General features: G+C 73.5%; 53 protein-coding genes and 1 riboswitch (2 of these 54 cut by a window edge). Of the genes, 32 read left to right on the top strand and 21 right to left on the bottom strand.

Annotated features, from left to right (window positions below; translation table 11 throughout):
• A riboswitch (cyclic di-AMP (ydaO/yuaA leader) is annotated at nucleotides 1-45 on the top strand; it begins 138 nt to the left of the window's first position.
• A gap of 3 nt (nucleotides 46-48) precedes the next feature.
• Complete coding sequence (locus E5083_RS27685) at nucleotides 49-522, top strand: C40 family peptidase (protein WP_030808998.1); 474 nt, start codon at nucleotides 49-51, stop codon at nucleotides 520-522.
• Between the two features lie 60 nt (nucleotides 523-582).
• On the opposite strand, the gene E5083_RS27680 is transcribed toward E5083_RS27685, so the two are convergent.
• Together E5083_RS27680 and E5083_RS27675 are read right to left on the bottom strand one after the other, a co-directional pair.
• Nucleotides 583-1053, bottom strand: coding sequence for an ATP-binding protein (locus E5083_RS27680; protein WP_135788411.1), 471 nt, complete (start codon nucleotides 1051-1053; stop codon nucleotides 583-585).
• A gap of 223 nt (nucleotides 1054-1276) precedes the next feature.
• Nucleotides 1277-2407 carry an 8-amino-7-oxononanoate synthase gene (locus E5083_RS27675; protein WP_135788410.1) on the bottom strand — a complete coding sequence of 377 codons (1131 nt, stop codon included), beginning with the start codon at nucleotides 2405-2407 and terminating at the stop codon, nucleotides 1277-1279.
• Between the two features lie 180 nt (nucleotides 2408-2587).
• Here E5083_RS27675 and bioB point away from each other — a divergent pair, with 180 nt between their 5' ends.
• The 3 genes from bioB to bioD are packed head-to-tail and all read left to right on the top strand — an operon-like array spanning nucleotide 2588 to nucleotide 5754.
• Nucleotides 2588-3763: a biotin synthase BioB gene (gene bioB, locus E5083_RS27670; RefSeq protein WP_135788409.1), complete on the top strand. Its 1176-nt coding sequence runs from the start codon at nucleotides 2588-2590 to the stop codon at nucleotides 3761-3763.
• The gene (locus E5083_RS27665; RefSeq protein ID WP_135788408.1) at nucleotides 3756-5033 is read left to right on the top strand and encodes an adenosylmethionine--8-amino-7-oxononanoate transaminase; all 1278 of its coding nucleotides are present in this window, start codon (nucleotides 3756-3758) and stop codon (nucleotides 5031-5033) included. Before bioB ends, E5083_RS27665 begins: the two co-directional genes overlap by 8 nt.
• A 1-nt stretch (nucleotide 5034) precedes the next feature.
• Nucleotides 5035-5754, top strand: coding sequence for a dethiobiotin synthase (gene bioD, locus E5083_RS27660; protein ID WP_135788407.1), 720 nt, complete (start codon nucleotides 5035-5037; stop codon nucleotides 5752-5754).
• Between the two features lie 27 nt (nucleotides 5755-5781).
• Here bioD and E5083_RS27655 read toward each other — a convergent pair whose 3' ends face one another.
• A complete protein-coding gene (locus E5083_RS27655; RefSeq protein WP_135788406.1) occupies nucleotides 5782-6996 on the bottom strand; it encodes a hypothetical protein in 1215 nt (404 codons plus the stop codon).
• Nucleotides 6997-7235: 239 nt separating this feature from the next.
• Here E5083_RS27655 and E5083_RS27650 point away from each other — a divergent pair, with 239 nt between their 5' ends.
• The 7 genes from E5083_RS27650 (at nucleotide 7236) to E5083_RS27620 (ending at nucleotide 16384) form a co-directional block, all read left to right on the top strand.
• Nucleotides 7236-8048: an ABC transporter ATP-binding protein gene (locus tag E5083_RS27650; protein ID WP_135788405.1), complete on the top strand. Its 813-nt coding sequence runs from the start codon at nucleotides 7236-7238 to the stop codon at nucleotides 8046-8048.
• Between the two features lie 6 nt (nucleotides 8049-8054).
• Complete coding sequence (locus tag E5083_RS27645; RefSeq protein ID WP_135788404.1) at nucleotides 8055-10622, top strand: ABC transporter permease; 2568 nt, start codon at nucleotides 8055-8057, stop codon at nucleotides 10620-10622.
• 180 nt (nucleotides 10623-10802) lie between these two features.
• Nucleotides 10803-12494, top strand: coding sequence for a DEAD/DEAH box helicase (locus tag E5083_RS32065; RefSeq protein ID WP_135788403.1), 1692 nt, complete (start codon nucleotides 10803-10805; stop codon nucleotides 12492-12494).
• A gap of 72 nt (nucleotides 12495-12566) precedes the next feature.
• Nucleotides 12567-12992 (top strand): GNAT family N-acetyltransferase, encoded by a 426-nt coding sequence (locus E5083_RS27635; RefSeq protein WP_135788402.1) that lies wholly within the window; start codon nucleotides 12567-12569, stop codon nucleotides 12990-12992.
• A 160-nt stretch (nucleotides 12993-13152) separates the two neighbouring features.
• Nucleotides 13153-14505: a hemolysin family protein gene (locus E5083_RS27630; protein ID WP_135788401.1), complete on the top strand. Its 1353-nt coding sequence runs from the start codon at nucleotides 13153-13155 to the stop codon at nucleotides 14503-14505.
• Nucleotides 14502-15515: a hemolysin family protein gene (locus tag E5083_RS27625; protein ID WP_135788400.1), complete on the top strand. Its 1014-nt coding sequence runs from the start codon at nucleotides 14502-14504 to the stop codon at nucleotides 15513-15515. The genes E5083_RS27630 and E5083_RS27625 overlap by 4 nt, the downstream gene beginning before the upstream one ends.
• Before the next feature lie 68 nt (nucleotides 15516-15583).
• On the top strand, nucleotides 15584-16384 hold the full coding sequence (locus E5083_RS27620) for an SGNH/GDSL hydrolase family protein (protein ID WP_135788399.1): 801 nt from the start codon (nucleotides 15584-15586) through the stop codon (nucleotides 16382-16384).
• A gap of 6 nt (nucleotides 16385-16390) precedes the next feature.
• Here E5083_RS27620 and E5083_RS27615 read toward each other — a convergent pair whose 3' ends face one another.
• A complete protein-coding gene (locus E5083_RS27615) occupies nucleotides 16391-17296 on the bottom strand; it encodes an NAD-dependent protein deacetylase (RefSeq protein WP_135788398.1) in 906 nt (301 codons plus the stop codon).
• Between the two features lie 110 nt (nucleotides 17297-17406).
• Between E5083_RS27615 and purB the strand changes: the two genes are divergently transcribed.
• Together purB and mug are read left to right on the top strand one after the other, a co-directional pair.
• Nucleotides 17407-18849: an adenylosuccinate lyase gene (gene purB, locus E5083_RS27610; RefSeq protein WP_031181915.1), complete on the top strand. Its 1443-nt coding sequence runs from the start codon at nucleotides 17407-17409 to the stop codon at nucleotides 18847-18849.
• A gap of 53 nt (nucleotides 18850-18902) precedes the next feature.
• A complete protein-coding gene (gene mug / locus E5083_RS27605) occupies nucleotides 18903-19391 on the top strand; it encodes a G/U mismatch-specific DNA glycosylase (RefSeq protein ID WP_244317671.1) in 489 nt (162 codons plus the stop codon).
• On the opposite strand, the gene E5083_RS27600 is transcribed toward mug, so the two are convergent.
• The 3 genes from E5083_RS27600 to E5083_RS27590 are packed head-to-tail and all read right to left on the bottom strand — an operon-like array spanning nucleotide 19388 to nucleotide 21452.
• Nucleotides 19388-19777 carry a hypothetical protein gene (locus tag E5083_RS27600; RefSeq protein WP_135788397.1) on the bottom strand — a complete coding sequence of 130 codons (390 nt, stop codon included), beginning with the start codon at nucleotides 19775-19777 and terminating at the stop codon, nucleotides 19388-19390. The two genes, mug and E5083_RS27600, sit on opposite strands and share 4 nt — an antisense overlap.
• Before the next feature lie 50 nt (nucleotides 19778-19827).
• The gene (locus tag E5083_RS27595) at nucleotides 19828-20529 is read right to left on the bottom strand and encodes an ABC transporter permease subunit (RefSeq protein ID WP_135788396.1); all 702 of its coding nucleotides are present in this window, start codon (nucleotides 20527-20529) and stop codon (nucleotides 19828-19830) included.
• A 2-nt stretch (nucleotides 20530-20531) separates the two neighbouring features.
• Nucleotides 20532-21452: an ATP-binding cassette domain-containing protein gene (locus tag E5083_RS27590; protein WP_135788395.1), complete on the bottom strand. Its 921-nt coding sequence runs from the start codon at nucleotides 21450-21452 to the stop codon at nucleotides 20532-20534.
• Between the two features lie 107 nt (nucleotides 21453-21559).
• Here E5083_RS27590 and E5083_RS27585 point away from each other — a divergent pair, with 107 nt between their 5' ends.
• From E5083_RS27585 to E5083_RS27575, 3 genes are all read left to right on the top strand, one after another.
• Entirely contained in the window at nucleotides 21560-22693 is a 1134-nt protein-coding gene (locus E5083_RS27585) for a sensor histidine kinase (RefSeq protein ID WP_135788394.1), read from the top strand.
• A 14-nt stretch (nucleotides 22694-22707) separates the two neighbouring features.
• Nucleotides 22708-23361: a response regulator transcription factor gene (locus tag E5083_RS27580; RefSeq protein WP_135788393.1), complete on the top strand. Its 654-nt coding sequence runs from the start codon at nucleotides 22708-22710 to the stop codon at nucleotides 23359-23361.
• 77 nt (nucleotides 23362-23438) lie between these two features.
• Nucleotides 23439-24590, top strand: a complete 1152-nt coding sequence (locus tag E5083_RS27575; protein ID WP_135788392.1) for an ROK family transcriptional regulator — start codon at nucleotides 23439-23441, stop codon at nucleotides 24588-24590.
• A gap of 119 nt (nucleotides 24591-24709) precedes the next feature.
• On the opposite strand, the gene E5083_RS27570 is transcribed toward E5083_RS27575, so the two are convergent.
• Nucleotides 24710-25468, bottom strand: a complete 759-nt coding sequence (locus E5083_RS27570) for a GntR family transcriptional regulator (RefSeq protein WP_135788391.1) — start codon at nucleotides 25466-25468, stop codon at nucleotides 24710-24712.
• A 155-nt stretch (nucleotides 25469-25623) separates the two neighbouring features.
• Nucleotides 25624-26514 carry an RNA polymerase sigma-70 factor gene (locus E5083_RS27565; RefSeq protein WP_135788390.1) on the bottom strand — a complete coding sequence of 297 codons (891 nt, stop codon included), beginning with the start codon at nucleotides 26512-26514 and terminating at the stop codon, nucleotides 25624-25626.
• A 148-nt stretch (nucleotides 26515-26662) separates the two neighbouring features.
• Here E5083_RS27565 and E5083_RS27560 point away from each other — a divergent pair, with 148 nt between their 5' ends.
• From E5083_RS27560 to E5083_RS27550, 3 genes are all read left to right on the top strand, one after another.
• Complete coding sequence (locus E5083_RS27560) at nucleotides 26663-27436, top strand: alpha/beta fold hydrolase (RefSeq protein ID WP_244317670.1); 774 nt, start codon at nucleotides 26663-26665, stop codon at nucleotides 27434-27436.
• Between the two features lie 103 nt (nucleotides 27437-27539).
• A complete protein-coding gene (locus tag E5083_RS27555) occupies nucleotides 27540-28385 on the top strand; it encodes an alpha/beta fold hydrolase (RefSeq protein ID WP_135788389.1) in 846 nt (281 codons plus the stop codon).
• Between the two features lie 294 nt (nucleotides 28386-28679).
• Nucleotides 28680-30029, top strand: coding sequence for a GNAT family N-acetyltransferase (locus E5083_RS27550; protein WP_135788388.1), 1350 nt, complete (start codon nucleotides 28680-28682; stop codon nucleotides 30027-30029).
• A 75-nt stretch (nucleotides 30030-30104) separates the two neighbouring features.
• Here the strand turns inward: E5083_RS27550 and E5083_RS27545 are convergent, their stop codons facing one another.
• Nucleotides 30105-31295 carry a trans-sulfuration enzyme family protein gene (locus E5083_RS27545; RefSeq protein ID WP_135788387.1) on the bottom strand — a complete coding sequence of 397 codons (1191 nt, stop codon included), beginning with the start codon at nucleotides 31293-31295 and terminating at the stop codon, nucleotides 30105-30107.
• Between the two features lie 59 nt (nucleotides 31296-31354).
• Here E5083_RS27545 and E5083_RS27540 point away from each other — a divergent pair, with 59 nt between their 5' ends.
• From E5083_RS27540 to E5083_RS27515, 6 genes are all read left to right on the top strand, one after another.
• Entirely contained in the window at nucleotides 31355-31840 is a 486-nt protein-coding gene (locus E5083_RS27540) for an Lrp/AsnC family transcriptional regulator (protein ID WP_135788386.1), read from the top strand.
• Nucleotides 31841-31893: 53 nt separating this feature from the next.
• Nucleotides 31894-33582 carry a DUF885 domain-containing protein gene (locus E5083_RS27535; RefSeq protein WP_135788385.1) on the top strand — a complete coding sequence of 563 codons (1689 nt, stop codon included), beginning with the start codon at nucleotides 31894-31896 and terminating at the stop codon, nucleotides 33580-33582.
• Between the two features lie 90 nt (nucleotides 33583-33672).
• Nucleotides 33673-34344 (top strand): hypothetical protein, encoded by a 672-nt coding sequence (locus E5083_RS27530; protein WP_135788384.1) that lies wholly within the window; start codon nucleotides 33673-33675, stop codon nucleotides 34342-34344.
• A gap of 107 nt (nucleotides 34345-34451) precedes the next feature.
• Nucleotides 34452-34712, top strand: a complete 261-nt coding sequence (locus tag E5083_RS27525; protein WP_135788383.1) for a ferredoxin — start codon at nucleotides 34452-34454, stop codon at nucleotides 34710-34712.
• On the top strand, nucleotides 34702-36093 hold the full coding sequence (locus E5083_RS27520) for an NAD(P)/FAD-dependent oxidoreductase (RefSeq protein WP_135788382.1): 1392 nt from the start codon (nucleotides 34702-34704) through the stop codon (nucleotides 36091-36093). The genes E5083_RS27525 and E5083_RS27520 overlap by 11 nt, the downstream gene beginning before the upstream one ends.
• A gap of 34 nt (nucleotides 36094-36127) precedes the next feature.
• Nucleotides 36128-37366, top strand: a complete 1239-nt coding sequence (locus tag E5083_RS27515; protein ID WP_135788381.1) for a cytochrome P450 — start codon at nucleotides 36128-36130, stop codon at nucleotides 37364-37366.
• Nucleotides 37367-37372: 6 nt separating this feature from the next.
• Here E5083_RS27515 and E5083_RS27510 read toward each other — a convergent pair whose 3' ends face one another.
• The 3 genes from E5083_RS27510 to E5083_RS27500 form a co-directional block, all read right to left on the bottom strand.
• Nucleotides 37373-40366 carry an AAA family ATPase gene (locus E5083_RS27510; protein ID WP_135788380.1) on the bottom strand — a complete coding sequence of 998 codons (2994 nt, stop codon included), beginning with the start codon at nucleotides 40364-40366 and terminating at the stop codon, nucleotides 37373-37375.
• Nucleotides 40363-41526, bottom strand: coding sequence for an exonuclease SbcCD subunit D (locus tag E5083_RS27505; protein WP_135788379.1), 1164 nt, complete (start codon nucleotides 41524-41526; stop codon nucleotides 40363-40365). The genes E5083_RS27510 and E5083_RS27505 overlap by 4 nt, the downstream gene beginning before the upstream one ends.
• Nucleotides 41527-41605: 79 nt before the next feature.
• Nucleotides 41606-42232: a YigZ family protein gene (locus tag E5083_RS27500; protein WP_135788378.1), complete on the bottom strand. Its 627-nt coding sequence runs from the start codon at nucleotides 42230-42232 to the stop codon at nucleotides 41606-41608.
• 123 nt (nucleotides 42233-42355) lie between these two features.
• Between E5083_RS27500 and E5083_RS27495 the strand changes: the two genes are divergently transcribed.
• Nucleotides 42356-44338 carry an APC family permease gene (locus E5083_RS27495; RefSeq protein ID WP_208754171.1) on the top strand — a complete coding sequence of 661 codons (1983 nt, stop codon included), beginning with the start codon at nucleotides 42356-42358 and terminating at the stop codon, nucleotides 44336-44338.
• Nucleotides 44339-44341: 3 nt separating this feature from the next.
• Here the strand turns inward: E5083_RS27495 and E5083_RS27490 are convergent, their stop codons facing one another.
• On the bottom strand, nucleotides 44342-45079 hold the full coding sequence (locus E5083_RS27490; protein WP_135788377.1) for a hypothetical protein: 738 nt from the start codon (nucleotides 45077-45079) through the stop codon (nucleotides 44342-44344).
• 140 nt (nucleotides 45080-45219) lie between these two features.
• On the opposite strand from E5083_RS27490, the gene E5083_RS27485 reads away from it, so the two are divergent.
• A complete protein-coding gene (locus E5083_RS27485) occupies nucleotides 45220-45627 on the top strand; it encodes a CoA-binding protein (RefSeq protein ID WP_135788376.1) in 408 nt (135 codons plus the stop codon).
• Here the strand turns inward: E5083_RS27485 and E5083_RS27480 are convergent.
• From E5083_RS27480 to E5083_RS27470, 3 genes are all read right to left on the bottom strand, one after another.
• A complete protein-coding gene (locus tag E5083_RS27480) occupies nucleotides 45624-46178 on the bottom strand; it encodes a YbaK/EbsC family protein (RefSeq protein ID WP_135788375.1) in 555 nt (184 codons plus the stop codon). The two genes, E5083_RS27485 and E5083_RS27480, sit on opposite strands and share 4 nt — an antisense overlap.
• Before the next feature lie 34 nt (nucleotides 46179-46212).
• Nucleotides 46213-46785, bottom strand: a complete 573-nt coding sequence (locus tag E5083_RS27475) for a helix-turn-helix domain-containing protein (RefSeq protein ID WP_135788374.1) — start codon at nucleotides 46783-46785, stop codon at nucleotides 46213-46215.
• A gap of 155 nt (nucleotides 46786-46940) precedes the next feature.
• Nucleotides 46941-47705, bottom strand: a complete 765-nt coding sequence (locus E5083_RS27470; RefSeq protein ID WP_135788373.1) for an acyltransferase — start codon at nucleotides 47703-47705, stop codon at nucleotides 46941-46943.
• 169 nt (nucleotides 47706-47874) lie between these two features.
• Here E5083_RS27470 and E5083_RS27465 point away from each other — a divergent pair, with 169 nt between their 5' ends.
• On the top strand, nucleotides 47875-48402 hold the full coding sequence (locus E5083_RS27465) for a gamma carbonic anhydrase family protein (protein ID WP_135788372.1): 528 nt from the start codon (nucleotides 47875-47877) through the stop codon (nucleotides 48400-48402).
• 20 nt (nucleotides 48403-48422) lie between these two features.
• On the opposite strand, the gene E5083_RS27460 is transcribed toward E5083_RS27465, so the two are convergent.
• Complete coding sequence (locus tag E5083_RS27460) at nucleotides 48423-49076, bottom strand: DedA family protein (protein WP_135788371.1); 654 nt, start codon at nucleotides 49074-49076, stop codon at nucleotides 48423-48425.
• A gap of 160 nt (nucleotides 49077-49236) precedes the next feature.
• On the opposite strand from E5083_RS27460, the gene E5083_RS27455 reads away from it, so the two are divergent.
• A complete protein-coding gene (locus E5083_RS27455) occupies nucleotides 49237-49908 on the top strand; it encodes an MBL fold metallo-hydrolase (RefSeq protein WP_135788370.1) in 672 nt (223 codons plus the stop codon).
• A gap of 6 nt (nucleotides 49909-49914) precedes the next feature.
• Here E5083_RS27455 and E5083_RS27450 read toward each other — a convergent pair whose 3' ends face one another.
• The gene (locus E5083_RS27450) at nucleotides 49915-50367 is read right to left on the bottom strand and encodes a DUF4442 domain-containing protein (RefSeq protein WP_135788369.1); all 453 of its coding nucleotides are present in this window, start codon (nucleotides 50365-50367) and stop codon (nucleotides 49915-49917) included.
• A 118-nt stretch (nucleotides 50368-50485) separates the two neighbouring features.
• Here E5083_RS27450 and E5083_RS27445 point away from each other — a divergent pair, with 118 nt between their 5' ends.
• A complete protein-coding gene (locus E5083_RS27445; protein ID WP_135788368.1) occupies nucleotides 50486-51478 on the top strand; it encodes a DUF8017 domain-containing protein in 993 nt (330 codons plus the stop codon).
• A 58-nt stretch (nucleotides 51479-51536) separates the two neighbouring features.
• Nucleotides 51537-52859 carry an MFS transporter gene (locus E5083_RS27440; protein WP_135788529.1) on the top strand — a complete coding sequence of 441 codons (1323 nt, stop codon included), beginning with the start codon at nucleotides 51537-51539 and terminating at the stop codon, nucleotides 52857-52859.
• Here the strand turns inward: E5083_RS27440 and E5083_RS27435 are convergent.
• Entirely contained in the window at nucleotides 52767-53612 is an 846-nt protein-coding gene (locus tag E5083_RS27435) for a spermidine synthase (RefSeq protein WP_135788367.1), read from the bottom strand. The two genes, E5083_RS27440 and E5083_RS27435, sit on opposite strands and share 93 nt — an antisense overlap.
• A 62-nt stretch (nucleotides 53613-53674) precedes the next feature.
• Nucleotides 53675-54844: an elongation factor Tu gene (tuf, locus tag E5083_RS27430; protein ID WP_135788366.1), complete on the bottom strand. Its 1170-nt coding sequence runs from the start codon at nucleotides 54842-54844 to the stop codon at nucleotides 53675-53677.
• A gap of 323 nt (nucleotides 54845-55167) precedes the next feature.
• On the opposite strand from tuf, the gene E5083_RS27425 reads away from it, so the two are divergent.
• A protein-coding gene (locus E5083_RS27425; protein ID WP_135788365.1) for a TVP38/TMEM64 family protein crosses the window boundary here: on the top strand, nucleotides 55168-55335 show its 5' end (the start). It continues 603 nt past the right edge of the window; the window shows 168 of its 771 coding nt (coding positions 1-168); its start codon is at nucleotides 55168-55170; its stop codon lies beyond the right edge, outside the window.

Here is a 55335-nt window from a genome sequence, read left to right as displayed (position 1 = left end):
CCGAATCCGACAGGTCATCCTTCACAGGCGGCTGACGAAGGGTTGCGCATGACTGCGCTCAATCGTGTCCCGTCGCTGATGGCTCGGGCCGGCACTGCCTCGGCCCTCACCCTGGCCGCCGTGGGCGGGTCCATCATGGTGCCGGGTCTGGCCACCGACGCCTCCGCCGCGACCACCGCGTCCAAGGCACTGAAGGTCGCGGCGTCCAAGAAGGGCGCCCCCTACCGCTACGGAGCCACCGGGCCGGGCCGGTTCGACTGCTCGGGCCTGACGCTGTACTCGTTCAAGAAGGCCGGCAAGAAGCTGCCGCGCACGGCGGCACAGCAGTACAACAAGACGCACCACATTTCCTCGGGCCACCGCAAGGCCGGTGACCTGGTCTTCTTCCACTCGGGCTCCAGCGTCTACCACGTCGGCATCTACGCCGGTAAGGGCAAGATCTGGCACGCGCCGAAGACCGGGGACGTGGTGCGGCTCCAGAAGATCTGGACCAAGAGCGTCTGGTACGGCCGGGTCAACTAGCGACGGCGGCCGGGAACGGTCTCCACGGGCGTACAGGCGCCCCGAGGGCCGTTCCCGGACTCAGCGGGCCGGAGAGGGCTCCGGGCGGGCCGTGGCGGGCCTCGGCTGGCTCGGCACGCACCAGGGCAGCTCGACGAAGACCGTCTTGCCGCCCTCGCGGGTCGGGCGGACCCGCAGCTTGCCGCCGCACTCGACGGTGAGACACCGGATGATGGCCATGCCGCGCCCGTTGTCCTGGGCGACGGCGGCCGGGAGTCTCTTCGGCATCCTCGGATGGCTGTCCGTCACCCCGATGAGCAGCAGCTCGTCGCGGGCCAGTACGACGTCCACGGTGAAGGTGGGCGACTGGCCCAGGGTGTGCTGGACGGCGTTGGTGGCCAGCTCGGAGACGATCAGGCGCACGGTGTCGGTGACCTCGTCGTCCGCGGGGAGCCCCCAGCTCGCCAGGGTGCCCACCACGTAGGACCTGGCCGCGCGGACCGAGGCGGGATCGCTCGGCAGAGTGACGGATGCTTCCAGATGGTCTGCCATGGCGAAGTCGTCCCTTTCCCACGGGCGGCCCGCCGACCTCCCACGCGCCGCGCGACGACGCGGGGCGGAGGGCTCGGGCACGGACCCGCTCCGGTGCCTGCACGCCAGCCTGCCATCACGGAAGCGGTCCGGTGAACCAACCCCCCAGATACGCGGACATCTGTCGCTCAACGGGGTGAACTCTGCGACGCGAGACCGTATTTGACGGGGTTTTTCCCACCTCTCAGCAGGGCCGAACGGCGGTGACGATCCTTACGGCCCGTTCGATGTCCGCCGCCGACAGGTCCGCGCGGGCGGTCAGCCGCAGCCGGGAGACACCGTCCGGGACGGACGGCGGGCGGAAGCAGCCCACCGACAGCCCCTCGGTACGGCAGTCGGCGGCCCAGCGCACGGCGGCGTCGGGGGACGGCGCCCGTACGGAGACCACGGCCGCGTCGGGACGTACCGCGGCGAGGCCCTCGGCGGTCAGCCGGGCGTGCAGTTCGGCGGCGACCGCGCGGACGCGCGCCGGGCGCTCCGGTTCGCGCCGGACCAGGCGCAGCGCGGCGAGCGCGGCTCCGGCGGCGGCGGGGGCGAGGCCGGTGTCGAAGATGAACGTCCGCGCGGTGTTGACCAGATGGCCGATCACCCGCGCCGGGCCCAGCACCACCCCGCCCTGGCTGCCCAGCGACTTGGACAGCGTGGCCGTGGCCACCACGTCGGCCGCGCCCGCGAGCCCGGCCGCGTGGACCGCGCCCCGGCCGCCCTCCCCCAGGACGCCCAGGCCGTGGGCCTCGTCCACCACCAGTCCGGCGCCGTGTTCCCGGCAGGCGTCGGCCAGCAGGCCGAGGGGCGCCGCGTCGCCGTCGACGGAGAACACCGTGTCGGAGACGGCGATGGCCTCCCCCTGATGGGTCGCCAGGGCCTTGGCCACGGCCTCCGGGTCGGCGTGCCCGACGACCTGGGTGGTGCCGCGCGCCAGGCGGCAGCCGTCGATCAGGGAGGCGTGGTTGCCCGCGTCGGAGACGATCAGCGAGCCGTGCGGGCCGAGCGCGGTGACGGCGGCGAGGTTGGCCGCGTAGCCGGAGGACAGCACGAGCGCCGCCTCGAAGCCGCAGAACTCCGCGAGTTCGGTCTCCAGGCGAGTGTGCAGTTCGGTGGTGCCGGTGACCAGCCGGGAGCCGGTGGCGCCGCCGCCCCAGGTCCGGGCCGCCTCGGCCGCGCCCTCGACGACCTCGGGGTGGCGGGCCAGGCCCAGGTAGTCGTTGCTCGCCAGGTCCAGCAGGGGCGAGTCGGCGGGGCGGGGGCGCAGGGTCCGCAGGAGTCCGGCGCGGCGGCGCGCCTCGGCCTGCTCGTCGATCCAGCCGAACGCCATGGCTCCTCCGGGGGCTTGCTCTGGTGGACGCTTGTGCGGACAACAGCTTTTGTAGACAACAGACAGACACTAGCGGCGCGGAGAGCCGCCCATGATGTGGCAATACCCACACGGTGAACCTCGGTCGTTGTGCGAAGTCTCCTTGGCCCGAAGCGGTCGGGTAGGACAGGATCAAGCCTCATGGACCTGCTGAACACGCTGGTGGACAAGGGACTGCGGCGCGAGACGCCGACGCGCGAGGAAGCGCTCGCCGTGCTCGCCACCTCCGACGACGACCTGCTCGATGTGGTGGCTGCGGCCGGCAAGGTGCGGCGGCACTGGTTCGGCCGCAGGGTGAAACTCAACTATCTGGTCAACCTCAAGTCGGGCCTGTGCCCGGAGGACTGCTCCTACTGCTCGCAGCGGCTGGGCTCCACGGCGGGCATCCTCAAGTACACCTGGCTCAAGCCCGACCAGGCGTCCGAGGCGGCGGCCGCGGGGCTCGCCGGGGGCGCCAAGCGGGTGTGCCTGGTGGCGTCCGGGCGCGGGCCCACCGACCGGGACGTGGACCGGGTCTCCGACACCATCAAGGCCATCAAGGACCGACACGAGGACGTCGAGGTGTGCGCCTGCCTCGGCCTGCTCTCCGACGGCCAGGCGGAGCGGCTGCGCGCGGCGGGCGCCGACGCCTACAACCACAACCTCAACACCTCCGAGGCGACCTACGGCGACATCACCACCACCCACACCTACGCCGACCGGGTGGACACGGTGCACAAGGCGCACGCGGCCGGTCTGTCCGCCTGCTCGGGTCTGATCGCGGGCATGGGTGAGCGCGACGAGGACCTGGTGGACGTGGTGTTCGCGCTGCGCGAGCTGGACCCGGACTCCGTTCCGGTGAACTTCCTGATCCCGTTCGAGGGCACCCCGCTGGCCAAGGAGTGGAACCTCACCCCGCAGCGCTGCCTGCGCATCCTGGCGATGGTCCGCTTCGTCTGCCCGGACGTGGAGGTACGGATCGCGGGTGGCCGTGAGGTGCATCTGCGCTCGCTCCAGCCGCTCGCGCTGCACCTGGCCAACTCGATCTTCCTCGGGGACTACCTGACCAGCGAGGGCCAGGCGGGCAAGGCCGACCTGGAGATGATCGCGGACGCCGGGTTCGAGGTGGAGGGCGCGGACGAGGTGACGCTGCCGGAGCACCGGGCGGCGGCGGGCGGGGGTGGCTGCGGGTCGGATGCGCAGAAGGCCGGGTGCGGGTCGCACGCCGGGGGTGGCGTCTGCGGTACCTCTGAGGCTTCCGCGCCCGCCGAGCCCCGTACCGATCTGGTCGCCGTGCGCCGCCGGGGTGCCGGGACGGACCTCGCGCCCAATGCCTGATCCGGGTACGGCCGAGCTGCTGGAGCTGGACCGGCGGCATGTCTGGCATCCGTACGGTCCGATGCCGGGCCGGAGCGAACCGCTCGTCGTGGAATCGGCGAGCGGGGTCCGGCTGCGGCTGGCGGACGGCGCGGAGCTGATCGACGGGATGTCGTCCTGGTGGTCGGCGATCCACGGGTACCGGCACCCGGTACTGGACGAGGCGGCGCGCGAGCAGTTGGGGCGGATGAGCCATGTGATGTTCGGCGGGCTCACGCACGAGCCCGCCGTACGGCTGGCGAAGCTCCTTGCCGACATGTCGCCCGAGGGTCTGGAGCATGTCTTCCTCGCGGACTCCGGGTCGGTGTCCGTCGAGGTGGCCGTCAAGATGTGCCTGCAGTACTGGCGTTCGCTCGGCCGTCCCGGCAAGCGGCGCCTGCTGACCTGGCGCGGCGGCTACCACGGCGACACGTGGCACCCCATGTCGGTGTGCGACCCCGAGGGCGGCATGCACGGGCTGTGGTCCGGGGCGCTGCCCCGCCAGGTCTTCGCGGACGCGCCGCCCGCCGCCTACGAGGAGGCGTACGCGGAGCATCTGCGGTCGATGATCGAGCGGCACGCGGACGAACTGGCCGCGGTGATCGTGGAGCCAGTGGTGCAGGGCGCGGGCGGGATGCGGTTCCACTCCCCCGCGTATCTGCGGGTGCTGCGCGAGGCGTGCGACGCGCACGACGTGCTGCTGGTGTTCGACGAGATCGCCACCGGATTCGGGCGTACGGGCGCGCTGTTCGCGGCGGAGCATGCTGCCGTCCCGCCCGATGTGATGTGCGTGGGCAAGGCGCTGACCGGCGGTTATCTCACGTTGGCGGCCACCTTGTGCACCGCGCGGGTGGCCGAGGGCATCTCGCGCGGCGAGGTACCGGTGCTCGCGCACGGGCCGACCTTCATGGGCAACCCGCTGGCCGCCCACGTGGCGTGCGCCTCCGTCGAGCTGCTGCTCGGGCAGGACTGGCGGGGCGAGGTCAAGCGGATCGAGGCCGGGCTGCGGGAGGGTCTCGCCGGGGCCTCGGAGCTGCCCGGCGTCCGGGACGTGCGGGTGCTGGGCGCCATCGGGGTGGTCCAGCTCGACCACGAGGTGCACATGGCGGCCGCGACGCGGGCCGCCGTGCGGGAGGGCGTGTGGCTGCGCCCCTTCCGCGATCTGGTCTACACGATGCCGCCGTACGTCACGGACGACGCGGACGTGGCACGGATCGCGCGCGCGGTGAGCGCCGCGGCGCGGGAGGGATGACATGCCGGTACTGGTGATCACGGGCACGGGCACGGAGATCGGCAAGACGATGGTGACGGCCGCCGTGGCGGCCTCCGCCCTCGCGGCCGGCCGCTCGGTGGCCGTCCTGAAGCCCGCGCAGACGGGCGTACGTCCGGACGAGCGCGGCGACGCCGACGAGGTGGCCCGCCTGGCGGGCCCGGTCACGGCCCGCGAACTGGCCCGCTATCCGGACCCGTTGGCCCCCGCCACGGCCGCCCGCCGCTCCGGCCTCCCCCCGGTCCATCCCCAGGACGTGGCGGAAGCGGCCGCGAAGCTCGCCACCGACCACGACCTGGTCCTGGTGGAGGGCGCGGGCGGCCTCCTGGTCCGCTTCGACCCCGCCGGCGGCACCCTGGCCGACGCGGCGGCCCTCCTGAACGCCCCGGTCCTCCTGGTCGCCCCGGCGGGCCTGGGCACCCTGAACGCGACGGAACTGACGGCCCGCGAACTGAAGCGCCGCGAACTGGAGTTGACCGGCGTGGTCATCGGCTCCTGGCCTCCCGACCCTGACCTCGCCACCCGCTGCAACGTCACCGACCTCCCCGAGGTCGCCGGAGCCCCCCTCCTCGGCGCCCTCCCCCACGGCACCGGCACCCTCCCCCCGACGGACTTCCGCACCCAGGCCCCGTCCTGGCTGTCCCCCCGCCTGTGGGGCACGTGGGACGCGGACGGGTTCCGGGGGCGGGAGGGGGTGGAGTAGGCGCACGGGACCGCCCCCCTGCCGGCCCTAGTCCCGGTACATGCTCAGCGCGTAGATCATGCGGCGCAGCCGTGACTTCTTGGCTGCCGAGGAATAGGCGTACAGGAACGGCCATTGGGGTCCGTCGAAGCTGCTGGGCAGCCAGCCCATCTGTTGGGCCAGGCCGTTACCGATGCCGAAGACCCCGGCCGCCATGCCCACGGTGTTCAGCGTCTGTCCGGGCGAGAGGATGAAGTCGGCCGCGGTGGCCACGAGATCGACGACCCCGACGACGGTCGGCAGCGACCTGCGCGCGCTCAGCCGGCCGAGGGGTCCGCTGAGACGCGCACGCCCCAACTGCTCGCGAAGTTCGCGGATGACGAGGCCGTCGATGTCACGGCTGGGGTGGTACCGGTACTGCTCGCACACGGCGTTGATCCAGGCGACCAGTTCCTGACGCCCCTCACCCGTGATGAAGGCGTCCAGGCTACGTGGTCCGGCATGGATGTCCAGGTGATGAAGGACTTGGATCAGTTGCCCTGCCAGATCCGCCATGCGTTGCTGCGAGGGTTCGGCAGTGCGGGCCGGGGGGCGCCGATCCGGCCCTTCGGCGGCGGCGGGGGCGTGGTTGATGAGCCGCATGAAGCGGGGGTCGGAAGGGCTGAGAAAGAGCGGGAGCGTGGCTCCCGAAAGATCGAACGCCGCCCCATGGTTGTACCCGGCGCGAAGAATCCACTTCGCGATCTCGAACTCCCCGCCGTCGGCATGGCGTCTGGCGGCTGTCAGGGTGCCCACCGGAATCTTCCGTTCGGCGTCCTTGCTCCGGAATGCCTTGTTCCAGTAGGCGACCTGACGGGGGTTGACTGTCAAAGACTCAACCGCTGCCGCCTCCCCTTCCTCGGGAGGGGCGGAGAGCACACGACGGAGGGATTCCTGCTGAGCCTCGTCATTGCGCAGGATCGACAGCAGCGCGCCGTCGATCTCCGGGTCCCAGCCGGCGTGCTGCCAGGGATGCGAGTCACGGAACCTGCGGTCCCGTAACCACTCGTCGCGCGCGATCACACGGATGAAGCCCTGATCGACGTAGCGGATGAACTCCTTGGGCGTGATCCGGCTGAACTGCCTTATCAGAACACTGGAAGGCGCCCACAGGTTGAGCGGCTGGCTCAGGGCCACGAGATGGTGAAGATCCTGATATCCGCGTTCCCCGTAATCGCTGATGTGGCAGAACGTGGGAAATATGACGCCCGGGGAGTCGGTCACGTAGGCGGGACCTTTCGCGGCACGGCACAGAATTCGGCGGACGCAGACTTCATGGGCCCTTCCTGCCCGTCTGATTGGTCCTCCAATCGCGGCCGGTGACCAATTTTCCCCGGCATGAAGCCCCCTGCTGCATCCGCCGCTCCACCGATTGCCGAACATCGTTTCAGGTGTGGTTCGGGTCACACTAGGCTCGGGCCCTGGTCGTGGAGTCGGGATGTCGAGGCGATGGGGAGTGCATCTTGTTCACATCTGCTGCTCAGGACGCGCCGGGTGCGGTGCCGGGCCGGGGGACGGTGGCGCGGGCGCGGGGGCTGACGAAGGCGTACGGGACCGGGGAGACGGCCGTGGTCGCGTTGGACTCGGTGGACGTGGACATCGCGCGCGGGCGGTTCACCGCCGTGATGGGGCCCTCCGGATCGGGGAAGTCCACGCTGATGCACTGCCTGGCCGGGCTGGACACCGTCTCGGCCGGGCAGGTGTGGCTCGGGGACACCGAGATCACGGGGCTGAAGGACGGCGAGCTGACCAGGCTGCGCAGGGACCGGATCGGGTTCGTCTTCCAGTCGTTCAATCTGATCCCCACCCTGACGGCGGCGGAGAACATCACCCTGCCGATGGACATCGCGGGCCGTAGGCCCGAGCCCGGCTGGGTGGACCAGGTGATCGACAGCCTGGGACTGCGGGACCGGCTCGGGCACCGCCCGGCCCAGTTGTCCGGCGGTCAGCAGCAGCGCGTGGCGTGTGCGCGGGCGCTGGCCTCACAGCCGGAGCTGATCTTCGCGGACGAGCCCACCGGCAACCTGGACTCCCGCTCGGGTCTGGAGGTGCTGGGCTTCCTGCGCAGCGCGGTGGACGACCTCGGGCAGAGCGTGGTCATGGTGACGCACGACCCCGGCGCCGCCGCCCACTCCGACCTGGTGCTCTTCCTGGGCGACGGCCGGATCGTGGACCGGATGGAGCGGCCCACGGCGGACACCGTGCTGGAGCGGATGAAGGCGTTCGACGTGGTGCGGGGCCGGCTCGGGGACGACGCCGTGGCGCGGGAGGACTGAACCGCCGTGCTCAAGGCGACCCTGAGAAGTTTTCTCGCGCACAAGGGGCGGCTGGCGCTCTCGGCGCTGGCCGTCGTGCTGTCCGTGGCCTTCGTCTCGGGGAGCCTGATCTTCTCCGACACGGTGACCCGTACGTTCGACCGGCTGTTCGCCTCCACGGCGGCGGACGTGACGGTCGGCCCGAAGCAGGACCTGCGCTCCCCGGTGCCGGGCGGCGCGACGCAGACGGTGCCCGCCGACCTCGCGGGCAAGGTGGCGAAGGTCCCCGGTGTCGGGAAGGCGCACGCGGACGTGTCGGTGCAGAACGTCACGGTGATCGACAGCCGCAACCGGTCCGTCGGCCCGACCACCGGCGCCCCGACGATCGCCACCTCCTGGTACCTGACCGACCGCAGCCCGGTGGAGCTGACCTCGGGTCACGCCCCGCGCGGCGCGGACCAGGCCCTGCTGGACGCGGACACCGCGGGCAAGAAGCACGTGGGCATCGGCGACACGCTGACCGTGCAGGCCCAGCCGGGCACCTTCCGGGTACGCGTCGTCGGCATCGCCACCTTCCGCACCACCAACCCCGGCGCGGCCCTGGTCTTCCTGGACCAGGCCACGGCCGGCCAGCAGTTGCTGGGCTCGGCGAAGAAGGCCACCGCCATCTCGGTGGAGGCGGCGCCGGGCGTCACCGACCCGGAGCTGAAGAACCGGGTCGCCGCCGCGATCGGCAGCGGCGGCTATGAGCTGCGGACCGCCGCCGAGCAGGCCAAGTCGGCGGCGGCGAACCTCGGCGGCTTCCTCGACGTGATCAAGTACGTGATGCTGGGCTTCGCCGGGATCGCGGTGCTCGTCGGCATCTTCCTGATCGTCAACACCTTCTCCATGCTGATCGCCCAGCGCACCCGTGAACTCGGCCTGCTGCGGGCGCTGGGCGCGGACCGGCGCCAGGTCCGCCGCTCGGTGCTGCTGGAGGCGCTGCTGCTCGGCGTGGTGGGCTCCACGCTGGGGCTGGCGGCCGGGATCGGGATGGCGTACGGGCTGATCCGGCTGATGAGCCTGTTCGGGATGAACCTGAAGGCCACCGAGATGGTGATCGGCTGGGGCACCCCGGTCGCGGCGTACGTGGTCGGGGTGGGCGTCACCTTCGTCGCCGCGTACCTCCCGGCGCGGCGGGCGGCGACGGTCTCGCCCATGGCGGCGCTGTCGGACGCGGAGATCGCCGGGGTGGACAAGCCGCTGACCGGCCGGGCGATCGCGGGCGCGGTCATGGGCGTGGCCGGGGCGGCGGCGCTGGCCGGGTGCGTGGCGGCGACGAAGGCGGCGCCCGCCGCCGCGCTGCTGGGGCTGGGCGTGGTGCTGACGCTGATCGCCATGGTGATCGCCGGGCCGCTGCTGGTGCGGCCGGTGATCCGGGTGCTGGGCGGCGCGTTCCCGGCGCTGTTCGGTTCGGTGGGCCGGATGAGCCAGCGCAACGCGCTGCGCAACCCGCGCCGTACGGGGGCCACCGCGGCAGCACTGATGGTGGGCCTCGCGCTGGTCGGCGGGATGTCGGTGGCGAGCGCCTCGATGTCGGCCTCGTTCGACCGGCAGATCGACCGCACCCTGGGCGCGGACTTCATCGTGCAGAGCGCCAACTTCACCCCGTTCAGCGCCGATGTGCGCAGCACGGTGCAGGGGACTCAGGGCGTCGGGCTGGTCGTACCGCAGCGGATCACCCCGCTCGCGGTGCGGATGCCGGACGGCAGGCGGGTGCGGACGACCGCCTCCGCGTACGGCCCGAAGCTGGACGACGTCGTGCACCTCACCTACGCGAGCGGCGGCACCTCGGCCGCGCTGGCGGACGGCCGGCTGGCGATGGACGCCAAGTTCGCGCAGGGTCACGGGGCGCGCCTGGGCAGCACCCTCCCCGTCGAGTTCCCCGGCGGCAAGGTGGCCCGGCTGACGGTCGGCGCGCTCACCAACCTGGAGTCGCCGGAGGGCTTCGGCACGCAGGGCGGCATCTTCCTGGGCCTCGGCACGGTCGACAAGTACGTCCCCGGCGGCCAGGACTCGGTGCTCTACGTCAACGCCGCGCCCGGCACCGACGCGGCCGGCCTGCGGGCGAGCCTGACGTCGGCGCTGAAGCCGTACCCCCAGCTCCAGGTCCGCGACCAGGCCGACTACAAGAAGCTGGTGCACGACCAGATCTCGGTGCTGCTGTACCTGGTGTACGCGCTGCTCGGGCTGGCGATCGTCATCGCGGTGCTCGGGGTGGTCAACACCCTGGCGCTGTCGGTGGTGGAGCGCACCCGCGAGATCGGGCTGCTGCGGGCGATCGGGCTGAGCCGGCGGCAGTTGCGCCGGATGATCCGGCTGGAGTCGGTGGTGATCGCGGTGTTCGGCGCGGTCCTCGGGCTGGCGCTGGGTCTGGTGTGGGGCGTGTGCGGTCAGCAGGTGCTGGCGCTGCGCGGGATGAAGGAGCTGCAGGTGCCCTGGAGCACCATCGTCGCCGTGATGATCGGCTCGGCGGTGGTGGGCGTGGTGGCGGCCCTGCTCCCGGCACTGCGGGCCTCGCGGATGAACGTCCTTTCGGCCATCGCCCACGAGTAGCGGGCCCGGTCCGGTGGCGGGTTTCTCCCCGGCACGGCACGGTATAGATGGTCCGTACCGCGTGAACTGCAAGGGGGCGCGTCCCGGCGCGGACTTCGGGCTCGCTCGCGGGCCCGCGCGTCTTCGAGGCCCGGCCGGCCACCCAGGTACCGCGTCCCCCAGCCGGAAAAGGGATGCGCCATGACGACCAACACCAGCGACGGGCAGGTCGGCTTCGCCGATCTCGACCTGGCCCCCGAGATCCAGCGGGCGCTGACCGCGCTCGGCTACGAGGAGCCCACCCCGATCCAGCAGGAGGCCATCCCGCCCCTGCTCCAGGGCAACGACCTGCTGGGCCAGGCGGCCACCGGCACCGGCAAGACCGCCGCGTTCGCGCTGCCGGTGATCCAGCGCATCGCCGCCGAGGGCAAGGGCAAGGGGCCCAGCGCGCTGGTGCTGGTGCCGACCCGCGAGCTGGCCATCCAGGTCTCGGAGGCCGTCCACCGCTACGGCACCGACCTCGGCGTCCGCGTCCTGCCGGTCTACGGCGGGCAGCCCATCGGCCGCCAGCTCCGCGAACTCCAGCGCGGGGTGGACGTGGTGGTGGCGACGCCGGGCCGGGCCCTGGACCACATCGCGCGCGGCACGCTCCCCCTCGGCGGGCTGCGCACGGTCGTGCTGGACGAGGCCGACGAGATGCTGGACATGGGCTTCGCCGAGGACATCGACTCGATCCTGGAGAACGTGCCGGAGGAGCGGCAGACGGTGCTGTTCTCGGCGACGATGCCCTCGCGGATCGACTCCATGGCGCGCAAGCACCTCAGCGACCCGGTACGGGTGCGGATCGAGCGGGAGGCCCCGGCGCCGGGCGAGGCGCCGCGCATCCGGGAGTCGGCGTACATCGTGGGGCGGGCGCAGAAGGCGGCCGCGCTGGGGCGGCTGCTGGACGTGGAGTCCCCGGAGGCGGCGATCGTGTTCTGCCGCACCCGCGACCAGGTCGACCAGCTCTCCGAGACCCTGAACGGCCGCGGCTACCGCGCCGAGGCGCTGCACGGCGGGCTGAGCCAGGAGCAGCGGGACCGGGTGATGGGCCGGCTGCGCGGCGGTACGGCGGACCTGCTGGTGGCCACCGATGTCGCGGCGCGCGGCATCGACGTCGAGCACCTCACGCATGTGATCAATTACGACGTGCCCTCGGCGCCGGAGTCGTACGTGCACCGCATCGGCCGGGTCGGGCGAGCGGGCCGCGAGGGTGTGGCGATCACGCTCGCGGAGCCCCGCGAGTCCCGGATGCTGAAGGCGATCGAGCGGGCGACCGGCCGGAAGGTCCCGCTGGAGAAGGTGCCCTCGGTGGCGGACCTGCGGGCCAGGCGCCTGGAGCTGACGCGGGCCGCGCTGCACGAGAGCCTGCTGGACGACGAGGACCTGGAGCGGTTCCGGGTGGTGGTGGAGACCCTCGGGGACGAGTTCGACGTGATGGACGTGGCGCTCGCGGCGGTGAAGCTGGCCCACGAGTCGGGCGGCGCGGCCTTCGACGAGGAGGAGATCCCGGAACTGGCGCCCAGGGACCGCGACCGCGGCGACCGGGGCCGGGGCGGCGACCGCGACCGGGGCCAGCGCGGACGGCCGCGCGGCCGGACCTCGCCGGGCATGACCCGCCTGTTCGTCGGCGCCGGGCGCAGTGCGGGCGTACGGCCGCAGGACATCGTCGGCGCCATCGCCGGGGAGACCCGGCTGAGCGGCCGGGACATCGGCGCGATCGAGATCGCGGACCGCTTCTCCCTGGTGGAGGTCCCCGAGGAGGCGGCGGACGACGTCGTACGCGCCATGCGCGGCGCCAACGTCAAGGGCCGCCGGGCCCAGGTGCGCCGGGAGCGGGACCAGGCCCGCTGACGGGGAGAGTCCGGGTCTCACATGCCGGAAACTCCATGGCCGGGTGGCCGGACGCTCTGCTTGGCTCGGATCATGAGCGATCCGAGCATCCGGCACGCCACCGTCGCCGACATCGACGCCGTGCTGGCGTTCTGGGGCGAGGCCGCCGAGGGGAAGAGCATCAGCGACGACCACGCCGGGGTGGCCCGGCTCATCGAGCGGGACCCGGAGGCGCTGCTCCTGGCGGAGCTGGAGGGGGTGCTGGTCGGCACGGTCATCGCGGGCTTCGACGGCTGGCGCTGCTCGGCCTACCGGCTCGCGGTGCACCCCGGCCACCGGCGCCGGGGCATCTCGCGGGCGCTGCTGGCGGCGGCCGAGGACCGGTTCGCGGCGCTGGGCGGGCGCCGGGTGGACGCGATGGTGCTGGTGCGCAACGAGAGTGCCCACCATGCCTGGAGCGCGGCGGGGTATGGGCCGGAGGAGAAGTGGCGTCGCTGGGTCAAGCCACTGACCGGCTGAACCCACGGGGGCCGCTTTGCTGATCCTTTACCATTGAGGCAGCACCTCGGCACTCGATGAAAGGTTGTGAGCGTCCACCCATGGGCGACCCTCCCAGTCCGCGTCACCGACATCGCGCGGTCCTCCCCGTCCTGACCGATCCTGGGACGGAGGTGACCCGATGACCGAAGTGCTCCTCCTGCTGGTGGCGATCCTGCTCTCGCTCGCCTGCGGCGCCTTCGTGGCGGCCGAGTTCTCGCTGACCACGGTCGAGCGCGGCGAACTGGAGCGGGCCGCGGCGAACGGCGAGACCGGCGCCCCGGGCGCGCTGAAGGCCGTACGCCAGCTCACCTTCCAGCTCTCCGGCGCGCAGCTCGGCATCACCGTGACCAACCTAGTCGTCGGCATGCTGGCCGAGCCGTCCATCGCGGCGCTGCTCTCGGGGCCGTTCCGGGCGATGGGCCTGTCCGACGCCACCGCCCGCTCGGCCGCGCTGGTGCTGGGCACCGCCCTGTCGACGGTGTTCCTGATGGTCGTCGGCGAACTGGTGCCGAAGAACTGGGCGATCTCCTCGCCGCTGGCCGTGGCCAAGCGGGTGGGCACCCCGCAGCGCTGGTTCAGCCTGGCCTTCCGTCCCTTCATCACCCACCTCAACAACACCGCCAACCGGGTCGTACGCCGCTTCGGCCTGGAGCCCGCCGAGGAACTGGCCTCCGCGCGCGGCCCGCAGGAACTGGTGGCACTCGCCCGGCACTCCGCGAAGGCGGGCGCGCTGGAGCCGGACACCGCCGAGCTGTTCGTCCGCACGCTCAACCTGGCGGATCTGACGGCGGAGAACGTGATGACCCCCCGCGTCCAGGTCGTCGCCCTCGACACCCTCGCCACCTGCGAGGACGTGGCGAACGCGACGCGGGCCACGGGTCTGTCCCGCTTCCCGGTCTACCGGGGCAACCTGGACTCGGTCGTCGGCGTCGCCCACATCAAGGACGTACTGGCGCTGCCCGCCGAGGACCGGCCGGTCCGCTCGGTCACCCAGATCATGCGCGAGCCCCTGCTGGTCCCGGAGTCCCTGACCGTGGACCGCCTGCTGGACCGGCTGTCCGGCCGGCGCACCATGGCCGTCGTCATAGACGAGTACGGCGGCACGGCGGGCGTGGCCACACTGGAGGACATCGTCGAGGAGGTCGTCGGCGAGGTCCGCGACGAGCACGACCCGCACGAGACCCCCGACCTGGCCCCGGCCGGCACCGACGACCAGGGCCGCGCCCTGTACTCGGCGGACGGCGCGGCCCGCACCGACCAGCTGGCGCGGGTGGGCCTCAGGGTGCCCGACGGCCCGTACGAGACGCTGGCCGGGCTGGTCGCCACCGAGCTGGGCCGCATCCCCGAGGTCGGGGACAGCGTGGACGCCGACGGCTGGCGCCTCGACGTGGTGGACGCCTCCGGGCACCGGGCCGCGCGGGTACTGCTGCACGCGCCGGCCGAGGGGCCGCACGGCAGGCACGCCGACGAGTCGACGGGGAGGACGCGATGACCGCCGTACAGATCCTGATCGGTCTGGCGACCCTGGTCGTCAACGCCTTCTTCGTGGGCGCCGAGTTCGCGCTCATCTCGGTGCGCCGCTCGCAGGTGGAGCCACTCGCCCAGGAGGGCGACAAGCGGGCCCGGCGGGTGCTGTGGGGGCTGGAGCACGTGTCGGCGCTGCTGGCGGCCGCGCAGCTCGGCATCACGCTGTGCACGCTGGTCCTCGGTGTGGTCGCGGAGCCGGCCATCGCGCATCTGCTGGAGCCGGTGTTCCACGCGATGGGGGTGCCCTCGGGCGCCGGGCACGCGGTGTCGTTCGTGATCGCGCTGACCCTGGCCACCTATCTGCACATGCTGCTGGGCGAGATGGTGCCGAAGAACATCGCGCTGGCCGAGCCGGTGCGCACCGCGCTGCTGCTCGGCCCGCCGCTGGTGGCGCTGGCCCGCGCGCTGCGCCCGGTGATCTTCACCATCAACGCCTTCGCCAACGGCCTGCTGAAGCTGCTGCGGGTGGAGGCCAAGGACGAGGTGTCCGCGACCTTCACCGACACCGAGCTGGCCGAGATCGTCAAGGACGCCACCGAGGCGGGCCTGATCGACGGCCGGGCGCAGGAGCGCCTGCACGACGCGCTGGAGCTGGGCAGCCGCCCGGTCCGGGACGTGGTGGTGCCGCTGGAGAGCGTGGTCTACACGAGCGTCGGGGTCACCCCGGAGCAACTGGAGCGGCTGTCGGCGGAGTCCGGGTTCTCCCGGTTCCCGGTGGTCGACGTGGGGCGCCGGATCGTGGGCTATCTGCATGTGAAGGACGCGCTGGACGCCTCCCCGCGCGACGTGCCGTTCCGGCTGCGCGACATGCGGCCGATCGCGCGGGTGCGGGAGACCTCCCCGCTGGACGACGTGCTCACCGCGATGCGCGGCAGCCGTACGCATGTGGCGGCGGTGATCGGCGCGGACGGCAAGCTGGCCGGGCTGGTGACCATGGAGGACGTGCTGCGGGAGCTGTTCGGGCAGCCGGCCTGAGGGGGGCGCGGGGCGGGAACGGGGTGACCGACCGGTGGGTATGGCGCCGGGATACCATCGCTGTCGCCATGCAGACGAATTCCACACCTCCCGCGTACACCAGCCTCGTCGCCGTGGGCGACTCCTTCACCGAGGGCATGTCGGACCTGCTGCCGGACGGCTCCTACCGGGGCTGGGCGGACCTGCTCGCGGCCCGGATGGCCGCCCGCACGCCCGGCTTCCGGTACGCCAATCTCGCGGTGCGCGGCAAGCTGATCCAGCAGATCGTGGACGAGCAGGTCCCGCTCGCGGCCGCGATGCGCCCCGACGTGATCACGCTGGTCGGCGGACTGAACGACACCCTGCGCCCCAAGTGCGACATGGTCCGGGTACGGGACCTGCTGACCGAGGCCGTGGAAGGGCTGGCGCCGCACTGCGAGCGGTTGGTGCTGATGCGCAGCCCCGGCCGCCAGGGGCCGGTGCTGGACCGGTTCCGGCCGCGCATGGAGGAGCTGTTCGCCTGCGTGGACGAGCTGGCCGCCAAGCACGACGCGGTGGTGGTCGACCTGTACGGGGCGCCCTCGCTGGGCGACCCGCGCCTGTGGGACGTGGACCGGCTGCACCTCACCCACGAGGGGCACCGCCGGGTGGCGGAGGCGGTCTGGCAGGAGCTGGGCCACGACGCGGAGGACGCCGAGTGGCGCACCCCCATGGCCGCCACCCCGCCGCCCGGCTGGCGGGCCCGCCGGGTCGCCGACGTCCGGTTCACCCGGCAGTACCTGCTCCCCTGGATAGCCCGCCGCCTCACCGGCCGCTCCTCCGGCGACGGCCTCCCGGCCAAGCGCCCGGACCTCCTGCCGTACGAGCTGACGCACGAGGACCCGGCGTAGCACCGGTCACCCCACGCGGGAGTCGGCGCCCTCCAGAGGAACGCCCAGCCGTCCGGCGACGGTGGTGAGGGCCGGGCCCAGCGGAAGGGCGACCCGGGCTCGGGCGTGGACGTCGCCCCGGGTGGGGGCCAGGTTGACGACGAGCACCGGTTTCCCGGCCTCGGCCGCCTGGCGGACGAAGCGGAGCCCGGACATGACCGTCAGCGAGGAGCCCAGGACCAGCAGCGTGGCCGCCTCGCGGACCAGGGCGCGGCAGTGTGCGACCCGGGCGGGCGGGACGGCCTCGCCGAAGAAGACCACGTCCGGTTTGAGGATGCCGCCGCAGACCGCACAGGGCACCACGCGGAAGTCGCCGACCTGGTCGTCGGTGAGGTCGGCGTCGCCGTCCGGGTTGATCCCGGCGGCCACCGGGTCGAATCCGGGGTTCGCCTCCTCCAGGCGCGCGGCGAGGACGCGGCGGGCGCTGACGTCGCCGCAGGAGAGGCAGACGACGCGGTCGAGGCTGCCGTGGAGTTCCACGACGTCCTCGCTGCCGGCCGCCTGGTGCAGGCCGTCCACGTTCTGGGTGATCACGCCGGAGAGCAGGCCGTGCCGTCCGAACGCGGCCACCGCCCGGTGCCCGGCGTTGGGGCGGGCCCGGCCGAAGGTGCGCCAGCCCAGGTGGCTGCGGGCCCAGTACCGGCGCCGCGCCTGGGCCCCGCCGGTGAAGTCCTGGTAGGTCATCGGGGTGTGCCGGCTCAGGCTGCCGCCCTCGCCCCGGTAGTCGGGGATGCCGGACTCGGTGGAGATGCCCGCCCCGCTGAGTACGAGCACTCCGCCCGCGCCCAGCGCCTCGGCGACCGGCTCCGGGTCGGTGATGCCCGGCGGCAGATCTCCGCTCGGGGTCCAGCTCAACGTAGGACGCATGCGCATACTGCAAGAGTAGGGAACCCGCCCCCGGTACCCCCGCTGCCCGCCTTGTAGCTTCCTCCGAGCGACCCCACGGCGCTGGCCTGCACGAATCGCCAGTACACTCGGTGCACGTGACTTCAGCGCCCGCCAAGCCCCGCATCCCCAACGTCCTCGCCGGACGGTACGCCTCCGCCGAGCTCGCCACGCTCTGGTCGCCCGAGCAGAAGGTGAGGCTGGAGCGGCAGCTCTGGCTCGCCGTGCTGCGCGCCCAGAAGGACCTGGGCATCGAGGTGCCGGACGAGGCGATCGCCGACTACGAGCGGGTCCTCGACACCGTGGACCTGGCCTCCATCGCCGAGCGCGAGAAGGTCACCCGGCACGACGTGAAGGCGCGGATCGAGGAGTTCAACGACCTCGCCGGGCACGAGCACGTGCACAAGGGCATGACCTCGCGCGACCTCACCGAGAACGTCGAGCAGCTGCAGATCCGGCTCTCCCTGGAGCTGGTCCGCGACCGCACGGTGGCCGTGCTGGCCCGCCTCGGCCGGCTGTCCGGCGAGTACGCCGAGCTGGTCATGGCCGGGCGCTCGCACAACGTGGCCGCGCAGGCCACCACCCTGGGCAAGCGCTTCGCCACCGCCGCCGACGAGCTGCTGGTGGCCTACGGCCGGGTCGACGAGCTGCTGGGCCGCTACCCGCTGCGCGGCATCAAGGGCCCGGTCGGCACCGCGCAGGACATGCTGGACCTGCTGGGCGGGGACGCGGCCAAGCTGGCCGAGCTGGAGCAGCGCATCGCCCACCACCTGGGCTTCGGCCAGGCGTTCACCTCGGTCGGCCAGGTCTACCCGCGCTCGCTGGACTACGAGGTCGTCACCGCGCTGGTACAGCTGGCGGCGGCGCCCTCCTCGCTGGCCAAGACGGTCCGGCTGATGGCCGGGCACGAGCTGGTCACCGAGGGCTTCAAGCCCGGCCAGGTCGGCTCGTCCGCGATGCCGCACAAGATGAACACCCGCTCCTGCGAACGCGTCAACGGCCTGATGGTGATCCTGCGCGGCTACGCCTCGATGACCGGCGAGCTGGCGGGCGACCAGTGGAACGAGGGCGACGTGTCCTGCTCGGTGGTGCGCCGGGTCGCGCTGCCGGACGCGTTCTTCGCGCTGGACGGCCTGCTGGAGACGTTCCTGACCGTGCTGGACGAGTTCGGCGCCTTCCCGGCCGTCGTCGCCCGCGAGCTGGACCGCTACCTGCCGTTCCTCGCCACCACCAAGGTGCTGATGGGCGCGGTGCGCGCGGGCGTGGGCCGCGAGGTCGCGCACGAGGCGATCAAGGAGAACGCGGTGGCGACCGCCCTCGCCATGCGCGAGCAGGGCGCCGAGCGCAACGACCTGCTGGACAAGCTCGCCGCCGACGACCGGCTGCCGCTGGACCGCGAGCAGCTGGCCGCGCTGATGGCCGACAAGCTGTCCTTCACCGGCGCGGCCGCCGACCAGGTCGGGGTGGTCGTGGGCCGGATCGAGGAGATCGCCAAGCAGCGCCCGGAGGCGGCCGGTTACACCCCCGGAGCGATCCTCTGACCTCCTTCAGCCAGGCGGAACTGGAGGCCGCCCGCGACCGTCTCGTCCCCGACGTGCTCGCGGACGGCCTCCATGTCCTGTTCTGCGGCATCAATCCGGGCCTGATGTCGGCGGCCACCGGCCACCACTTCGCCCGCCCCGGCAACCGCTTCTGGCCGGTGCTGCACCGCTCCGGCTTCACCCCGCGCCAACTGAGGCCCGCCGAGGAGCGCGAGCTGCTCTCCTACGGCCTCGGCATCACCAACGTGGTGGCCAGGGCGTCGGCCCGCGCGGACGAGCTGTCGCCCGAGGAGTACATCGAGGGCGGCCGGGTGCTGGCCGCCAAGGTAGAGCGGTACGCGCCCCGCTGGCTGGCCGTGGTCGGCGTGACCGCGTACCGGGCCGCCTTCGGCGACCGCAAGGCCCAAGTGGGCCCGCAGGAGCGCACGTTCGGCGCCACCCGCGTCTGGGTGCTGCCCAACCCGAGCGGCCTGAACGCCCACTGGACGGCGGCGGGCATGGCGGAGGAGTTCGGCCGGCTACGCGAGGCGGCCGCCGACTAGGGCGGGGCCGTGCGGGTCACCGTGGCGAGGAGGCGTGTCTCGTCGGACTCGTCCCTGTCGGCCACCCCCACCGCCAGCCACACGCCCTCCGCCTGCCAGACGTCGAGTTCGTCGGTGCGCAGGCAGAGGGTGGCCCAGGGCTCGGGTATCTCCTCGCCGCGGGCGAGGCGGAGGCGGAGGGTGAGCTGGCCCCAGGGGGGTGTTTCGCCCCAGCGGGCGCCGAGGTGCTGTGCTATCGCCTCGCGCAGGGCGTGGACGTCGTCCGCAGCCGGTGCCGGCCCGTGGCCGGGCTCCAGTTCCACGGTGTGGTGACCGGCCCCGCCCGCCGGGAGGTCCCGCGCGCGGAGCCGGTCGATGGCGGCGAGGTGCCGTGCGACGACGTCCATGTGTTCCAGTAAAGCCGCCGCCACTGACAATTGGCGGGGCGTCAGGCGCGTCAGGCGTCCCGCCGCCGCACGCACCAGGCGCCCGCGCCCAGTGCCGCCCCCGCCCACAGCGCGGTCACCGCGAGCCCCGACCAGGGGCCGAGCGGGCCCTCCGGGGCGCTGTGCAGGGCGAGTTGGCCCGCCCGGTCGGGCAGGTAGTCGGCGGCGCCGGAGGCGAGGTCTCCGACCACGAAGGACACGATCAGCAGGAACGGGATCAGCAGCCCGAGCGTGCCGACCCCGCTGCGCAGCACGGCCGCGAGTCCGGCGGCGAACAGGGCCATCAGCGTCAGGTACAGCGCGCAGCCGACCGCCCCGCGCAGCCCCTCCGCCCAGGTGAGCCCCGCCGTCGTCCTGCCCACCGCGAGCGTGACCAGACCGGTCGGCAGCCCCACCGCGAGCACCGGCAGCGCGACGGCGACGGCCTTCGCGGCGAACCACCGCGTCCGGTCCGGCACCGCGGCGAGCGTCAGCCGCAGCGCACCGCCCCGGTACTCGCCGGACACCGCCAGCGCGCCGAAGACCACGGCGGCGACCTGGCCGAGGCTTACGCCGGAGAACACCGCGTACAGCGGGTCGGACCGGTCGGCCTGGGCGGCGGTGACCGCCGAGAAGGCCACCGTGACGACGAGCACCGCCGCCAGCGCGCCGAGCAGCGACCGCAGCGTCCGGATCTTGATCCACTCGGCGTGCAGTACGGGAACGAACGGCATGGTCAGACCTCCTGCGGCTGTGCGGTGAACTCGGCCTCGCCGGCCGTCAGATCGAGGTACGCCTCCTCCAAGCTCGCCTCCTGAAGCGCGAGTTCGAGCACCGGCAGCCCCTCCTCGGCCAGCAGCCGCCCGAGTTCCTCCACGCGTGCGTGCCGCACGGTCCAGGTGGCGTCCGCCGTCCGCTCCCCCGCGTACCCGTGCCGGGCGAGGAGCGCCCCGAGCGTGTCGGCGTCGGTGCTGCGGACCCGGACCCGGGGGCGCACGCGGGCGTCGATGAAGTCCCGTACCGGGGTGTCGGCGAGGAGGCGGCCCCGGCCGAGGACCACGAGGTGGTCCGCGAAGGCGGCCGTCTCCCCCATCAGATGGCTGGAGACCAGGACCGTACGGCCTTCCGCCGCCAGCCCGCGCAGGAGCGTGCGGACCCAGACGATGCCCTCGGGGTCGAGGCCGTTGGCGGGTTCGTCGAGCAGGATCACCTCGGGGTCGCCGAGCAGCGCGGCGGCGATGCCGAGACGCTGGCGCATGCCGAGGGAGAAGGTGCGCACCCGGCGCCGGGCCACGGAGGCGAGGCCGGTGCGCTCCAGCACCTCGCCGACGCGGGTGGCGGGGAGGCGGTTGCTCACGGCGAGGGCCAGCAGGTGGTCGTGGGCGGTGCGGGAGCCGTGGGCGGCGCGGGCGTCCAGCAGGGCACCCACCCGGCGCAGCGGGTCACGGAGTTGGGCATAGGGGCGGCCGTCGAGGGTGGCGGTGCCGGAGGTGGGGCGGTCCAGGCCCAGGACGAGGCGCATGGTGGTGGACTTGCCGGCGCCGTTGGGGCCGAGGAAGCCGGTCACCTGGCCGGGGCGGACGGTGAGGGTCAGGCGGTCGACGGCGCGTCTGCCGCCGTACTCCTTGGTGAGGTCGCGGAGTTCGATGCTGGTCATGGCACGAGCCTCGCCGGGCGGGCGGCCGTGCGCCTCCCCCGCGAGCGGGGACCCGCTCCCCCGTGCGGGGGAGGCCGCTCGCGGGGCGCGGCTGTCAGGATGGCCGCATGGTCCGCTTCCTGCGCCCGCTGCTGCGCGGGACGACGTACACGCGGCTGCTGCATCTGTGGCTGCCCATGCTGAGCGTGGCGTTCTGGATGTTCATCGACCCGCGCACCCCGTGGGCGCCCGCCCTGTTCCTCGTTCCCCTCGCGCTGATCCCGGCCGTGCGGCGGGGCGAGGGCGTGCAGGCGCGGCTGCTGCTGACGCCCGGCGAGGCGGAGCCCGGCATCTCCGAGGAACCCGCGCGGAGTTGGCGGGACCGGGGGCGCACGCTGCTCTGGCTGGAGCTGCGGATGCTGCTCGGCGCGGTCGCCATGTTCGCCACGGTGCGGCTGCCGATCCTCGCCTTCGAGCTGGCGACGGGCGCGTGGGGACTGCCGCCGTCGTTCGCCCCGCACCGGGCGTACGCCCTGCTGGCCCCGCTCCCCCTGCTCGCGCTGTACGGCGTGGTGCTCGGTCTGGGCGCGCTGGTCACCCGGTGTGCGCGCCGCCTGCTCGGGCCGTCGGCGGCCGAACGGCTGGCCGCGCTGGAGGAGCGGACCGAGCAGCTCCTCGAACGCACCCGGATCGCACGGGAGTTGCACGACTCGATCGGGCACGCGCTGACCGTCGCGGTGGTGCAGGCGGGGGCCGCGCGGGCGGCCGGGGACCCGGAGTTCACCGGGCGGGCGCTGAGCGCCATCGAGGAGACGGGCCGGGCCGCGCTGGAGGACCTGGAGCGGGTGCTCGGGGTGCTGCGCGAGGCGGAGCGGCCGGCGAGCGCCCGCCCGACGCTGGCGGACGCGGACCGCCTGCTGGAGTCGGCGCGGGCCTCCGGCGCGGAGGTCGACTTCCGGGCGACCGGCGCGGTGGAGTCCCTGCCCGGCCCGGTGTCCCGCGAGGGCTACCGCATCCTCCAGGAGGCCCTGACCAACGTCCTGCGGCACGCGGGCGCGGTGCCGGTACGGGTACGGGTGACGGCCGGGGGACGCCAACTCGCCCTGGAGATAAGCAATCCGCTCCCGGCGGGACTGCCCAGGAGCAACGGCGGCAGCGGCCTGCGCGGCATACGCGAGCGCGCCGCCCTCCTCGGCGGCAGCGCCCACACCGGGCCCGAAGCGGATGCCTGGCTCGTACGCGCCGAGCTGCCACTCAGCTGATCTACGCTGGCCGGATGCCGGTCACCGTACTCCTCGTCGACGACGAACCCCTGGTCCGTGCCGGGCTGCGGGCCGTGCTGGCGGCGCAGCCCGACATCGAGGTGGTCGGGGAGGCGGCCGACGGGGCCGCCGTGATCCCGCTGGTGCGGAGTCTGCGGCCGGACGTGGTGGCGATGGACGTCCGGATGCCGCTGCTGGACGGCATCGAGGCGACCCGCGCGGTACTGCGCACGGTGGACGGTCCGCCGAAGATCCTGGTGGTCACCACCTTCGAGGACGACGAGTACGTCTACGAGGCGCTGCGCGCGGGCGCGGACGGGTTCCTGCTGAAGCGGTCCCGCCCGGAGGAGATTGTCCACGCGGTACGGCTGGTCGCGGCGGGCGACTCGCTGCTGTTCCCGGCGTCGGTACGGCAGTTGGCGGCCCGGTACGGCACCGGACGGGCGGATACCGAGCCGCTGGCGGGGGCCCGGCTGACCGAGCGGGAGGCGGAGGTGCTGCGGCTGATGGCGCGGGGGCTGACCAACGCGGAGATCGCCGCCGGGCTGGTCGTCGGGGCGGAAACGGTGAAGTCGCATGTGAGCGCCGTACTGGCCAAGTTGGGCGCGCGGGACCGTACCCAGGCGGTGATCGCCGCCTACGAGTCGGGGTTCGTCGCGCCCCGGTGACCGCCCGGCCCTCGCCGGGGTGGTCCGGGCCGAGTACGATCCGCCCCACACACGCCCGCGAGCTGGGAGGACGGACCGTGGGGCAGTTGACCGGTGGCGATCCCTCGCTGCTGCGGAGGATCAACTCCGCGGTGGTGCTGCGCGCGCTGCGCGACACCGACTGCGCGACGCTCACGGAGATCACCCGGGCCACCGGGCTGTCCCGGCCGACCGTCGAGGGGGTCGTGGAGGGCCTGGCCGAGGCGGGACTGGTGGTGGAGCGCGCGGCCGAGGAGGGCACCGCCCGCCGTCAGGGACGGCCCGCGCGCCGGTTCCGGTTCCGGGCCGAGGCGGGGCATCTGCTGGGGCTGGAGATCGGCGCGCACCGGGTGGTCGCGGTCGTCTCCGACCTGGACGGGCGGGTACTGGGCACGCAGACCCGGGACGTGGACGAGAAGGCACCGGCCGACGAGCGGCTGGAGCGGCTGCGCGGCACGGTCGCCGAGCTGCTGCGCCGTACCGGCGTCCCGCGGGGCTCGCTGCGCGCGGTGGGCGTCGGCACTCCGGGCATCGTGGAGGCCGACGGAACGGTTCGCCTGGGCACCGCGCTGCCCCAGTGGACCGGGCTCCACCTGGGCGAGCGGCTCAGCCGTTCCTTCCGGTGCCCGGTGCTGGTGGAGAACGACGCCAACGTGGCCGCCGTGGCCGAGCACTGGCAGGGCGCCGCGAAGGACACCGACGACGTGGTGTTCGTGCTGGCCGGCTTGAGTCCGGGCGCGGGCTCGCTGATCGGCGGCCGGCTGCACCGGGGGCACGGCGGGGCGGCCGGGGAGATCGGCGCGCTGCATCTGCTGGGCCGGGAGGCGACCCCGGAGGCCCTGCTGTCCACCACGGACGAGCCGCTGCCGCCCCTGGACGAGCAGGCGGTCACCGAGGTCTTCGCGCTGGCCCGGGAGGGCGACGGCTCGGCGCGGGCGGCGGTGGAACGGTTCATCCAGCGGCTGGTGCACGACGTGGCCGCGCTGGTGCTGGCGCTCGACCCGGAGCTGGTGGTGGTCGGCGGCTGGGCGGCCGGCCTGGACGGCGTCCTCGACCCCCTCCGCCGCGAACTCGCCCGCTACTGCCTGCGTCCCCCGGCCGTGGCCCTGTCCCTGCTGGGCGAGGCCGTGGTGGCCACGGGCGCGCTGCGGCTGGCGCTGGACCATGTGGAACGGCAGTTGTTCGCGGTCGAGGGGGCCGTGGGGGCGTGAGCCGCCGACGCCGCCGGCCCTGGGGGATTCGGGGGTCGGCGGGAGGGGCGTGCGGCCCACATGCCGCCGCGCCCCGGTGGGACACCGGGGCGCGGCGGGATGGTGCGGTGCTGCCGCTCTCAGGAGGCGCGGCGCTCCGGGTCGTGGTGTATCTCCACGTCCGGGGTGTCGCCGAAGGTGAGGCGGCAGGTGTCGGCGCGGTAGGTGGCCACGCCGAGCGCGGCGGTGCGGCCCTGGGCCGTGAACCGGGTGGTGACGACGAGGACGGGCGAGCCGGGCAGCCGGTCGAGTTCCTTGGCGTCCTCCGCGCCCGCCGAGCCCAGCTCCACCGCGCGGTCCTGGCCGTCGAGTTCGAGCCGCTGGAGTTCGCGCAGCACCGCACGGGCGCGGGCCGGTCCGGAGGGCGTGTCGATCGCGCTCAGGTCGGGCACCGAGGCGGCCGGGATGTACAGCAGCTCGGTGGCGACGCGCCGGCCCTGCGACATCCGGAACCGGCGGACGAGGTGCACCTCGTCGGTACCGGTGTCCAGGGCGGCGGCGACCGGGGCGGGCGGTACGGCCCGCTCGCAGTCCATCGGCTGCCAGGCGTCGTCACCGGTGCCGGGCCAGGTCTGCCGCCCGGTGCCGAGGGCGACGCCGACGCGCGGCGGCGCGACGGTCGTACCGACACCACGGCGGCGCTGCAGCCGTCCCTCCAGCTCGAGTTGCTCCAGCGCCTGCCGGAGCGTGGCGCGGGCGACGCCGAAGCGGGCGGCGAGATCGCGCTCGTTCGGCAGGATCTCGCCCACCGAGAACTCGGAGTCCAGTGCCTCGCTCAGTACGGTCTTGAGGTGCAAGTACTTCGGCTCCGGCACCGTTTCCAGTTGCGTGGTCCCCACCCTGTCCTCCGCAAGTGCCGTGCTCCGGCGGTTTTGGCGCCCTTGTTTATTAAAGGTTGTTGCAGTTCTTTGCGACCATAGGGCGGCCCTGATGCTTGGTCAAGACCAATTGTCCCATCCCTGCCCACTCGCCCGGTGCCCTGGTGACCGAGCGTTCACATGGAGTTCGTGAGGACGCGCAGCTTGTCGGGGTTGCGGATGATGTAGACGGCACTGATCGCGCCGTCGGTGATGCCGAGCTGGAACAGGGTGTCCGGCCGGCCCTCGGACAGCACGAGCACCGCGACACCGCCGTTGACCTCGATGAACCGGTGGGTCATGCCGGGCAGCAGGTTCTTCGAGGCGACCCCGGCCAGGAAGCGCCCCACCTTGTCGGCGCTGAACAGCACCCGCACCGGAGCCTTGGCCTTGCCGCCGCTGTCGCCGACCAGACGGGCGTCGGGAGCGAGCAAGGACATCAGCCCGTCGAGGTCACCCTCCGTGGCCGCCGCGAGGAACCGCTCGGTCAGCTTCCGGCGCTGGGCGGGGTCCACGTCGTAGCGCGGCCGGCGCTCCTCCACGTGTCTGCGGGCCCGCGCGGCCAACTGCCGAACGGCGGGCTCGCCCCGGTCCAGCAGCTCCGCGATCTCGGCGTACGGATACCCGAACGCCTCCCGCAGCACGAACACCGCGCGCTCCAGCGGGGACAGCGACTCCAGGACGACAAGGACGGCCACGGAGACGGAGTCGGCGAGCAGCGCCCGGTCAGCGGTGTCCGGGACGGTGTCGCCGAAGTCGGTGGTGTAGGGCTCGGGCAGCCAGGGCCCGACGTAGGCCTCGCCGCGCGACTTGACCTGGCGGAGCCGGTCAAGCGCCAGCCGGGTGGTGACACGGACCAGGTAGGCGCGGGGTTCGCGGACCTCGGCGCGATCGGCGCGGGACCAGCGCAGCCAGGCGTCCTGCACCACGTCCTCGGCGTCCGCGACGCGGCCCAGCATGCGGTAGGCGACGCCGGTCAGCAGCGGCCGGTTCTCTTCGAAGACATCGATCGCGGTCTCGGTCGTCACGGTCTCCATCCCATCCCGTCGCACCCGCCGGTGTCCAGACGAATTCGGTCGTTCCTGGCGCGTTGTGGAGCCCGGCGGGGCGGCACCGGGCGGGTAGGCAGAAGGTTTGAGATCATCCGCTCGTACGCCGTCGATCAGGGGGAATGCCGTGAGCGTCCGGGACGCCGTCGTCACCGCCACAGGTGACCGCATCCGCTGGGTGGAGCTGCCGGGAAGCGACGCCCCCCGGGTCTACCTGCACGGTCTCGGTGCCACGGCGGCCGCCTACTTCGCCGAGGCGGCCACCCATCCGCTGATCGCCGGGCACCGCACGCTCCTGGTCGACCTGCTGGGGCACGGGCTGAGCGACCGGCCGCGGGACTTCGACTACAGCCTCGAAGCGCACGCCGGGGCACTGGCCACCGCGCTGACCGACGCCGGGGTGACGGGGGCCGAGGTGATCGCGCACAGCATGGGCGGTGCCGTCGCGATCGTACTGGCGGACCGGCACCCGGAGCTGGTGTCCCGGCTGGTGCTGGTCGACGCCGACCTCGACCCGGTCGAGCCCGCCAGGGGCGCGCTCGGCAGCGGCGGTATCGCGGCCTTCTCCGAGGCGGAGTTCGTGGACAGCGGCTGGGCGGAGGTCCGGGACCGGGCCGGCGCGCTGTGGTGGGCCACCATGCGGCTGACCGACCGTACGGCCCTGCACCGCAGCGCCAGGGGGCTGGCCCGGGGCACGGTCCCGACCGTGCGGGAGCTGCTGACGCACGCGGAGATTCCGCGTACCTTCCTCCACCCCGAGGCCGACGGGCCGCTGCCCGGCGAGGACGCGCTGCGGGAGGCGGGGGTGTCCGTGGTCGCGGTGGCGGACTGCGGGCACAACATCATGCTGGACGCCCCGGAAGCCTTCGCCAGCCTGGTCGCTGCGGCGCTGGCGGCCTGAAACCGGCGGAGTTCCGCGACACGACGCGAAGGGCTACCCGCCGGTAGCAATTGCTGACAAGCTGTCTACGGCGTCCGTCAGCAGCCGTACCGAGGAGCTTCGTATGTCCGCCACCGTCTCCTTCAAGGTTCCCGCCCCGGCCGGGACGAGGGATGTGACCGTCTCGTACCAGCGGGTCGGGCGGGGTGATCCGCTGGTGCTGCTGCACGGCATCGGGCACCACCGGCAGGCGTGGGACCCGGTGGTGGACATCCTGGCGACCGAGCGCGAGGTGATCGCCGTGGACCTGCCCGGCTTCGGCGCCTCGCCGGACCTGCCGGACGGGCTCGCCCACGATCTGCCGACGATCAACTCCGTCCTGGGCGCGCTGTTCGAGGCGCTGGACCTGGACCGCCCGCACGTGGCCGGGAACTCCCTGGGCGGGCTGCTCGCGCTGGAGCTGGGCCGGGAGAAGTCCGTACGGTCCGTCACCGCGCTGGCCCCGGCCGGGTTCTGGACCGAGGCCGAGCGGCGGTACGCCTTCGGGGTGCTGCTCACCATGCGCGGGCTGGCCCAGCGGCTGCCGCTGGGTGTGGTGGAGCGGATGTCCCGTAGCGCGGTCGGCCGCACCGCGCTGACCAGCACCATCTACCGTCGGCCCGCGCGCCGGGCCCCGGAGGCGGTGGTCGCGGAGACGCTGGCGCTCGCCGGGGCCACCGCGTTCGAGGCGACCCTGCACACCGGGACCACGGTGCGGTTCACCGACCCGGTAGCGGGCGTTCCGGTCACCGTGGCCTGGGGCGCGCACGACCGGATTCTGCTGCGCCGCCAAGGGGTGCGGGCCAAGCGGATCATCCCGCACGCCCGGCTGGTCCGGCTGCCCGGCTGCGGGCACGTCCCGATGAACGACGACCCGGCGCTCGTCGCCCGCGTCATCCTCGACGGCAGCAGCCGCGCGGCCGGGGTCTGACGTCCCGTACTCTCGAAGGCGTGTCGCGCACCGGCGTCATCCCCCGGAGCGCGGCACGCCAACTGCCGTGCTGAGCAGTGGCTTTGACGGGGCGTCCGCTGGTGGTAGAAAGTGCGACGAACTCGGGCACAACGATGCTTTACCCATCGGTCACAGGGCGTTCGTGATCACGCAACACCATTCCTGCACAGTGGCCGCATGACTGCGGACCTCTCTCGGACGAACCAGCAATCGACCCGGACATCGGCGCGGAAATCGACGCCGAGCGCGCTCCGGACCCGGCACGGGCGTCCCGTGCACCACTGGCGGCGCGACCTCGTCGAACTCGCGGCCCTGTTCACGGCCGTCGCGGTGGCCGACGCCGTGGCGAACCTGATCGGGCACGGCCCCGACGGGCCCGCACTGCTGATGATCTCGGCGCTCACGCTGGCCGCGACGGCCGGCTTCCACACCTGGTGGGCCCGGCGCCATGTGCACGCACCGCCCACCGGTGAGGCAGGCGATACCGGCGCCCGGCCGAGCGCGTCCGCGCACCCGGCCGGGCCGTCCGCGCAAGAAGGCCCCGGCGCCCTGTGGCGGATGCGGACGACCGTACGGGACGAACCCGGCTCGCTGGCTGCGCTCTGCACGGCGCTGGCCACGCACCGGGTCGACATCCTGAGCCTCCAGACGCATCCGCTGGCCGACGGCACGGTGGACGAGTTCCTGCTGCGGGCCCCGGACTCCCTGGCCGCCGCCGAGCTGACCCGTGTCATCGCGGAGTCGGGCGGCAGCTCCACCTGGATCGAGCGGGCCGACGCCCATGATCTGGTCGACGCCCCCACCCGCGTCCTCGGCCTCGCCACCCGCACCGCGCTGGACGCGGCCGAACTCCCGCTGGCGTTGCGTCAGTTGCTCGGCCGGTGCACGATCCGTTCGGTGCCCGCCGGTACGGGTGGCGAACCGGTGCCCGCCGAAGGGGTGCTGGAGGACACCGTGCTGCGGCTGCGGGCGCCGGGCGGCGGTGTACTGAGCGTGGAGCGGCCGTATCTGCCGTTCACCCCGACCGAGTTCGCGCGGGCGCGGGCGCTGGTGGAGCTGGACAGCCGCCTCGGCCCGCGCATCCCGCGCGCGCACGACGTGCTGACGCTGCCCGAGGGCAACGCGATCACCGTGCGCCGGGTGGACACCGGTGACCTGGACGCGGCGCGGGCGATGCACGAGCGGTGCTCGGACCGCACCCTGGACCTGCGCTACCACGGGCCCGTGCGCGACGCCGACCGCTATCTGAACCACCTGCTCAGCCCGCGCTTCGGCCGCACCCTGGCCGCGCAGACCGCCTCCGGTCGCGTGGTCGGCCTCGGTCATCTGCTGTGGGACGGCGAGGAGACCGAGGTCGCCCTGCTGGTGGAGGACGACTGGCAGCGGCGCGGTGTCGGCGCCGAGCTGCTGGAGCGGCTGGTGCGGATGGCGGTCGAGGCGGGCTGCGCGAGCGTGTACGCGGTGACCCGCTCGGCCAACACCGGGATGGTCGCGGCGATGCGCGGACTCGGGCTGCCCCTGGACTACCAGGTCGAGGAGGGCACCCTCGTGATCACCGCCCGGCTGGCCCCGGCCCGCTCCCGCATCGCGGAGAAGAGCGACGGCGAGCAGCTCCGGCTCTGACCTCCCGGTACGGCGGACGGCCCGGCGGTGACCAGCCGCCGGGCCGTCTTCATGGCAACTCCCTGTTTCAGTACCTCAGTTGACGGCCTCGTGCAGTGGCACCGGCGCCGGGACCCGCTCCCCCAGCGCACCGGACAGGTCGGCCCACAGGTCCTCGGTGTCCTCCAGGCCGACCGAGAGCCGCAGCAGCCGGTCGCCCACCCCGGCGCCGTGCCGGTCGGCGGTGTCCACGATGCGGTGGCTGATGGACGCCGGGTGCTGGATGAGGGTGTCGACGCTGCCCAGGCTGACCGCCGGGGTGATCAGCCGGACGCGGGCGATCACCTCGTGCGGGTCGCCGTGCACCTCAAAAGCGATCATGGCGCCGCCCAGCTTCGGGTAGTGGACGCGGGCCACGCGCGGGTCGGCGGCGAGCCTGCGGGCCAGTTCGGCGGCGGTCGCGGAGGCCGCGCGGACCCGGACCGGCAGCGTGGCGAGGCCGCGCAGCAGCAGATAGCCGGCCAGCGGATGCAGCACCCCGCCGGTGGCGAACCGTATCCGCCGCAGTTGCCCGGCGAACTCCTCGTCGCAGGCCACCACTCCGGCCATCACGTCGCCGTGCCCGCCGAGGTACTTGGTGGCGCTGTGCAGCACCAGCCGCGCGCCGTGCTCGGCGGGGCGCTGCAGCACGGGCGTGGCGAAGGTGTTGTCGACGAGCAGCGGTACGGTCCCGCAGGAGTGGGCGACGGCCCGGATGTCGACCTCGGCGAGGGTGGGGTTGGCCGGGGTCTCGACCAGTACCAGACCGGTGTCGGGGCGCAGCGCGTCCGCGATCCCGGCCGGGTCGGTCCAGGTGACCTCGGTGCCCAGCAGCCCGGCGGTCAGCAGGTGGTCGCTGCATCCGTACAGCGGCCGGACCGCGACCACATGGCGCAGACCGGCGGCCGACCGGGCGAGCAGCACGGCGCTGAGCGCGGCCATGCCGCTGGCGAACGCGACGGCGGACCCGGTGCCTTCGAGGCGGGCGAGGCCGGTCTCGAAGCGGGCCACGGTCGGGTTGCCGAGCCGGGCGTAGACGGGCGGTCCCTCGGGGAGGATGCCCTCGGCCGCGAAGGCGTCGATGCGGGCGGCCTCGTCCCGGCTGTCGTGGGAGGGGTAGGTGGTGGAGAGGTCGATGGGCGGGGTGTGCAGGCCCTGTGCGGTCAGGTCCTCCCGGCCGGCGTGCACGGCCTCGGTGGCCAGTGCCCTGCGTACGGTGTCGGCGGCGCCGTTGCTGCTCGATTCCATGCCCGAAGGGTGAACACCGGACGGGTTCAGGGGGCGGACACCCGTGTTACGTTCGGCCGATGGACGCCTCCGTCGTACTGGACCCGGTGGATCTGCACCTTCTCCGACTGCTGCAGAACGACGCCCGGACCACGTACCGCGACCTCGCCGCGCGGGTCGGGGTGGCGCCGTCGACCTGTCTGGACCGGGTGGCCCGGCTGCGCCGGTCGGGCGTGATCCTCGGCCATCGGCTCCGGCTGGACCCGGCGAAGCTGGGCCGGGGGTTGCAGGCGCTGCTGTCGGTGCAGGTCAGGCCGCACCGGCGGGAGCTGGTCGGGCCGTTCGTGGAGCGGGTGCGGGCGCTGCCGGAGGCGCGGACGGTGTTCCATCTGACCGGCCCGGACGACTATCTGGTGCATGTGGCGGTCGCCGACATGGCCGACCTCCAGCGGCTGGTGCTGGACGAGTTCACCTCGCGACGTGAAGTGGCGCGGGTCGAGACCCGGTTGATCTTCCAGCAGTGGGAGTGCGGGCCGCTGCTGCCGCCGGGTCATGCCGAGAGCTGAAAACGCCGGTGCACGGGTGACGTGGACGCACCTCCGGTACCAGGATGGGCGCCATGTCCGACACCAAGAGCTTGCTGCCCCGTCAGGTCGCCGACGCCTATGTGGACGACCTGCTGGCCCTCGACCCGGTCACCGGTACCTACCTCGGTGTGCGGGAGAGTTCCAGCCGGTTGCCCGACTACTCCCCCGCCGGCCAGGAGGCGCTGGCCGAGCTGGCGCGTACGACGCTCGCCCGGCTGGACGAGGCCGAGCGCCTGCCCGGCGCGGACAGTGACGCCGAGCGCCGCTGCGGGCGGCTGCTGCGGGAGCGGCTGACCGCCGAGCTGGCCATGCACGACGCGCACGAACACCTGCGCGCGGTCGGCAACATGCACACACCCGGCCACTCGGTGCGGGACATCTTCAGCGTGACCCCGCAGGAGACCGAGGAGGACTGGGCGGCCCTGGCCGAGCGGCTCCGCGCGGTCCCGGCCGCCTACGAGGGCTACCGCGCCTCCCTCGCCCTCGGTCTGGAGCGCGGCCTGTACGCGGCGCCCCGGCCGACGGCCACCTTCGTCGAGCAGCTCACCGAGTGGGCGGACACCGGTGAGGGGCGCGGCTGGTTCGAGGACTTCGCCGCGGCCGGTCCCGAGTCGCTGCGCGCGGAGCTGGACGACGCGGCCCGCGCGGCGACGGCCTCCGTGGCTGCCCTGCGCGACTGGATGCGGGACGTGTACGCCCCGGCCGTCGCGGACGCCCCGAACACGGTGGGCCGCGAGCGGTACGCCCGCAGCGCCCGCTACTTCAACGGCACCGACCTCGACCTGGACGAGGCGTACGCCTACGGCTGGTCGGAGTTCCACCGGCTGCTCGGCGAGATGGAGAAGGAGGCGCAGAAGGTGCTGCCCGGCGCCGAGACGCCGTGGGTGGCGCTGGCGCACCTGGACGAGCACGGGCGGCACATCGAGGGCGTGGACGAGGTCCGGGAGTGGCTCCAGGGCCTGATGGACCGGGCCATCGCGGACCTGGACGGCACCCACTTCGAACTCGCCGAGCGGGTACGGCGGGTGGAGTCCCGTATCGCCCCGCCGGGCGGCGCCGCGGCCCCGTACTACACGGGTCCCTCGGAGGACTTCTCCCGGCCGGGGCGGACCTGGCTGCCGACGATGGGCGAGACCCGGTTCCCGGTGTACGACCTGGTGTCCACCTGGTACCACGAGGGCGTGCCCGGCCATCACCTGCAGATCGCGCAGTGGGCGCACGTCGCGGAGAACCTGTCCCGCTACCAGGCCACGGTGGGCATGGTCAGCGCCAACGCCGAGGGCTGGGCGCTGTACGCGGAGCGGCTGATGGACGAGCTGGGCTACCTCACCGACGCGGAGGAGCGGCTCGGTTATCTGGACGCGCAGATGATGCGCGCGGTCCGGGTGATCATCGACATCGGCATGCACCTGGAGCTGGAGATCCCGGCGGACTCGCCGTTCCACCCCGGTGAGCGGTGGACGCCGGAGCTGGCCGAGGAGTTCTTCCGGGCGCACAGCAGCCGTCCGGCGGACTTCGTGGTGAGCGAGCTGACCCGCTACCTGACGATGCCGGGCCAGGCCATCGGCTACAAGCTCGGTGAGCGGGCCTGGCTGCTGGGCCGGGAGCGGGCGCGGGAGCGGCACGGCGACTCCTTCGACCCGAAGGCATGGCACATGGCGGCGCTGTCCCAGGGCTCGCTCGGCCTGGACGACCTGGTGGACGAGCTGTCCCGGCTCTGACTCGGCCGTACGGCCCTGCCCGGGTGGCGTGGCCCCCGTACCGGCTGCTTGCTGGTGCGGGGGCCGACGCGCGAGGGAGGTGGGCCGCTCATGCAGCGCAACGGTCCCGGTGAGGGGGCGTTGGAGACGCCCCGGGCGGCCGGTCTCGCCGGGGTGGTGTTCGCGCTGCTGCTGGCGGCGACGATCGTCCTGATGCGGCTCGGCATTCCCGAGGGGGCCGACGCGGTCGGCGCCGAGGGGTTCACGGACCCCACCCGCCGGGACGCGGTACGGGCGGCGCTGGCGCTGATCCCGTTCGCCGGCATCTTCTTCCTGTGGTTCCTCGGCGCGGTGCGCGCGCACGTGGGCGACGTGGAGGACCGGTTCCTGGCGACCGTGCTGCTGGGCAGCGGGCTGGTCTTCACCGCGACCCTGTTCGGCGCGGCCGCCTCCGCCACGGCGGTGCTGGCCGTGGCCCACCCCGCCGGCAGCGCGCCCTCGCTCACCACCTGGGACTTCGGCCGCCACTTCGCGTACACGCTGATGACGGACTACGCGATGCGGATGGCGGCCGTCTTCGTGTCGTCGATGTCCGTGATCGGCAAGCGGATGGGCGTGCTGCCCCGCTGGCTGACGGCGGTGGGCGCGGTGACCGCGCTGCTGCTGCTCTTCGTCTCCTCCGACGTGCCCTGGGCGGAACTGGTCTTCCCCGCCTGGTCGCTGCTGCTGAGCGTGCACATCCTGCTGGTCAGCGGGCGTCGGCGGCGGGTGACCCTGACCTGACCGGCTCACCCGATCGGCGCGCCCCGGCGCGCGGCACCGGCCTCGGCGCGCCGATGCTTGCGGTCGGGGGACGACCGGAGCAGGCCACCGGAAAGGGCGCAGCGTCGATGCGGATCGTCGTCGATCTCAACAAGTGCCAGGGATACGCCCAGTGCGCGTTCCTCGCTCCCGACGTGTTCACCATGCACGGCGAGGAGGCGCTGCTCTACAACCCGCTCGCCGCCGAGGAGCACCGGGACGCGGTGGCTCGCGCGGCCGCCGCCTGCCCGGTGCAGGCGATCACGGTGGAGGGCCTGCACGAGGGCGCGCCCGTCGAGCCCACGCAGGTCTTCTCCGGTGCCCCCTGGGAGCCGCGCGATGGCCGCTGACTACGTGGACTGGCTGCGCCGCGAGGGCCGCATCGTGATCGTCGGTGCCTCGCTGGCCGGGCTGCGGGCGGCCGAGACGCTGCGCGCGGAGGGCTTCACCGGTTCCCTCACCCTGATCGGCGACGAACCGTACGACCCGTACGACCGGCCGCCGCTGTCCAAGGCGGTGCTGCTGGGCAAGGCGTCCCCGCGCCACACCGAGCTGCCCCGGCGCCGGCACCTGGACGCCGAGTGGCGGCTCGGGGTCCCGGCGGCCGGGCTGGACCTGACGGGCAAGCGGGTGCTGCTGGCCGACGGCGAGGAGGTGGAGTACGACCGGCTGCTGATCGCCACCGGGGTGCGCGCCCGCCCCTGGCCGGTGGCGGAGGAGGCCGAGCTGGACGGCGTCTTCGTGCTGCGCACCCGTGACGACGCGGTCGCCCTCACCGAGCGGCTGCGGGCCGGGGCGAAACGGGTGGTGGTGATCGGCGCCGGGTTCGCCGGGTCCGAAGTGGCCTCCGCCTGCCGGGAGATGGGCCTGGAGGTCACGGTCGCGGAGCGCGCGGGGGCCCCGCTGGTGGGGGCGCTCGGCGGGGTGATCGGGGCGGTCGCGGCCGACCTGCATCTGGAGAACGGCGTCGACCTGCGCACCCATGTCACGGTGACCGCGCTGGAGGGCGACCCGATGGGCCGGGTGCGGTCGGTGCATCTGTCCGACGAGAGCGTGGTCGAGGCGGACGTGGTGGTGGTCTCGCTGGGGTCGCTGCGCAACACCGAGTGGCTGACCGGTTCGGGGCTCGGCGCGGGGCCGCGCGGCATCGCGAGCGACGCGGGGTGCCGGGCGTTCGACTTCCGGGGGATCGTCACGGACGACGTGTTCGTCGCCGGTGACGTGGCCCGCTCCCCGCACGCGCTGTTCGGCTACCAGTTCCTGTCGCTGGAGCACTGGGGCAACGCGGTGGCGCAGGCGGAGACGGCCGCGCACAACATGATCTGCCCCGCCTCCGACCGGCGCCCGCACATGTGGATGCCCGCCTTCTGGTCCTCGCAGTTCGGGGTGAACATCAAGTCGGTGGGCGTGCCGCCCATGGGCGACGAGCTGATGATCATCCAGGGCTCCACGGCCGAGCGCCGGTTCGTCGGCGTGTACGGCTACAAGGGCCGCATCGTGGCCGCCGTGACCTTCGACAACGCCCGCTGGCTGGAGTACTGCCAGCGGCAGATCGAGCAGGGGGCGCCCTTCCCGGTGGAGTACCCGACGGTGGACCGGCGTCCCGAGGGACGCAAGGCGGTCCCGGCGGACTTCCCCGACCCGGCCCTGCCGACCCACGGCCCGACCGTGACCCTCAGCGGTTACTCACCGGCCGACCGCCGGCTGGTCTTCACCCCCGGCCACCACTGACCGCTGTCCGGCCCCGACGCTCCAAGGACCTGTGATGACCGAACCCTCGCTGGTGGCCCGGATCACCGACTTCGCCAACCGCGCCGACCCCTACCCGCTCTACACCGAGCTGCGCCGCACCCCGGTGCTGCACGAGGAGGACGACGGCCCGTACGTCATCTCCTCGTACTGGGACATCGAGAGCCTGCTGCACGACCCCCGGATCAGCTCGGACGCGGCGAACCTGGCGGCGGCGGGCGCCGACGAGCTGAACCAGGCGGAGAACACCGGGCTGCCGCCGTCGTTCATCCGGCAGGACCCCCCGGAGCACGACCGGCTGCGGCGCATCGCCAACAGCGCGTTCGGGCCGCCGCACGAGCCGCGCCGGATCGACGACATGCGGGGCGAGCTGCACAGGATCGTCGCCGAGCTGATCGACGGTCTTGCGGGCGAGACCGAGATCGACCTGGTGGACCAGTTCGCCTATCCGTTCCCGGTGACGGTGATCTGCCGGCTGCTCGGGGTGCCGCGCGAGGACGAACCCCGGTTCCGGTCCTGGGTGGACCCGATCGTGGCGAGCCTGGACCCGGAGACCCGGCAGGGCGCGGACCCCGAGTTCGCGCGGAAGGCGCAGGAGGCGCGGACCCAGCTCGGCATGTACCTGGCCGGGCTGGTGGAGGAGCGCACCAAGGACCCGCGCGACGACATGCTGTCCGACCTGGCCGCCGGGAAGGGGCCGGACGGTGCCATGACCATGATGGAGGTGCTCAGCACGGCCGTCCTGCTGCTGATCGCCGGCCACGAGACCACCGTCAACCTGATCGCCAACGGCATGCTCACCCTGCTGCGCCACCCCGAGTACCTCCAGCGGCTGCGCGAGGAGCCGGAGCTGGCGGTCAACATCGTGGAGGAGCTGCTGCGTTACGAGCCTCCGGTGCAGCTCGTGCCGCAGCGCACCTGCATCACCGACATCGAGGTGCGCGGGGTGACGATCCCCAAGGGCTCCCGGATCTGGCTGATGCTGGCCGCGGGCAACCGGGACCCGGAGCGCTTCAAGGACCCCGAGCGGTTCGACCCCGACCGGGAAGACCTTCAGCACCTCGGCTTCGGCAGCGGCATCCACGTCTGCTTCGGCGCGCCGCTGGCCCGGCTGGAGGCGCAGATCGCGCTGGCCGAGCTGGCGCGGCGGCTGGAGAACCCCCGGCTGGTGGCGGACCCGCCGCCGTACCGGCCCAACGCGGTGCTGCGCGGGCCGCGCCATCTGCCGCTCGCCATCGACGGCGTACTGGCCTGACCTCCGTCAGACCCCGCGCCGGCGCAGCGACGACCCGGTGCGGTCCTTGACGACCTCCAACTGGGCGTGGATGCGGCGGCGCAGGTCACCGACGTGGCTGACGATGCCCACGCTGCGGTCGCGTTCGCGCAGGGAGTCCAGCACGTCGAGGACCTCGTCGAGGGTCTGGTCGTCCAGGCTGCCGAAGCCCTCGTCGATGAAGAGGGTGTCGAGCCGGACCCCGCCCGCCTCGTCGGTGACCACGTCGGCGAGGCCGAGGGCGAGCGCGAGCGAGGCGAAGAAGGTCTCGCCGCCGGACAGGGTCGCGGTGTCCCGCTCGCGGCCGGTCCACGCGTCCACGACATGCAGCCCGAGCCCGCTGCGCCCGCGTCCGCTGCGGTCGTCGGAGTGGACGAGGGTGTAGCGCCCGGCGGACATCAGCCTGAGGCGCGCGGTCGCGGCGGCGGCGACCTGTTCCAGGCGGGCGGCCAGGACGTACGACTCCAGGCGCATCCGGCGTTCGTTGTCCGCGCTGGTGCCGGCCGCGAGGGCGGCGAGCCGGGCCACCCGGTCGTACTCCTCGCGCAGCGGGGCGAGGCGCCGGGCGCCGTCCTCGGCGCGGGCGGAGAGCCGGTCCAGCTCGGTGGTGCGGCGGGCGGCCTCGTCACGGGCGGAGGCGGCTTCCCGCAGGCGACGCTCGGCGTCGGCGGCGCGCTCCCCCGCCAGGGCGAGGTCGGCGGGCGCCCGCTTGGAGGCGGCCACTGTCTCGGGCTCGGCGAGGACGGCGCGTACGGCGGACTCCTCCGACTGCCGTTCGTCCAGCCGGTGTTGGAGGGCGCGGTGGGTGGCGGGGTCCAGCAGGGCACCGGCCGCGGCGGCCGGGGTGTCGAAGCCCGCGCGGTAGGCGGCGTCGGCGAGGCGGGCGTCGGCGTCCTTCAGGCGGACGGCCGCCTCCTCGGCCGTACGGGCGGCGTCGGCGGCCTCGGTGAGCACGGCCGCGAGCCGCTCGAGCTGGGCGGCGCGGGCGGCGACGCTCTCGGCGGTGCCGCGCGCTCGCGTCAACTCGGCTTCGAGGGTGCCCTGTTCACGGTCGAGGGTGTCGCGCCGGGTGAGCCGGGCGGCGGCCCGTACGGCGGACTGCTGGCGCGCCTGGAGCCGCTGCTCGCGCTCCGCCTCGGCCCGGCGCAGCTCCTCGTGGGCGGCGTGCAGGGCGGAGGCGTCCCGGCGGGCCTGCTCGAACTCCCGCTCCAGCTCGGTGACTTCGGCGGCGATGCGGTCGGCGGGGGTGTCCCCGACCTCGGTGGTGACGGCGTCCAGCGCGGCTCGCAGTTCGGTGCTGCGCTCTTTGTCCCGGTCGTGCTCCCGCTCGGCCTCCTGATGGGCCTCGAAGGCGCGCTGCTCGGCGTCCCGGTCCACATGTCCGGCGTCCTTGCGGGCCGGGGCGGGGTGCTCGGTGGCCCCGCAGACGGCGCAGGGGGCGCCGTCGGTGAGGTGGGCGGCCAGCTCGGCGGCGATGCCGGTCAGGCGCTGTTCCTTGAGGTCGAGCCAGCGTTCGCGCAGGTCCTGGGCAAGTTGCCCGGAGTCCAGCGCCTGACGTCCGGCGGCCGCGACGTCCGAGGTCAGCCGGTCGCGGCGGCGGGCCGCGTCGAGCCGCCGCCGGGCGGGGTCGCGCCGGGCGGCAAGGGATTCGGCACGGGAGGCGGCCTCCTGGGCCGCGTCGATACGGGCCTGGAGGGCGGCGCGGGCGGGTTCCCAGCCGTCGAGCCAGGCGTCCGCCTCGCGCGCGGTGTCCTCGTCGGCGCGCTCCTCCCGGTCGAGCCCGGCGCGCTCGGTGAGCAGTTCGGTGAGCCGGTGCTCGGCGCGGCGGGCGGAGGCGAGGCCCCCCAGCTCCTCGGCGGCCCGGCGGGCGGCGGCCGCGAGGCCGGGGGCGCCGGAGTCGGCCTGGTCCTCCGGCAGCGCGCGCCGGGCGTTCGCCTCGGCCAGAGCGGCCCTGCGGTGGGCGTTCTCCGCGTCCTCGCGCAGCTCCAGCGCGGGCGCCACGGTCTCGGCCTTGCGGCCGCGCTCCATCCGGGCCCGCGTCTCCTCGTACTCCCCCGCCCGCTCAGCGAGGCGCGCGGCGCGGCCCTGGGCCTCGGTGAACCGGGCCTGCAGCCGGGCGAGTTCGCGGTCCTCGGCCAGTTCCTCCTGGGCGCGGGTGTGGGCGGACTCGGCGGCGGTGAGTCCGCAGTGGGCGACGGTGAGGCGTTCGCGGGCGGTGCTGCGGGCCACGGCCGCCGCCGCGAGGACGGCGACGGCGAGCCCCGGATCGCCGGGGGCGAGGCCGGGCAGCTCCATGGCGTCACCGGCCGCCTGCTGCATGCGGTGGGCGTCGGCGAGCAGCGCGGTGTCGCCCTCGCGCACCCGTGCCTCGGTGGCCCGCCTGCGCTCGGCGAGCCGCTTCTCCACGTCGGCGAAGCGCTGGGTGTCGAAGAGGCGGCCGAGCAGCTTGCCGCGCGCCTCGGCGTCGGCGCGCAGGAAGCGGGCGAAGTCGCCCTGGGGCAGCAGGACGACCTGGCAGAACTGCTCGCGGCTCATGCCGAGGAGCTGGGTGATCTCCTCGCCGATCTCGTTGTGCGAGCGGCTGAGGTCCTTCCAGGTACCGCGCTCGGCGTCGTACTCGCGGAGCCAGGTCTGGGCCTTGTCGACGGTGGTGCCCTGACGGTTGCCCTTCTTGGGACGCTCCCACGGCGGCTGCCGGGTGATCTCCAGTCGGCGTCCGGCGACGGTGAGTTCGAGCCGGACCTCGGTGCGGGTGCCGGGTTCGGCGTGGTCGCTGCGCAGGTGGGTGCCCTGGCCGCCCTGCCGGGCGCCGGGGACGGAGCCGTAGAGGGCGTAGCAGACGGCGTCCAGGACGGAGGTCTTCCCGGCGCCGGTCGGGCCGTGCAGCAGGAAGAGCCCGGCGGTGGAGAGCGCGTCGAAGTCGACGCTCTGGGCGCCGCCGAAGGGGCCGAAGGCGGTGATGTCGAGCCGGTGCAGCCTCATCGGGCGACCTCCCGCGCCGCGTCGTCGGCGCGTACGGCGTCGAAGGCGTCGCGCAGCACCTCGGTCTCCCGGTCGTCGGGGGCGGCGCCGCGCACATGGGCGACGAAGTCCTCCGCGATCTGCTGGTCGCTGCGGCCCGCGAGGCGCCGGGCGTAGGACACGGCCGGGTCGTCCGGGGCGCGGTCGGGGGCGAAGACGAGGCTGAGGGTGTGCGGGAAGCGGGCGGCGATCCGGGCCATGGGGTCGGCGGGCCGGACGGCGTCGGTGAGGGTGGCCTCGACCCAGGCGTCCTCGTGGCGGCTCAACTCCGGGTCCGCGAGCAGCTCCTCCAGCGTGCCCCGGAGGCGGGCCAGCGGGCGCGGCACCGGGCAGTCGAGGCGCTCGGCGGTGACCGCGCCCCCGGCGTCCAGGTCGACGAGCCACATGCTCTTGCGGTGGTCGGCCTCGGAGAAGGAGTAGGCGAGCGGGGAGCCGGAGTAGCGGACGCGCTCACTGATCCGCTGGCAGCCGTGCAGATGGCCGAGGGCGACATAGTCGACGCCGGTGAAGACCCCGGCGGGTACGGCGGCCACTCCGCCGACGGTGATGTCCCGTTCGCTGTCGCTGGCCTCGCCGCCGGTGACGAAGGCGTGGGCGAGGACGACGGAGCGGGTGCCGGAGGCGCGGCCGGCGAGGTCGGCGCGCACCCGGTCCATGGCGGCGGCGAGCACGCTTTCGTGTCCGGCCTTGGGCACGGCGAACTCGTCCTTGACCAGGGCGGGTTCGAGGTAGGGCAGCCCGTAGAAGGCGACGTCGCCGTGGTCGTCGGCGAGGACGACCGGGGTGCCGACGGCGGCCGGATCGGTGCGCAGGTGGATGCCCGCGCGGTCGATGAGTCCGGCACCGACGCCGAGCCGGCGGGCCGAGTCGTGGTTGCCGGAGATCATCACGGTGGGCACACCCAGCTCGGCGAGCCGGTGCAGGGCGTCGTCGAACAGCTCGACCGCGGCCAGCGGGGGCACCGCGCGGTCGTACACGTCTCCCGACACCACGACGGCGTCCACGGCCTTCTCGCGCACGGTGGCGACGAGATGACCGATGAACTCGGTCTGGGCGCCGAGCATGTTCACCCGGTGGAAGGCCCGGCCGAGATGCCAGTCGGAGGTGTGCAGGAGTCTCATGGACCCCGAGACTAACGGCAGGGTCGGACAACGCGCCCCGGTCGCTTCGGATTTGGGCGTAATGCCCGATTGGCCGGGTTTACGCGTCCCCGTACGCCTCTCCGCCCAGCTCCAGGGCCGCCGAGCCGGCCGTGGCGTCCGCGAGCCAGCCCCGGAAGGCGTCCACGTCGGCGTCGGGGAGGGCGATGTCGATGGCGACCGCCTCGCCGTAGCGGACGTCGCGGACCTCGCGGCCGGTGGAGCGGAGGTCGTTCTGCACCTTGCCCGCGCGCTGGTGGTCGACGGTCACCGTGGCCAGCCGGTAGCGGCGCCGGGTGAGCGTGCCGAGCGAGTCCAGCGCCTCGCCGACCGAGCCGCCGTAGGCGCGGATCAGGCCGCCCGCGCCGAGCTTCACCCCGCCGTAGTACCGGGTGACGACGGCGACCACGTACCGCATGTCGCGGCGCAGCAGCATCTGGAGCATGGGCACCCCGGCCGTGCCGCCGGGTTCGCCGTCGTCGCTGGCCTTCTGGGTGGAGGCGTCGGCGCCGATGACGTACGCCCAGCAGTTGTGCGTGGCGTCGGCGTGCTCCTTGCGGACCCCGGCGATGAACTCCTGCGCCTCTTGCTCGGTGGCGGCCGGGGCGAGCGCGCACAGGAAGCGGGAGCGGTTGATCTCGGTCTCGTGCACACCCGCGCGGGCCACTGTGCGGTACTCGTCCTGCATCCCGCCAGCCTATGCGGAGCGCCGCGACCGCCCGTCCCCGGTGTGCGGGGGAGGATGCGGGGCAGACGCGCTCAGCGATCAGGCGGCCCGCGCGGTGGGCCGCGGGTGAGGAGGCAGCAGCGTATGACCAGCGTCCCCGTGCAGCCGGCGGACCCCGGCGGACCCGCCCCGGACTCCGTGCGGGCCCGCTGCCGAGGCTGGCTGCTGGAGGGGCTGAGCGAGCGGACCGCCCGGCATCCAGGGCCGCACCGCACCCCGCACCAGGTCCACGAGGGCCACCGCTGGTGGCGGGTGATGTGCCTGACCGGCGTCGACTACTTCTCCACCCTCGGCTACCAGCCCGGCATCGCCGCCCTCGCGGCGGGTGCCCTCTCCCCGCTGGCGACCCTGGTGCTGATCGCGCTGACCCTGTTCGGCGCGCTTCCGGTGTACCGCAGGGTGGCGCGGGAGAGCCCGCACGGCGAGGGCTCGATCGCCATGCTGGAGCGGCTGCTGTCCTGGTGGTCGGGGAAGATCCTGGTACTGGTGCTGCTCGGGTTCGCCGCCACCGACTTCATGATCACCATCACGCTGTCCTCGGCGGACGCGGCGGCGCACGTGATGGAGAACCCGTTCGCCCCGCACTGGACCCAGGGCGAGGGCGTCTGGATCACCCTGGTCCTGCTCGGGCTGCTCGGCGCGGTCTTCCTGAAGGGGTTCCAGGAGGCCATCGGGATCGCGGTCGTCCTGGTCGCCACCTATCTCGCGCTCAATGTCGTGGTCCTCGCCGTCTGCGCCTACCAGGTGCTCACCCACCCGGTGCGGATCGAGGACTGGACGCATCTGATGACGGCGGAGCACTCCTCCCCGCTCGCCATGGTCGGCGTGGCCCTGCTGGTCTTCCCCAAGCTCGCGCTCGGCATGTCCGGCTTCGAGACCGGCGTGGCGGTGATGCCGCAGATCAAAGGCGGCGCCCAGGACACCTACGAGAACCCGGCGGGCCGCATCCGGGGCGCCCGCAAGCTGCTCACCACCGCCGCGCTGATCATGAGCTGCCTGCTGCTGCTCTCCAGCCTGGCGACGACGATCCTGATCCCGGAGAAGGACTTCAAGACCGGCGGCCCGGCCAACGGACGCGCCCTCGCCTATCTCGCCCACCAGTACCTCGGCGAGATCTTCGGCACGGTGTACGACCTGTCGACCATCACCATCCTCTGGTTCGCGGGCGCCTCCGCGATGGCCGGACTGCTCAACCTGGTCCCGCGCTATCTGCCCCGCTACGGCATGGCCCCGGAGTGGACGCGCGCGGTACGGCCGCTGGTGCTGGTGTTCCTGGTGGCGGCCGTGCTGATCACCCTGTGGTTCCACGCCAGCGTGGACGCGCAGAGCGGGGCGTACGCGACCGGGGTGCTGGTGCTGATGCTCTCGGCGGCCTTCGCCTCCACGGTCGCGGTGCACCGGCGCGGGCACCGGGCGGCCACCCTCGGCTTCGGCACGATCACCGCCGTCTTCGCCTACACCCTGGTCGCCAATGTCATCGAGCGGCCGGACGGCATCAAGATCGCGTCGATCTTCATCGTGCTGATCATGCTGACCTCGTTCGGCTCCCGTGTGCACCGTGCCTTCGAACTCCGCGCCACGGACGTGGTGTTCGACGAGGCCGCGCTCCGCATCGTCGACGAGGCCGCCGAGCACGGCCCGCTCCAGCTCATCGCCAACGAGCCGCAGGAGCACAGCAGGCGGGAGTACCGGGAGAAGGAGCGCGAGCAGCGCCAGCACACCCGGCTGCCCAAGGGCGCCTCGGTGGTGTTCCTGGAGGTGTTCGTGCGGGACTCCTCCGACTTCACCGCCGAGATCACCGTCCACGGCGACGAGAAGCACGGCGTACGGCGGCTGCGCGCGGACGGGCCGACGGTGCCCAACACCATCGCGGCCGTCCTGCTCGCCCTGCGCGACCGCACCGGCAAGGTCCCGCACGTCTACTTCAACTGGACCGAGGGCAACCCGATCGGCCACCTGCTCCAGTTCCTGGTCTTCGGCAACGGCGAGGCGGCCCCGGTCACCCGCGAGGTACTCCGCCGCGCGGAACCGGACCCGGAGCGCCGGCCCTGGGTGCACGTGGGCTGAACGTCAGCCGGGGTTCCCCAGCTCCCCCGCGAGGTCGAGGGCGAGGAGGCGGTCGGCGTAGAGGAAGGTCTCGAAGCGGGCGCCGTCGGGGAGGTCCGGGGCGTTCGCCACGTCCCGGAGGACCGCGAGGACGCCGGGCAGGTCGAGGTCGTCCTCCCAGGCCGCGCGCAGCCGGGACCGCACCTCGTCCGGCACCGGGCGCGAGGGCTGGTTCGCCCAGCGGGCCACCCCGGTCCGCCACTCGGCGGCGGTCCGCGCGGCCTCCTCCAGGGCGCCCGCGTCCAGCTCGGCGGGTTCGCCGCGCGGGACGGAGAGCAGGGCGAGGCGCAGGGCACCGGGGTCCGCCAGGAGCCCCTGCACGTCCTCCCCGGACCCGTCCCACCCTGCCGGGGCCACGGCGACCACCACTCCGGCGCCGGGCGGCTCCTCGGTCGCGGCCCGCACATGCACCACCTGGGCCTCCCCCAGGCCCGAGGCGACATCCCGGCTGTCCTCGAAGGGGCGGATGCTCAACGCCGTTGCCGCCGTGCCGAGTTCGGCCTGTTCGCGGGGTGCGGTGAGCATGGTCCAGACGGGGGTGCCGCCCAGCTCCAGCGCGCGGACGAGGAGGTCGGCGGTGAGCAGGACCCGCAGCGCCGTCAGGTCGAGGCCGCCCGCGTGGGCCTCCACTCGGGTCAGGCCCCGGCGGGCGGGGGTGGCGGGGACGGGCTCACCGGTCCGGGCGTCGAGGATGCGCAGCACGCAGCGAGCGTAGGCGCGGAGACGCCCGGACGCAGCACCTTGCGCCGATTCCGGACAGCGTGGCGGGCATGCGGGGGAATCGGCGGACGGCACCCGCTGTTGTTCCCACGGCACAGTTCCCGCGCTTGGAGGAGGCCGCCGTGTACGGCGACGAGGCGACGATCCGCACCATCCTGACCGGTCTGGGCGACACCTGGGCGGTGGTCGGCCTCTCCAACAACCGGTCCCGTGCCGCCTACGGGGTCGCCGAGGTGCTGCGCCGGTACGGCAAGCGGGTGGTACCGGTGCACCCGAAGGCGGAGCCGGTCGGGGGCGAGCAGGGGTACGCGAGCCTCGCCGACATCCCGTTCGACGTGGACGTGGTCGACGTGTTCGTCAACAGCGAGCTGGCCGGCGCGGTCGCCGACGAGGCGGTGGCCAAGGGCGCCCGCGCGGTCTGGTTCCAGCTCGGCGTGGTGGACGAGGCGGCGTACGAGCGGACGCGGGCGGCGGGCCTGGAGATGGTGATGGACGCCTGCCCGGCGATCGAGATCCCCCGGCTCGGCTAGATACCCAGCCCCTCGATCACGACCGCGCCGGGGATCTCCGCGAACGCCTTGCCCGGTACCAGGAGTTTGCCGCGCCGGCGGCCGCTGCCGACCAGGGCGTAGGACAGCTCCAGCACGGCCGGGTCGACCAACAGGGGCCAGTCAGCGGGGAGTCCGAGCGGGGTGATGCCGCCGTACTCCATGCCGGTCTCGCCGGTCGCCAGCTCCATCGGGGCGAACGACGCCTTGCGGGCGCCCAGTTGGCGGCGGACCGTGCCGTTGACGTCGACCTTGGTCCGGGACAGCACCAGGCAGGCGGCGAGCGTGGTCTCGCCGCCGCGCTTGCCCGCGACCACCACGCAGTTGGCGCTCAGCTCGGGCAGGTCGGCGCCGTAGTGCTGCACGAAGACGGCGGTGTCCGCGAGGTCCGGGTCGGTGTCGACGTAGAGGATCTGCTCGGCGGGGACCGAGCCCTGCCAGTTCCGTACCGCTTCCGCGACCGGTGCGGTCAGCTCGGCCAGGGCCTCGGGGGCGGGGACGGCGTTGTCGAAGTCTCCGATGGGGGCGCGCATGGCGGCACCGTAACAGCCGTCGCGCGGGCGCCCCTCAGCGCACCGGTGGCACGGAGACCGCCATCACCATCCGCATCGGTACGTCGCCGTCGTTGCCGTAGGTGTGCGGGGTGTCGGCCTCGAAGGTGGCGCTCGCCCCGGCCGGGACCGCGTGCCGTACCCCGTCCACCTCCAGGGTGAGTTCGCCGGCGGTGACGTGGACCAGCTCGACCGTGCCGGAGGGGTGCGGGTCGGCGCTGCTGTGCTCGCCCGGCATCAGGTGCCAGTCCCACAGCTCCAGCGGGCCGGGCGCCTCGGTGCCGGCCAGCAGCCGGTTGTAGCTGCCGCCCTCGGTGTGCCAGAGCCGGACCGCCTGGTCGGCGGGGACGACCCGGACACGCGGCCCCTGTTCGTAGTCCAGCAGCGTGGTGACGCTGATCCCGAGCGCGTCGCCGATCTTGACGACGGTGCCGATGCTGGGGTTGGTGCGGGCCTGCTCGATCTGGATGAGCATGCCCCGGCTGACCCCGGCGCGGGCGGCCAGCGTGTCCAGCGTGAACCCGCGCTCGGTGCGCCAGCGGCGGACGTTGCGCGCGAGGGACTGGGTCAGCAGGTCGAGGTCCGCCACATCACGTCCATTGCAGATCACATCGGGAGTCACAGAGGCCACAGAGGCCCCGTCGGTCACGGGCCAGGAATGACCGGATCGGGTGCACGGGACGGCCGTGCGCCGCACCCGCCCGTGCACCGCACTGTACTGCGCGGTGCGGAGCACGCGCCCGCTCAGCCTTCCGCGTCCAGCCTGGCGAGCTGCTCGACCTGTTCCTCGTCCAGCGCGGCCAGCGCGCCCAGTTGCGCGCCGGTGACCCCCGCCGGGGGCGGCACCGGGGCGGGGGTGCGCAGCGGTGGCTGCCAGCCCTCGTCGGGGGTCCAGCGCCGTACAACGCGGGCGGGCGCACCGGCGACCACGGCGTGGTCCGGGACCGTGCCGCGCACCACCGCGCCGGCCGCGACCACCACGTTCCGGCCGATCCGGGCGCCGGGCAGGATCACCGCGCCGGTGCCGATCCAGCAGCCGGGGCCGATCTCCACGGGCTCCATGCGGGGCCACTGCCGGCCGATGGGCTCGTGCGGATCGTCGTAGGAGTGGTTGGTGGAGGTGACGTAGACGTACGGGCCGAAGTAGCAGTCGCGGCCGATGGTGACCGTGGTGTCCGCGATGACGTGGCTGCCCCGGCCGAGGACCACGCCGTCACCGATGCGCAGGATCGGTTCGGGGCCGAGGTCGAGGTCGGGCATGAGACCGGCGGTGAGGGTGACCTGCTCGGCGATGATGCAGTGCGAGCCGAGCGTGATCCAGGGCTCCCCGAAGACCGTGCCGAGCGGGAAGGCGAGCCGGGTGGCCTCACCGATCGCGCCGAACCGGAAACGGCCCGGATGCCCGGCGGTGACCGCGCCCCGGCGCTGCGCCCAGCCCCACACGGCATGGACGGCACGCTGGGCGAGCCCCTGCCGCCAGGAGGTGAACGTGTTCTTGGGCTTCGGCACCCGCCCACGTTACTCAGCGGTCACTCACTGCGAGGCGCCGTACCGCTGTGATCTTCACCCCATCCGGCCGGCCCCGCGATGCCCTACCGTGCGCGGGGAGACCGCCCGGCGCGGTCCGGCCCGATTGGGTGAAGAGCACAGCCGCCCGGCAGAGAGACGGTGGACACGGATGACGCACAAGGCCCTGATCGTGGGCATCGGCGGTAGGGAACCGGCGATCGACCCGGAGGCGTTCGTCGCCCCCAACGCCACGGTGATCGGCGACGTGACCCTGCGGGCGGGCGCGAGCGTCTGGTACGGGGCCGTGGTGCGCGGTGACGTGGAGCGGATCACCGTCGGCGCGGACGCCAACGTCCAGGACAACGCCACCCTGCACGCCGACCCCGGGTTCCCGCTGGCGATCGGTGAGCGCGTCTCCGTCGGCCACAACGCCGTGGTGCACGGCGCCACGGTGGAGGACGACTGCCTGATCGGGATGGGCGCGACCGTGCTGAACGGCGCGGTGATCGGCGCCGGTTCCCTCATCGCCGCCCAGGCCCTGGTCCCGCAGGGCATGGTCGTGCCGCCCGGTTCGCTGGTGGCGGGGGTCCCGGCGAAGGTCCGCCGGGAGCTGTCGGAGGAGGAGCGGCAGGGCGTCACCCTGAACGGCACCCTGTACGCGGACCTGGCGAAGACGCACCGGGCCGTGCACGAGTAGGAGGGGTGCGGGCGGGGCCCCTACGCCTGGTCGGCGCCGACCGGCTCGGCCTCGGGGGCCTCCCCGGCCGACTCCTTGCGCTGCGAGCGGCGCTTCATGATCACGAAGGAGCCGAGGCCGACGACGATCGCGGCGACCAGCGCCACCCAGGAGAACCGCTTGAGCCAGTCCTCCGCGACCATGCCGACGTAGTAGACGACGGCCGTGGTGCCGCCCGCCCAGACCACGCCGCCGAGCACGTTGGCGATCAGGAACTTCCAGTACGGCATGCGCAGGACGCCCGCGAGGGGTCCGGCGAAGATGCGGAGCAGGGCGATGAAGCGGCCGAAGAAGACCGCCCACATGCCCCACTTCTCGAAGGACCGCTCGGCGGTCGCCACATGCGCCTCACCGAAGTGCCGGGGGAACTTCCGCCCCAGCCAGGTCAGCAGCGGGCGTCCGCCCTTGCGGCCGATCGCGTAGCCGATGGAGTCACCGATCACCGCGCCGGCCGTGGCGCAGGCGCCGAGGACGAAGGGGTCGATCCCGGTGTGCTGGGAGGACATCAGCGCGGCCGAGACGAGGACGATCTCGCCGGGCAGCGGGATGCCGAGGCTCTCCAGCCCGATCACCAGGCTCACCAGGGCGTAGACGGCGACGGCGGGCACCGAGTCCAGCCATTCCTGCACGTGCACCGCGGTTCCTCCCAGTCGCCGATCGCACCCTGCCGGGCGCGCCGCAGACGCGCACCCCCTGGGAAGGCTACCCGGTCGCCGCGCACCGCCCGCGGGCACCGCCGCTGAGCCCACGGCGAACGCGCGCGTGGCCGCGCGGCCGGGCGCGCAGGCTGGAGCCATGGACCTGATCGAGGTACTGCCGACGCTGCACATGCTCCGCTTCCCGGTGGGGGCGGCCTATCTGTGGCGGGACGGTGACGAGCTGACCCTGATCGACGCCGGGACGGCGGGCGCGGCTGCGGAGATCGAGGAGGTGCTCGACGGCGACCTGCGGCGGATCGTGCTGACGCACTGGCACGAGGATCACACCGGTTCGGCGGCTCTGCTGGCCGCGCGGTACGGGGCGGAGGTGGTGGCGCACCGGCTGGAGGCGCCGGTGATCCGGGGCGAGGCGGTGGGGGCGCCGCCGGTGCTGGAGGAGTTCGAGATCCCGATCCGGGCGGGTGTCCCCGCCCTGCCCCCGGCTCCGCCGTGCCGGGTGGACCGGGAGGTGGAGGACGGGGACGTGCTGGAGTTCGGCGGCGGGGCGGTGGTGGTCGCGGTACCCGGCCACACGGACGGGTCGATCGCCGTCCACCTGCCGGAGCCGGGGGTGCTGTTCACCGGGGACGCGGTCGCCAATGCCGGCCGGACGATGCTGGGCGTCTTCAACACCGACCGTGCGCGAGCCGTCGAGTCGCTGCACCGGCTGGCCGCGCTGGACGCGGACACGGCTGTCTTCGGGCACGGTGACCCGGTCGTCCACGGTGCGGCGGCGGCCCTGCGGGCAGCGGCCGCCGCTACACGCTGAGGGCGGTCAGCCGTTGGGGCGCAGGGTCCAGACCACGGTCATCTCGCCGGAGACGGCGCCGTCCTCGCGCTGGATGGTGATGGCGACCGGGAACTCGGGGCGGCTGCCCGCGTCCAGTTCCGCGACGACCTCGGCGGCCGGGCGGCCCAGGGTGGCGGTGGCGGTCACCGGGCCGAGGGCGAGCTTCTTGTAGTCGATCTCGGCGCGCACCGCGAGCGGCACGGCCCGCGAGAGCTGCTCGCCGAAGGCGGTCAGCACGATGGCCCCGCTGGCGGACTCGGCCAGCGTGAACATCGCGCCGGCGTGCGGGCCGCCCAGGTGGTTGTGGTACGCGGACTGGTCCGGCAGCCGGAGCACCGCGCGCTCGGGGGTGACCTCGATGAACTCCAGGTTCAGGGTCCGCACCATCGGCACCGCGGCGGCCAGCATGTCGCCCATGGAGGCGCTCTCAACTGTCATGAACGTGATGTTACCGACGGGTAGCGAACCTGGCCAGCCCTGCTCCCACCCGTTTCGGTACGCCCCTGACGAGGGACGGTGACCGAAACGTGTCCCGTGGCGCATTAGGGTTCTGGCCATGTGGCCAGGAGAGCAGCCGCCAGGGGGCGCGCAGAACCCGCAGGACAACCCGTATCAGCAGCCGGGTTACCAGCAGCCGAATCCGTATCAGCAGCCCGGCTACCAGCAGTACCCGCAGCCGAACCCGTACGGGCAGCAGCCCCAGTGGGGTCCGCCGACGCAGCCGCCGCACAAGCCGGGCGGGAGCAACCGGGTCAAGGTCGTCGCCATCGTGTCGGCCCTCGCGGTCGTCGTCACCGCCGGGGTGACGGGGTATCTGGTCCTCGGCTCCAAGGACGACGGGCACGACGAGGCCAAGGGCGGCAAGAAGACCAGCCAGTCGCCCACGCCCGAGCCGACGGTGAGTTCGTCCGCGCCGGACGACAACCCGCGGGGCGGGGAGGGGGAGAAGCCGGTCGTCGCGGGCTGGAAGGTCGTCGTCAACCCGAAGTTCGGCACCGCGTTCGACGTGCCGCCGGAGTGGCAGCTCGAGTCGGCGGACACCTCCTACTTCATGGAGGACCACGCGGACGACGACAAGCTGATCACCTCGGTGTCCGGGCCCGCCGTCTACAAGTCCAAGTGGTGCACGGACGACAGCGACAAGGACGGCCGTACGGAGGACACCTCGCTGGCGGTGGCCGGTACGCGCGGGGAGAGCGGCGCGAAGAGCCCGGAGCAGGCGGCCGTGATGCGGGTGCCGTGGTACGTGTACGGCGGCTACACCCAGCCGGACAAGAAGAGCCTCACGTACGACAAGAAGGCCAAGCCCTACACCACGTCCTCGGGGGTCAAGGGCGCCTATACGTGGGCGAGTTCGTCGGGCAGCCCGCAGAAGGGCAAGTGCGCGAGCGACGGCAAGGCGATCTCCTTCGCCTTCCGCAACTCCGCGCAGGACATCGTGTCGTTCGACCTCTACGGCGCCAAGGGCGTGAAGGAGGAGGTCGACACGGCGACCATCATGAAGATCCTGTCCTCGGTGCGGCTGCACGGGGACCCCACGGAGAGCTGACGGACGGCGCGTAATCGGGTTGGCAGTCGCGGGGTCGTCCGGCCATAGTCGGCCGGTGATCCCGGACTCCTCCTCGCGCCCCTCGTGGGCGGGCCGCAACTACTCGCTGCTGACCGGCGCGGCCGTCGTCACCAGCCTCGGCGCCAACGGGTCGCTGATAGCGGCCGCGTTCGCCGTGCTGGACGCGGGTGGTGACGCCGGGGACGTGGGTCTGGTGGCGGCGGCCCGCACCCTGCCGCTGGTGGTGTTCCTGCTCATCGGCGGCGCGGTCGCGGACCGGCTGCCCCGGCACCGGGTGATGGTCGCGGCCAACGCCCTCAACTGCGTCTCCCAGGGCGCCTTCGCCGTACTCGTCCTGACGGGTGAACCCCGGCTGTGGCAGATGATGCTGCTGACCGCGCTCGGCGGCACCGGCCAGGCGTTCTTCAGTCCGGCGGCCGAGGGCATGCTGCTGTCCTCCGTCGAGGGGGAGCACGCGGGCCGGGCCTTCGCCCTGTTCCGCATGGCCACGCAGGGGGCGGCACTCGGCGGGGCGGCGCTCGGTGGTGCCCTGGTCGCCGCGATCGGGCCCGGCTGGGTGCTCGCGCTGGACGCGGCCTGCTTCGCGCTCGCCGGCGCGTGCCGCGCGTTCCTCGACGTCAGTCATATCCCGCCCCGCGAACCGGGCACCGGGCTGCTGGCCGATCTCCGCGACGGCTGGGCGGAGTTCATCGGGCGGCCCTGGCTGTGGGGCATCGTCGTCCAGTTCTCCCTGGTCAACGCGGTGGTCGGCGCGGCCAACGCGGTGTACGGGCCGCTGGTCGCCCGTGACAGCCTGGGCGGCGCCGGTCCCTGGGGCCTGGCCCTGGGCGCCTTCGGCGCGGGCACGGCGGCGGGCGCCCTGCTGATGACCCGTTACCGCCCCCGCCGGCTCCTCCTCGCCGGCACCCTCTCCGTCTTCCCCCTGGCCCTCCCCCCGGCCGCCCTCGCCGTCCCGGTACCCGTGGGCGCCCTCTACGCCGTCATGTTCCTCTCCGGCGCGACGGTGGAGATCTTCGGCGTCTCCTGGATGACCGCCCTCCACCAGGAAATCCCCGAACACAAACTCTCCCGAGTCTCCGCCTACGACTGGTTCGGCTCAGTAGCCCTCATCCCCCTCGCCACAGCCCTGGCCGGCCCAGCCCAGTCAGCCTTCGGCCGCACCCCGTCCCTGTGGGGCACCTCAGCCCTCATCCTCACGGCCACGGCCCTGGTCCTCCTGATCCCGGACGTCCGGGGACTGCGGCGCAGGGATACGGCGAGTGCGGTCTCAGCCGATGCCGAAGGCCCCGTCCGGGGGCTCGGGGGACGGGACGGCGTCGGTGTCGGAGAGGGGGCGGGCCGTGCCGATGAACTTGCTTAGCGCCGCGCCCTGTTCCACCCGCGCCGGGAAGGCGTCCGCTGCCGTGCGGCGGGTCAGGGCGGCCGTGTTCAGAGGGACGTGGGAGGCGAGGAGTACCGCGTTGCCGAAGCGGCGGCCGCGGAGGACCGCGGGTTCGGCGATCAGGGCCAGGTGTTCGAACAGGGGGGTGAAGTTGGCCAGTTGGGAGCGGAGGAAGGTGAAGGGGGCTGCGTCCGCGAGGTTGGCCAGGTAGAGGCCGTACGGGCGGAGTACGCGTTCCGCTTCTCGGGCGTAGTCGAGCGAGGTGAGGTGGGCCGGGACTCGGGAGCCGCCGAAGACGTCCGCGAGGATGACGTCGGCGCTGTCGGCGGGGGCCGCTTCCAGCCAGGCCCGTGCGTCGGCGGCGTGGGCGGTGATGCCCGAGGCGGGCGGCAGCGGAAGGTGTTCGGTGACCAGGTCGAGGAGGCCCCGGTCGGCCTCGATCACGTCCTGCCGGGAGCCGGGCCGGGTCGCGGCGACGTACCGGGGCAGGGTGAGCGCTCCCCCGCCCAGGTGCAGCACGTCCAGCGCCCGGCCGGGCTCCGCCGCCACGTCGAGGGCGTGGCCGAGCCGCCGCGCGTACTCGAACTCCAGGTGCTCCGGCTCGTCCAGATCGACGTAGGACTGCGGAGCCCCGTCGACGGTGAGCAGCCAGGCCCGGTCCCGGTCGACGTCGGGCATCAGCTTGGCGGTGCCGTGGTCGACGGCCCTGCTCACGGGTATCGGTTCGCTCACCCGGCCATTGTCGCCGGTCCGCCGGGGTGCGCGGGGACGAGCCCCCGCGCACCCCGTACCGCTCAGCCGACCGAGGTGACCGTCCCCGCGCCCACGGTCCGGCCGCCCTCGCGGATGGCGAACCCGAGCCCCGGCTCCAGCGGCACCTCCCGGTCCAGCTCCACGGTCATCTCCACCGTCTCGCCGGGCCGGGCGACCCCCGCCTCGCCGAGGTCGACGTCCCCGGCCACGTCCGCCGTACGGACGTAGAACTGCGGCCGGTACCCCGTGGACAGCGGCTTGCTGCGCCCGCCCTCGGCGCCGGCGAGCACGTACACCCGCGCGGTGAACCGCCGGCTCGGCACCACACTGCCCGGCGCCGCGACGACATGCCCGCGCCGGACCGCGTCGCGCGGCACCCCGCGCAGCAGGATCGCCACGTTGTCCCCGGCCTGCGCCTCCGGCATCGGCTTGCCGAAGGTCTCCAGCCCGGTGACCACGCTCTCCACCCCGGCGCCGAGCACCTCCACCCGGTCCCCCACGCGCAGCGTCCCCCGCTCGACCGCGCCGGTGACGACGGTCCCGCGCCCGGTGATGGTGAGCACGTTCTCCACCGGGAGCAGGAACGGCGCGTCCAGGTACCGCTCGGGCATCGGCACGTAGGTGTCGACCGCGTCGAGCAGCGCCTCCACGGAGGCCGTCCAACGGGGGTCGCCCGCAAGCGCCTTGAGCCCGGAGACCCGGACGACGGGTACCGACTCCCCCGGATACCCCTGGGCGGTGAGCAGTTCGCGCACCTCCAGCTCGACCAGGTCGGCCAGCTCCTCGTCCCCCGCGTCGGCCTTGTTGAGCGCGACCACCAGGTGGTCGACCCCCACCTGCCGGGCGAGCAGCACGTGTTCGGCGGTCTGCGGCATGATCCCGTCCAGCGCGGAGACGACCAGAATCGCGCCGTCGAGCTGGGCGGCGCCGGTCACCATGTTCTTGACGTAGTCCGCGTGGCCGGGCATGTCGACATGGGCGTAGTGCCGAGTGTCCGTCTCGTACTCGACGTGCGCGATGTTGATGGTGATGCCGCGCGCCGCCTCCTCCGGGGCCCGGTCGATGCGGTCGAACGGCACGAACGTGCCGGTGCCGCGCTCGGCGAGCACCTTGGTGATGGCGGCGGTCAGGGTGGTCTTGCCGTGGTCGACGTGGCCCATGGTGCCGATGTTCAGGTGCGGCTTGGTGCGCACGTATGCCGTCTTGGGCATGGCTGTCCCTCGTGGTCCTGGTGAGGCGTGAAGAGCGCTGGGAGCGCCGGGACCCCTGGAATCCGCCGACCCTCCCCTCGCGGGGTCCGCCGGACTTTCCGGAGAGGGTCAGCTTCGGGCGCCGTCGACGGCTGCCACGAGGACGAGGACGGCAGCCTTCGGCGCGTCCGCGAGGGCGGAGGCGGCGAGGAAGGCGTACCGGAACATGACGCAGATCATGGCGGACGCGTCGTCCCACGTCGAACGGTTTTCCGTGGCCGTCGGAGCGTCAACGGCCGTGGACCATACGCCGATCACACCCCCTGGTCGGTTACTGTCGCCGAATGCCCGATGCCACCACCCGCTCTGGGGGCACCGCCACGGCCGTTCCCCCGGCCGTAGTCCTGAGGCCCACCCCAGCCGTGCCCCTCACCCCCGTCACCCCCGCCGGTCCTGCCGTGCGCGCTTGGCCGTCCGCGTATCTCCGTCTCGCCCTGCTGCTCACCCTGCTC

This window comes from Streptomyces bauhiniae (genome assembly GCF_004784475.1).
Lineage (GTDB): Bacteria > Actinomycetota > Actinomycetes > Streptomycetales > Streptomycetaceae > Streptomyces > Streptomyces seoulensis.
Note: the sequence above shows the minus strand (reverse complement) of the source record. Positions and strands in the feature narration are given on the sequence as shown.

What these genes read in the sequence shown, in the direction of transcription:
- E5083_RS27685 (WP_030808998.1), top strand. Translation starts at nt 49, where the DNA reads ATGACTGCGCTCAATCGTGTCCCGTCGCTGATGGCTCGGGCCGGCACT.
- E5083_RS27680 (WP_135788411.1), bottom strand. Translation starts at nt 1,053, where the DNA reads ATGGCAGACCATCTGGAAGCATCCGTCACTCTGCCGAGCGATCCCGCC.
- E5083_RS27675 (WP_135788410.1), bottom strand. Translation starts at nt 2,407, where the DNA reads ATGGCGTTCGGCTGGATCGACGAGCAGGCCGAGGCGCGCCGCCGCGCC.
- bioB (WP_135788409.1), top strand. Translation starts at nt 2,588, where the DNA reads ATGGACCTGCTGAACACGCTGGTGGACAAGGGACTGCGGCGCGAGACG.
- E5083_RS27665 (WP_135788408.1), top strand. Translation starts at nt 3,756, where the DNA reads ATGCCTGATCCGGGTACGGCCGAGCTGCTGGAGCTGGACCGGCGGCAT.
- bioD (WP_135788407.1), top strand. Translation starts at nt 5,035, where the DNA reads ATGCCGGTACTGGTGATCACGGGCACGGGCACGGAGATCGGCAAGACG.
- E5083_RS32065 (WP_135788403.1), top strand. Translation starts at nt 10,803, where the DNA reads ATGACGACCAACACCAGCGACGGGCAGGTCGGCTTCGCCGATCTCGAC.
- E5083_RS27635 (WP_135788402.1), top strand. Translation starts at nt 12,567, where the DNA reads ATGAGCGATCCGAGCATCCGGCACGCCACCGTCGCCGACATCGACGCC.
- E5083_RS27630 (WP_135788401.1), top strand. Translation starts at nt 13,153, where the DNA reads ATGACCGAAGTGCTCCTCCTGCTGGTGGCGATCCTGCTCTCGCTCGCC.
- E5083_RS27625 (WP_135788400.1), top strand. Translation starts at nt 14,502, where the DNA reads ATGACCGCCGTACAGATCCTGATCGGTCTGGCGACCCTGGTCGTCAAC.
- E5083_RS27620 (WP_135788399.1), top strand. Translation starts at nt 15,584, where the DNA reads ATGCAGACGAATTCCACACCTCCCGCGTACACCAGCCTCGTCGCCGTG.
- E5083_RS27615 (WP_135788398.1), bottom strand. Translation starts at nt 17,296, where the DNA reads ATGCGCATGCGTCCTACGTTGAGCTGGACCCCGAGCGGAGATCTGCCG.
- E5083_RS27600 (WP_135788397.1), bottom strand. Translation starts at nt 19,777, where the DNA reads ATGGACGTCGTCGCACGGCACCTCGCCGCCATCGACCGGCTCCGCGCG.
- E5083_RS27595 (WP_135788396.1), bottom strand. Translation starts at nt 20,529, where the DNA reads ATGCCGTTCGTTCCCGTACTGCACGCCGAGTGGATCAAGATCCGGACG.
- E5083_RS27590 (WP_135788395.1), bottom strand. Translation starts at nt 21,452, where the DNA reads ATGACCAGCATCGAACTCCGCGACCTCACCAAGGAGTACGGCGGCAGA.
- E5083_RS27585 (WP_135788394.1), top strand. Translation starts at nt 21,560, where the DNA reads ATGGTCCGCTTCCTGCGCCCGCTGCTGCGCGGGACGACGTACACGCGG.
- E5083_RS27580 (WP_135788393.1), top strand. Translation starts at nt 22,708, where the DNA reads ATGCCGGTCACCGTACTCCTCGTCGACGACGAACCCCTGGTCCGTGCC.
- E5083_RS27555 (WP_135788389.1), top strand. Translation starts at nt 27,540, where the DNA reads ATGTCCGCCACCGTCTCCTTCAAGGTTCCCGCCCCGGCCGGGACGAGG.
- E5083_RS27545 (WP_135788387.1), bottom strand. Translation starts at nt 31,295, where the DNA reads ATGGAATCGAGCAGCAACGGCGCCGCCGACACCGTACGCAGGGCACTG.
- E5083_RS27540 (WP_135788386.1), top strand. Translation starts at nt 31,355, where the DNA reads ATGGACGCCTCCGTCGTACTGGACCCGGTGGATCTGCACCTTCTCCGA.
- E5083_RS27535 (WP_135788385.1), top strand. Translation starts at nt 31,894, where the DNA reads ATGTCCGACACCAAGAGCTTGCTGCCCCGTCAGGTCGCCGACGCCTAT.
- E5083_RS27530 (WP_135788384.1), top strand. Translation starts at nt 33,673, where the DNA reads ATGCAGCGCAACGGTCCCGGTGAGGGGGCGTTGGAGACGCCCCGGGCG.
- E5083_RS27525 (WP_135788383.1), top strand. Translation starts at nt 34,452, where the DNA reads ATGCGGATCGTCGTCGATCTCAACAAGTGCCAGGGATACGCCCAGTGC.
- E5083_RS27520 (WP_135788382.1), top strand. Translation starts at nt 34,702, where the DNA reads ATGGCCGCTGACTACGTGGACTGGCTGCGCCGCGAGGGCCGCATCGTG.
- E5083_RS27515 (WP_135788381.1), top strand. Translation starts at nt 36,128, where the DNA reads ATGACCGAACCCTCGCTGGTGGCCCGGATCACCGACTTCGCCAACCGC.
- E5083_RS27510 (WP_135788380.1), bottom strand. Translation starts at nt 40,366, where the DNA reads ATGAGGCTGCACCGGCTCGACATCACCGCCTTCGGCCCCTTCGGCGGC.
- E5083_RS27505 (WP_135788379.1), bottom strand. Translation starts at nt 41,526, where the DNA reads ATGAGACTCCTGCACACCTCCGACTGGCATCTCGGCCGGGCCTTCCAC.
- E5083_RS27500 (WP_135788378.1), bottom strand. Translation starts at nt 42,232, where the DNA reads ATGCAGGACGAGTACCGCACAGTGGCCCGCGCGGGTGTGCACGAGACC.
- E5083_RS27495 (WP_208754171.1), top strand. Translation starts at nt 42,356, where the DNA reads ATGACCAGCGTCCCCGTGCAGCCGGCGGACCCCGGCGGACCCGCCCCG.
- E5083_RS27480 (WP_135788375.1), bottom strand. Translation starts at nt 46,178, where the DNA reads ATGCGCGCCCCCATCGGAGACTTCGACAACGCCGTCCCCGCCCCCGAG.
- E5083_RS27465 (WP_135788372.1), top strand. Translation starts at nt 47,875, where the DNA reads ATGACGCACAAGGCCCTGATCGTGGGCATCGGCGGTAGGGAACCGGCG.
- E5083_RS27455 (WP_135788370.1), top strand. Translation starts at nt 49,237, where the DNA reads ATGGACCTGATCGAGGTACTGCCGACGCTGCACATGCTCCGCTTCCCG.
- E5083_RS27450 (WP_135788369.1), bottom strand. Translation starts at nt 50,367, where the DNA reads ATGACAGTTGAGAGCGCCTCCATGGGCGACATGCTGGCCGCCGCGGTG.
- E5083_RS27445 (WP_135788368.1), top strand. Translation starts at nt 50,486, where the DNA reads ATGTGGCCAGGAGAGCAGCCGCCAGGGGGCGCGCAGAACCCGCAGGAC.
- tuf (WP_135788366.1), bottom strand. Translation starts at nt 54,844, where the DNA reads ATGCCCAAGACGGCATACGTGCGCACCAAGCCGCACCTGAACATCGGC.